The sequence below is a fragment of the Erythrobacter sp. HI0063 genome (assembly GCF_001635685.1).
Lineage (GTDB): Bacteria > Pseudomonadota > Alphaproteobacteria > Sphingomonadales > Sphingomonadaceae > Qipengyuania.
The window spans coordinates 1-41202 of the sequence record NZ_LWFF01000330.1; the positions used below are offsets into that span (position 1 = coordinate 1).

Annotated in this window: 37 protein-coding genes; 15 read left to right on the top strand and 22 right to left on the bottom strand. The window is 64.7% G+C overall.

The genetic code is table 11. From position 1 onward, the window contains the following. On the top strand, window positions 1-1487 hold a 1487-nt coding region (locus A3736_RS13890; protein ID WP_156502136.1), incomplete at its 5' end, for an amidohydrolase family protein. Window positions 1488-1537: 50 nt separating this feature from the next. Here A3736_RS13890 and A3736_RS13895 read toward each other — a convergent pair. The 9 genes from A3736_RS13895 to A3736_RS13935 form a co-directional block, all read right to left on the bottom strand. After that, complete coding sequence (locus tag A3736_RS13895; protein WP_197465613.1) at window positions 1538-2791, bottom strand: methyl-accepting chemotaxis protein; 1254 nt, start codon at window positions 2789-2791, stop codon at window positions 1538-1540. A 229-nt stretch (window positions 2792-3020) separates the two neighbouring features. After that, window positions 3021-4874: a methyl-accepting chemotaxis protein gene (locus tag A3736_RS13900; RefSeq protein ID WP_156502137.1), complete on the bottom strand. Its 1854-nt coding sequence runs from the start codon at window positions 4872-4874 to the stop codon at window positions 3021-3023. Further along, window positions 4871-6412, bottom strand: a complete 1542-nt coding sequence (locus A3736_RS13905; RefSeq protein WP_067684163.1) for a bifunctional diguanylate cyclase/phosphodiesterase — start codon at window positions 6410-6412, stop codon at window positions 4871-4873. Before A3736_RS13905 ends, A3736_RS13900 begins: the two co-directional genes overlap by 4 nt. Window positions 6413-6616: 204 nt before the next feature. Further along, window positions 6617-7480, bottom strand: a complete 864-nt coding sequence (locus A3736_RS13910) for a protein-glutamate O-methyltransferase CheR (RefSeq protein WP_067684166.1) — start codon at window positions 7478-7480, stop codon at window positions 6617-6619. A 1-nt stretch (window position 7481) separates the two neighbouring features. Further along, entirely contained in the window at window positions 7482-8636 is a 1155-nt protein-coding gene (cheB, locus tag A3736_RS13915; protein ID WP_233999395.1) for a chemotaxis-specific protein-glutamate methyltransferase CheB, read from the bottom strand. 21 nt (window positions 8637-8657) lie between these two features. Further along, window positions 8658-9023, bottom strand: a complete 366-nt coding sequence (locus tag A3736_RS13920; RefSeq protein ID WP_067684169.1) for a PleD family two-component system response regulator — start codon at window positions 9021-9023, stop codon at window positions 8658-8660. A gap of 86 nt (window positions 9024-9109) precedes the next feature. Next, a complete protein-coding gene (locus A3736_RS13925; RefSeq protein ID WP_067684172.1) occupies window positions 9110-9544 on the bottom strand; it encodes a chemotaxis protein CheW in 435 nt (144 codons plus the stop codon). Continuing rightward, window positions 9541-11922, bottom strand: coding sequence for a chemotaxis protein CheA (locus A3736_RS13930; RefSeq protein ID WP_067684175.1), 2382 nt, complete (start codon window positions 11920-11922; stop codon window positions 9541-9543). The genes A3736_RS13925 and A3736_RS13930 overlap by 4 nt, the downstream gene beginning before the upstream one ends. 68 nt (window positions 11923-11990) lie before the next feature. Further along, window positions 11991-13364: an MATE family efflux transporter gene (locus tag A3736_RS13935; RefSeq protein WP_067684179.1), complete on the bottom strand. Its 1374-nt coding sequence runs from the start codon at window positions 13362-13364 to the stop codon at window positions 11991-11993. A 104-nt stretch (window positions 13365-13468) separates the two neighbouring features. Between A3736_RS13935 and A3736_RS13940 the strand changes: the two genes are divergently transcribed. After that, window positions 13469-14011: a (2Fe-2S)-binding protein gene (locus A3736_RS13940; RefSeq protein WP_067684182.1), complete on the top strand. Its 543-nt coding sequence runs from the start codon at window positions 13469-13471 to the stop codon at window positions 14009-14011. A 15-nt stretch (window positions 14012-14026) separates the two neighbouring features. Here A3736_RS13940 and A3736_RS13945 read toward each other — a convergent pair whose 3' ends face one another. Further along, window positions 14027-16126 (bottom strand): TonB-dependent siderophore receptor, encoded by a 2100-nt coding sequence (locus A3736_RS13945; protein ID WP_067684185.1) that lies wholly within the window; start codon window positions 16124-16126, stop codon window positions 14027-14029. Between the two features lie 181 nt (window positions 16127-16307). Between A3736_RS13945 and arsC the strand changes: the two genes are divergently transcribed. Beyond that, window positions 16308-16652: an arsenate reductase (glutaredoxin) gene (arsC, locus tag A3736_RS13950; protein ID WP_067684187.1), complete on the top strand. Its 345-nt coding sequence runs from the start codon at window positions 16308-16310 to the stop codon at window positions 16650-16652. Here the strand turns inward: arsC and A3736_RS13955 are convergent. Next, on the bottom strand, window positions 16649-17929 hold the full coding sequence (locus tag A3736_RS13955; protein WP_067684189.1) for an MFS transporter: 1281 nt from the start codon (window positions 17927-17929) through the stop codon (window positions 16649-16651). The genes arsC and A3736_RS13955 overlap by 4 nt on opposite strands. 222 nt (window positions 17930-18151) lie before the next feature. On the opposite strand from A3736_RS13955, the gene A3736_RS13960 reads away from it, so the two are divergent. Then, a complete protein-coding gene (locus tag A3736_RS13960; RefSeq protein ID WP_067684257.1) occupies window positions 18152-18745 on the top strand; it encodes a class I SAM-dependent methyltransferase in 594 nt (197 codons plus the stop codon). 15 nt (window positions 18746-18760) lie between these two features. Here A3736_RS13960 and A3736_RS13965 read toward each other — a convergent pair whose 3' ends face one another. Further along, a complete protein-coding gene (locus tag A3736_RS13965) occupies window positions 18761-19594 on the bottom strand; it encodes a glycerophosphoryl diester phosphodiesterase membrane domain-containing protein (protein WP_067684192.1) in 834 nt (277 codons plus the stop codon). 63 nt (window positions 19595-19657) lie between these two features. On the opposite strand from A3736_RS13965, the gene lipB reads away from it, so the two are divergent. Continuing rightward, window positions 19658-20329, top strand: a complete 672-nt coding sequence (gene lipB, locus A3736_RS13970; protein WP_067684195.1) for a lipoyl(octanoyl) transferase LipB — start codon at window positions 19658-19660, stop codon at window positions 20327-20329. Beyond that, window positions 20326-20634, top strand: coding sequence for a hypothetical protein (locus A3736_RS13975; protein ID WP_067684198.1), 309 nt, complete (start codon window positions 20326-20328; stop codon window positions 20632-20634). The genes lipB and A3736_RS13975 overlap by 4 nt, the downstream gene beginning before the upstream one ends. 50 nt (window positions 20635-20684) lie before the next feature. Here the strand turns inward: A3736_RS13975 and A3736_RS13980 are convergent, their stop codons facing one another. Further along, window positions 20685-21776 carry an alkene reductase gene (locus A3736_RS13980; RefSeq protein ID WP_067684201.1) on the bottom strand — a complete coding sequence of 364 codons (1092 nt, stop codon included), beginning with the start codon at window positions 21774-21776 and terminating at the stop codon, window positions 20685-20687. Window positions 21777-21830: 54 nt separating this feature from the next. On the opposite strand from A3736_RS13980, the gene A3736_RS13985 reads away from it, so the two are divergent. Continuing rightward, window positions 21831-22736 (top strand): DMT family transporter, encoded by a 906-nt coding sequence (locus A3736_RS13985; protein WP_067684205.1) that lies wholly within the window; start codon window positions 21831-21833, stop codon window positions 22734-22736. Here the strand turns inward: A3736_RS13985 and A3736_RS13990 are convergent. Both A3736_RS13990 and A3736_RS13995 read right to left on the bottom strand, forming a co-directional pair. Beyond that, window positions 22733-24049: a DUF2254 domain-containing protein gene (locus tag A3736_RS13990; RefSeq protein ID WP_067684208.1), complete on the bottom strand. Its 1317-nt coding sequence runs from the start codon at window positions 24047-24049 to the stop codon at window positions 22733-22735. The two genes, A3736_RS13985 and A3736_RS13990, sit on opposite strands and share 4 nt — an antisense overlap. Then, entirely contained in the window at window positions 24046-25410 is a 1365-nt protein-coding gene (locus tag A3736_RS13995; RefSeq protein WP_067684211.1) for a DUF2254 family protein, read from the bottom strand. The genes A3736_RS13990 and A3736_RS13995 overlap by 4 nt, the downstream gene beginning before the upstream one ends. A gap of 154 nt (window positions 25411-25564) precedes the next feature. On the opposite strand from A3736_RS13995, the gene A3736_RS14000 reads away from it, so the two are divergent. Together A3736_RS14000 and A3736_RS14005 are read left to right on the top strand one after the other, a co-directional pair. Further along, the gene (locus tag A3736_RS14000; RefSeq protein ID WP_067684214.1) at window positions 25565-26431 is read left to right on the top strand and encodes a bacteriorhodopsin; all 867 of its coding nucleotides are present in this window, start codon (window positions 25565-25567) and stop codon (window positions 26429-26431) included. A gap of 71 nt (window positions 26432-26502) precedes the next feature. Beyond that, complete coding sequence (locus tag A3736_RS14005; RefSeq protein WP_197465614.1) at window positions 26503-27255, top strand: Brp/Blh family beta-carotene 15,15'-dioxygenase; 753 nt, start codon at window positions 26503-26505, stop codon at window positions 27253-27255. Here the strand turns inward: A3736_RS14005 and nadA are convergent. The 3 genes from nadA to A3736_RS14020 all read right to left on the bottom strand — a co-directional run bounded on the left by nadA (window position 27252) and on the right by A3736_RS14020 (window position 29913). Beyond that, window positions 27252-28238: a quinolinate synthase NadA gene (gene nadA, locus A3736_RS14010; RefSeq protein WP_067684220.1), complete on the bottom strand. Its 987-nt coding sequence runs from the start codon at window positions 28236-28238 to the stop codon at window positions 27252-27254. The genes A3736_RS14005 and nadA overlap by 4 nt on opposite strands. 116 nt (window positions 28239-28354) lie before the next feature. Then, entirely contained in the window at window positions 28355-29056 is a 702-nt protein-coding gene (locus tag A3736_RS14015) for a DUF4230 domain-containing protein (protein WP_067684223.1), read from the bottom strand. Beyond that, a complete protein-coding gene (locus A3736_RS14020; protein ID WP_067684225.1) occupies window positions 29041-29913 on the bottom strand; it encodes an MBL fold metallo-hydrolase in 873 nt (290 codons plus the stop codon). The genes A3736_RS14015 and A3736_RS14020 overlap by 16 nt, the downstream gene beginning before the upstream one ends. Before the next feature lie 97 nt (window positions 29914-30010). On the opposite strand from A3736_RS14020, the gene A3736_RS14025 reads away from it, so the two are divergent. Then, window positions 30011-31474, top strand: a complete 1464-nt coding sequence (locus A3736_RS14025; RefSeq protein ID WP_067684228.1) for a glycerol kinase — start codon at window positions 30011-30013, stop codon at window positions 31472-31474. A 30-nt stretch (window positions 31475-31504) separates the two neighbouring features. On the opposite strand, the gene A3736_RS14030 is transcribed toward A3736_RS14025, so the two are convergent. Both A3736_RS14030 and A3736_RS14035 read right to left on the bottom strand, forming a co-directional pair. Continuing rightward, complete coding sequence (locus A3736_RS14030; RefSeq protein WP_067684231.1) at window positions 31505-31963, bottom strand: DUF1465 family protein; 459 nt, start codon at window positions 31961-31963, stop codon at window positions 31505-31507. 103 nt (window positions 31964-32066) lie between these two features. Further along, window positions 32067-32276, bottom strand: coding sequence for a YdcH family protein (locus tag A3736_RS14035; protein WP_067684234.1), 210 nt, complete (start codon window positions 32274-32276; stop codon window positions 32067-32069). 179 nt (window positions 32277-32455) lie between these two features. On the opposite strand from A3736_RS14035, the gene A3736_RS16760 reads away from it, so the two are divergent. The 5 genes from A3736_RS16760 to tilS all read left to right on the top strand — a co-directional run bounded on the left by A3736_RS16760 (window position 32456) and on the right by tilS (window position 37964). Next, a complete protein-coding gene (locus A3736_RS16760) occupies window positions 32456-32611 on the top strand; it encodes a YdcH family protein (protein ID WP_082851505.1) in 156 nt (51 codons plus the stop codon). Window positions 32612-32710: 99 nt separating this feature from the next. Then, window positions 32711-34981, top strand: a complete 2271-nt coding sequence (gene ptsP / locus A3736_RS14040) for a phosphoenolpyruvate--protein phosphotransferase (protein WP_067684237.1) — start codon at window positions 32711-32713, stop codon at window positions 34979-34981. Between the two features lie 98 nt (window positions 34982-35079). Continuing rightward, a complete protein-coding gene (locus A3736_RS14045; protein WP_082851506.1) occupies window positions 35080-35991 on the top strand; it encodes a helix-turn-helix domain-containing protein in 912 nt (303 codons plus the stop codon). 103 nt (window positions 35992-36094) lie between these two features. Further along, window positions 36095-37003, top strand: coding sequence for a hypothetical protein (locus A3736_RS14050; protein WP_067684240.1), 909 nt, complete (start codon window positions 36095-36097; stop codon window positions 37001-37003). Between the two features lie 19 nt (window positions 37004-37022). Next, window positions 37023-37964, top strand: a complete 942-nt coding sequence (tilS, locus tag A3736_RS14055) for a tRNA lysidine(34) synthetase TilS (protein WP_233999396.1) — start codon at window positions 37023-37025, stop codon at window positions 37962-37964. A 3-nt stretch (window positions 37965-37967) separates the two neighbouring features. Here tilS and A3736_RS14060 read toward each other — a convergent pair whose 3' ends face one another. Together A3736_RS14060 and A3736_RS14065 are read right to left on the bottom strand one after the other, a co-directional pair. Continuing rightward, entirely contained in the window at window positions 37968-38657 is a 690-nt protein-coding gene (locus A3736_RS14060) for a L,D-transpeptidase family protein (RefSeq protein ID WP_067684245.1), read from the bottom strand. A gap of 102 nt (window positions 38658-38759) precedes the next feature. After that, on the bottom strand, window positions 38760-41202 hold a 2443-nt coding region (locus tag A3736_RS14065; protein ID WP_067684260.1), incomplete at its 5' end, for a phosphoenolpyruvate carboxylase.

Below are 41202 nucleotides of genomic sequence, written 5' to 3' on the forward strand. Positions count from 1 at the left end.
GCGGCCAGGCAGTGACGGTGGGCGAAAAGGCAAGCTCGCTGCCCGTGGTCAAGGCCAGCAAGGGCGGGGCGGACTATATCGGGTGGGCCGATAACGGATCGACCGTCTACTGGTCGATGGGGCCGACGATGTATCGCGCCACCACCGCCGCGATGTTCCGCAAGGCGCCCGCGCCTGAAAATGCGCAGAGCTTCGTTCCGCCCGAAACCGGCATCTCGCTCGCCCGCACGGTGCGTGCCGACAAGCCGACCGGCACGGTGGCGATCACCGGCGCGCGTATCCTGACGATGACCGGCGATCAGGCGGGCGTCATCGAGAACGGCACCATCGTGATCGAGGGCGACCGGATCGCGGCGATCGGCCCGGCGGCGAGCACGCCGGTCCCTTCGGGCGCGCGGACCGTCGATGCCACAGGACGGGTCATCATGCCCGGCCTTGTCGATGCGCATGCCCACGGCCCCCAGGGCGTCGGCGATCTGGTGCCGCAGCAGAACTGGTCCACAGTGCAGGAACTGGCCATGGGCGTGACGACGATCCACGATCCGTCATCCAGCGCCAGCTCGATCTTCGCCGCGGCGGAGCGCCAGAGGGCGGGCACGCTGCTTGCCCCGCGCATCTTCTCGACCGGCGAGATCATTTACGGGGCCAAGGCGCCCAGCGTCTATGCCCGCATCGACGGATACGAGGACGCGCTGGCCCATGTGCGCCGGATCAAGGCGCAGGGCGGAATCTCGGTCAAGAACTACAACCAGCCGCGCCGCGAACAGCGCCAGCAGGTCGTCGCCGCCGCGCGGGCGGAAAACATGCTGGTGGTGGCCGAAGGCGGATCGCTGTTCGGAATGGATTTGAATCTCGTCGCGGACGGCAATTCCACGCTGGAGCACAACATCCCGGTCGACGTGATGTATGATGACGTGCTGCAATTCTTCGGCCAGAGCCAGACCAATTACACGCCGACGCTGGTCGTCACCTATGGCGGGCTTGCGGCCGATCCCTACTGGCGGCAGGCGACCGACGTGTTCGACAATCCGCTATTGGTCCACACGCCGCCGCGCATGCTGCTGGCGGAAACCGCACGGCGGACCAAAGCGCCGGAATGGGCCTTCGTGGACGACAACGCCGCGCGTGAGGCCAAGAAACTGGCCGAACGCGGCGTGAAGGTCTCGATCGGGGCGCATGGCCAGCAATCGGGCATCGCGGCGCATTGGGAATTGTGGAGCTTCGTGCGCGGAGGGATGAGCCCGGTGCAGTCGCTGCGCGCGGGTACGATCGAATCCGCGCGCTCGCTCGGCATGGACCGCGATATCGGTTCGCTCGAAGTCGGCAAGCTGGCGGATCTCGTGATCCTCACCGCCGATCCCAGCGCAAATATCCGCAATTCGGACGATATCGAACGCGTCATGCTGGGCGGGCGGCTCTACGATGCGCGCACCATGAACGAAGTCGTCACCGGCGATGCGCGCCGCCTGCCCTACTGGTGGGAGTGATAGTTTCGGTCGAAGAGTAACGGGCGAAGGGGGACGGCTGAGGGGAACGCCTAGGCTGCGGCCCGCTTCCCCTCGCTCGCTCTGATTTGGGCGATCAGGCCATCCACCTTGCTGGTCAGCGTGCTCGCCTGGCTTTCCAGCTCGGTGGCCGAGTTCAGAACCTGGCCCGCAGCGCTGCCATGGGCGGCGGCGGTAGCGCGGACGCGCTCGATATGGTCGCATGTCTCGTCCGCACCGCGCGCCGCCAGATCGATGCTGCGCGCCAGATCCTGGCCTGCGAGCGTCTGCTGATCGACCGCCGTCGCGATCGAGACCGCGCTAGATTCCAGCTGCTTGATCTGACCGTTGATCGTTCGCAGCGCTGCCACGCTTTCGCCGGTCGAATCCTGCATTTCGCGAATTTGGGCAGCGACATCTTCCGTCGCGCGGCTCGTTTGCGAGGCCAGTTCCTTGACCTCGCTCGCCACCACGGCAAAACCGCGTCCCGCCTCGCCGCCGCGCGCCGCCTCGATCGACGCGTTGAGGGCGAGCAGATTGGTGCGGCGCGCGATCGTCTGGATCAGCTCGACGATCTGGCCGATCTGATCGGCGGACGACAGCAGGTTCGAAACGGTCTGGTCCGCTTGCCCTGCCGCAAGGCTCGCCTCGCGAGCCAGATCGGCGGAACTGGCCGCCTGGCGACTGATCTCGCCGATCGACATCGCAAATTCGTCCGATGCGGCCGCGGCGGCAGTGGTTCCGCTGCGGGAGTTGGTCATCGATTGGGCGACCTGATCGGTGTGAAGAATGGTCTCGTCGAGAGTTTCGGCCATTTCGCGCGCGGTCGATTGCAATTGGGAAGATGCGGAGGCGACCCCCTGCACGACGTGGCCGATGGAGGACTGGAATTGGAGCAGTAATCCGTCGATCGTTTCCTGCCGAATGCGTTCGGCGAGCGCGTCTGCCTCGATGCGTTCGCTCTCGCGCTCGGCATCCGATCGGGCGCGCGCTTCGATCAGCTGGTCCAGCTGTTCGCGCGAGACGCGAAAGGCTTCCAGCGATCGCGCGATGTCGCCGATAATGTCGGCCCGTCCAGTATGCCAGGGCCGGACGTCCGCCTCGCCTGCGGCCATTCGGGCAAGATCGCTCGAAAGGTCTTCCAAGGGTTCGATGATCCGCCGTTCGATGAAACGCAGGGCCACGAATCCCAGAATACAGCAGATTGCAGCTACGATCAGGATTAGCGGCTGGGCGACCGTAGCCATCGAAGGGAAGTTGAGCGCGAGCAGATCGATGCCGGCGACGATCACCAGCCCGGCCACCATGAAAAGCGCTGCTATGCGCGCCTGTCCAATCAGAGACTTTCGCAAGAACCACGAGGAAAGCGCGGACTCTTGGCCTTGCAGACAATCCGACTGCAAGCTTGGATCGATGCTTGTTTGCAGAGCGTCTTCGGGAGATTGGGCGGAGAGATGCACTGTCGAATACGCGTTCATGAACATATCTCTCCAAGCCGATTTACGTATTTTACTAAATCGGCTGGGTTAAGATTTCCTATCCGGCGCGCACCTGTGCCAGGAAGTGATCGACCTTGCCGCGCAGCATGTTGGCCTGGCCTTCCAGTTCGTTGGCCGAAGCGAGAACCTGCGCGGCCGCGTTGCCGGTCGCCAGCGAAGTTTCGCGAACCTCGCCGACCAGGCCGGACACGGCATCGGTACCTCGAGCGGCGATGTCGATATTGCGCGCCAGTTCCTGCCCGGCGAGAGTCTGTTGATCGACCGCAGTGGCGATGGAAACCGCGCTGGTTTCCATCTGGGAAATTTGCCCGGCGATTGATCGCAGGGCGGCGACGCTGGCAGTGGTGCTGTCCTGCATCGCGCGGATCTGATCGGCGATACTCTGGGTTGCACGACTGGTCTGCGAGGCGAGTTCCTTCACTTCGCTCGCGACCACGGCAAATCCACGCCCGGCCTCGCCTCCGCGGGCCGCTTCTATCGATGCGTTGAGTGCAAGCAGATTGGTGCGTCGTGCGATCGATTGAATGAGCTCGACGACCTGGCCGACCTCGTTCGCGGAGACGGACAGGTTCGAGATGGTTCCGTCCGCCTGTTCTGCGGCGCGAGCGGCAGTGCGGGCGAGTTCGGCCGACTGGCCGGCCTGACGTCCGATCTCGCCGATGGAGAGCGCGAATTCATCGGACGCTGCGGCAGCGGCGACGACTCCGTTGGCGGCGCGATCCATTTCGCCCACGACCTTTCCGGTCCGATCGGTCGATCGGTCGGCGGCGTTCGCCATGTGATCGGCGGTCGTCTGCAACTGCCCGACGGCAGCAGCTACACTGCCGACCACTTGGCCGACCGTGGCCTCGAAGGTCTTCGCAAGGTCGAGCAGCGCCTTTTCCTTCTGCGCACGAGCCTCTTCACGCTCGCGCTCCAGGTCGGCGCGTTCGGCAAGTTGCAGCTTGGCGCGTTCTGCTTCCTTCTGCTTCGCGACTTCGAACTTCCGCGCCGCGCGAGCGAATAGCTTCATCGATCGGGCCATCTGGCCGATTTCATCCTTGCGGTGCAATCCCGGTATCGAGACCGTCAGATTGCCCTTCGACAATTCGAGGCCGGTCTGGGTCAGGCGTGTCAGTGCGCCGGACATGTCCTTGGTGACTGTACGCGACGTTGTGAAAATCAGACCGAACGCTAAGGCGACGATGACGACAAAACCGATTGCAAGCCAATTGATGACGGCGGCGGATTGGCCGTCCAACTGGTGCATCTGGGCGGTCAGGGCATCGCGAATTGTTTGCGCTTCGGCGATAAGACCTTCGCCGCTCCTGAAAATGTCTTCTGCGCGCGCTTGGGTCAGATTGCCCGTTCCATCGCGATCATATGCCGCTTCCAGAGCCGACAGCTCGCCTTTGTATCTCTCGATATGGTCGGTCAGATCGGCGATCGCGGAGATCTGGCCGCTGCCGTAACGTTCGGCGACCTCACGCACTATGACGAGATCCTCTTCTGCGCCATCCAGGGCGGTCCGGGCGCGCCCCATGTCTTCGGGCGAACCGCTGATCGCGAAACGCTGACCGTATAGCCGCGCCTGTTCGACGCTTCTTTCGATCTCGATCGCGGCTACATGGGTGGCGGAGAACGCCGTTCGGCTGTCGCGCATGTCGAGGGCGACGGTCGCTGCAACGACCATCATGGCGATGGTCAGCATGATGGCGGCAGCGCTGGCCAGGGTCAGCTGGCCGATCTTCTGCGCAACCGTCAGTCGCCGGTACCGCTCGTCCAGGGCGTCCTTGAAACGGGCGAAAGGCCCACTGCGCGTTGCATGCCCGAAATCGGTGGCGAGCTCTTGCGGAGGAGAGACTTCTTCTTCCGGTATCGGATTGCCGACCATGTCCATTAAAGCGCTCATGCAACCTTGCTTTCGAGAGAACCGATCGGTTCGGGTTCGGAACGGGCGGGGGGCGTGATCTGTGCGACTCTGTCGAGATGCTGCGGGATCGCTTCGGCGGGCATGGCCTTGAAATAAAGCCAGCCCTGGATCTGATCGCAGCCCGCAGCGCGTACCATCTCGGCCTGCTCCAGGGTTTCGACGCCTTCCGCCGTCACATCCATCTTCATGGCCCGCGCGACGGTAATCGAAGACAGCATCATGGCCCGGCTGGCATCATCGGTATCCGCCTGGGTGACGAGGCTGCGGTCGATCTTCAGCTTTTCGAAGCGGAAGCGGCGCAGGAACCCGATCGAGGCGTAACCGGTGCCGAAATCGTCGAGCACGATATTAACGCCGAACCCATGGATCATAGCCAGGCAGCGTTCCGCGATCAGTGGATTGACCACGAGGCAATTCTCCGTGATCTCCAGTTCCAGCCGCTCCGGCGCGAAGCCGGTTTCTTCGAGGATGTGGCCGAGCTGGATCGGGAATTCCGGATTTTTCAGCTGTACCGGCGAGAGGTTCACGGACAGTTTGATGCCGTTCCAGTCGAGTGCATCGACACAGGCCCGGCGCAGCACCCAAAGGCCGAGCGGATCGATCAGCCCCGACTGTTCGGCGACGGCGACGAATTGACCGGTCGGGATTTGGGCTCCATCGGGGCGGTTCCAGCGTAGCAGCGCCTCGACGCCGACGATCCGCTGCGTGCCGCAATCGACCAGCGGCTGATAATGCAGGCGGAACTGTTCGCGCGCCAGAGCGCCGCGCAATTCCTCTTCCATGACTCGGGTCGCTTCGCGGTACACGTCGGATTGCGTATCGAACCAGGTGCAGCGCGCCTTCCCGCCGCGCTTGGATTCGTACATCGCAACATCGGCGCGGCGAAGCATTTCCGAGCTGGACGCATCGTCAGATGCGCTCATGCGCGCAAGACCGATACTGGCGCCGACGGTCAGGCGCGTGCCATCGACGCAAAGCGGCTTCGACAAGCGTTCGATGATCTTGCGCGCCATTCCTTCCAGAAGCGTCGCGGCGAGGGGGCCGGCCTTGGCAAGTGCGAACTCGTCTCCCCCGAGGCGATAGATTCGGGCTTCCTCGCCGCATAGATCGACGAGAATCTTCGCGGTCTCGCAGATTGCCTTGTCGCCCATCGAGTGCCCGTGGCGATCATTGATCGCCATGAACCCATCCAGATCTATGAGGGCGAGCGCGATCTCTTCCTGTCCATCCGCAAGAGCGGCTATCTGGGCGAATTCGGCGTGCAGCCCGGCGCGATTGGGAAGGCCGGTCAGCGCATCGCGTTTGGCGAGCAGTTCGAAATTGCGGGCATGCCTGAGCGTAAGCGGGATCAGGGCGGCCAATATCAATGCCTGCGCGATACCTCCTGCCAGCAACATCCAGCCAGGCAGGCCCGCACCGGGCGTAAAATGCATTGCGAAACCATATGCCAGAGCGGTCGCAATCGCCAGCGAAGCGATCAGGGCGAGGGGCACGATCGAGATGATGGGGCGATGCACTGCCGCTCCCCTCGCCATCGCGGCCCTGGACCTGGTCTGCGATCTGCTCACTTGGTTCCTCGCCTGGCACAACCGCAAAAGACGGCTATCGATTCCCCTAGAACGTCAGGCGCTAAAAAGAGGTTAAGCCGCAATTTACCGTCCGATCGGAAGACCGAAGAGCGCTTTGCGACAGGTTGGCGAAATGGCTGGGATGCGTTCCCGTCAGCCGACCAGCGCTTCACGGGTGTGCTCCTTGAAAGAAAGCTCGCCCCCGCAATGACGATAAAGGTTCGCTCCCTCGTCCGATGATTCGAAAAGAGCGGTCTGTCCGATGGTTGTCTCGCCGGATCCCATCATCAGCCAGCCATCCTGTGCCATGCCCCGGGCCAGGCACTTGAACGCCTCGGCGCGCGTCGCGGCATCGAAATACAGCAGAACGTTACGGCACAGGACAAGATCGAAACCGTGTACCAAAGGAGGGGCGGCAAGGATGTTGGCTTGCTGGAACCGCGTAAGCGCCCGCAGCTCGGATTTCGCCTGCCACCCGTTCGCACCTTCGTCGAAATGCCTCAGCATCCGATGTACGTCGATGCCGCGCTGAATTTCGAATTGCGAGTAAAGGCCCTTGTTCGCTTTGGCGATGGCCTTGGTCGAGATATCGGTGCCGACGATCTCGATTTTCCAGTCGCGCCAGCGCTCCGGATCGTCGGCGAACAACATGGCGAGCGAGAGCGCTTCCTGACCTGTCGAACAGCCGGCCGACCAGATGGCGATGCGCTTCGTCTTGCGACGCCGTTCGAACAATGTCGGAAGGACCGTGTTCGAGAGCCGTTCGAAGAAGGCGCCGTCGCGGAAGAAATAGGTCTCGTTGTTGAGAAGGGCGTCGACGACCTCGGTGGCGAGATCGCCTGAGTCGGGTTCCGCAAGCAAGCAGACGAGCTGATCGACATTGGAAATGCGCCGCGCCCGAAACAGGCCAGCCAGTGCGGAGGGAACCCGCCACATGCGCTCGTCCGAAAGATGCTGGCCGGTACGCGCCCGCAAGAGGTCCGCGACGATCCGATGGGATGCGTCGATGGCGGTCATGTCAGCTCTGCTCGGCAGGCGCACGAGCCGACTGAGCGACTGCGTCGGCGAGCTTTGCGGGTTCGGCCACGGCGCGCGCCAGACCGGCTTCGGTTATGGCGCGGGGCATGCCCCAAACCGCGCAGCTCGCCTCGTCCTGGGCATAGAGGCTGCCACCGGACCGGGCGATCGCTTCGGCGCCGCTCGTACCGTCACGGCCCATGCCCGACAGCAGAACTGCGGCCACGTGTCCCTCATAAACCTCGGCAATGCTTTCGAACATCGGATCGACGGAGGGAAGGCAGCCATTGGCGGTGCGATGATGCGCCAGTGCCGTCACCACGCCGCTGCACGATGCCGAGGCCGGGCCGATCCGCTTGACGATCATATGCGCCGTTCCCGGAGCGATCACGATGCGACCGCGACGGATTGCCGTTCCCTCTTCCGCCAGAACCGCCTCGCGTCCAGCCGCGAGCTCCATCTGCCGTGCGAACACTGGAACAAAGCTTTCCGGCAGATGCTGCGTGATCAGGATCGGCAGGTCAAAATCGTGCGGCAGCTGCCGCAGGAACAGGTTGAGCGCATGGATCCCTCCCGTGGAGGCACCGATCGCGACGACATGGGGAGGCAGCGCTTCGCGCGCCTTCGCCGGGATCGGTCGCGCGGCGGGTGCCGGATCGGTACGCGGCGAAAGCGTTTCGGTGCTGACATCGCGGCCGCCCAGCGCCCGTATCTTCGTCAGCAGCGCATCGCGATAATCGTCGTTGAAACCACCCGGGCGCGGCTTCAGCATCGTATCGGCCGCGCCGATAGACAGAGCGGTGAGAGTGTGTTCCGCCCCATCTTCGGTCAGGGACGACACGACGAGAACGTGCGCGCCCTTGGCGGCTTCGAGCAGCTTGGGGAGCGCTTCCAATCCGCCCATGCCGGGCATTTCGAGGTCGAGGAGGATCACGTCCACCTCGGTGCTGCGAAGGGCGAAAAGCGCCTTTTCCGCCGTGCCCGCTTCGGCGACGACCGCGAGATCGTCTTCGCGCTGGATCATGCGGGAAAAGACGGTCCGCACGGTCAGCGAATCGTCGACCAGCATGACGCGCACCATATCGTCGGTCACGCGTTTGGGCGAAGGCGTCGCGCGGGAAAGGCTGGACTGGCTGGTGGGTATTACGGAGGCCATGGCGATTCCTCTAGGCTACGGTCAGGCCATGCCGACGAGCTGAAGCTTTATCTGCAGAGTTTCGTGATCGAAGGGCTTCATGACGTATTCGTCCGCACCGGCGCTGATGGCTTCGCGGATATGGGCGACGTCGTTCTCGGTCGTGCAGAACACGACCTTGGGCTTGTCGCCGCCGGGCACTTGGCGCAGATGGACGATGAATTCGATCCCCGTCATCACCGGCATGTTCCAGTCGAGCAGGATCACATCGGGCATCGCTTCGACGCATTTATCGAGGCCGAGCTTGCCGTTCTCCGCCTCTTCGACGGTGAAATCGAGCGATTCGAGAATATGCCGCGAGACTTTGCGGATCACGCGCGAATCGTCCACGACCAGACAGGTTCTCATTTCAGGCGCCCTTGCGTTTCCATGTGTTTGCCATTGGATATTCTCGTCTTGAGCCTTCTTAGTAACAACCAACCGTAACCATTGCCTTAAGCCGCCTCGGATTGGCGAAGGCCGAGCAGCGCGGGAACGTCGAGAACGACGACCGGGCCGCCGGGCGTCTCCACCAGACCCAGCGCCGCTCTTTCCCATTGTGGGCCGAAGCCGCCGCGGATATGCTCCACCTCGCTCTCGACCTCTTCGACATCGGATGCATCGTCGACCACCAGGGCATAGAGGTGGCCATCCTGCTGGATCACGGCGGCACGGCTGCCGACCGGATCGCCCGCGCTCTCGAAGCCCATCGCAACCCGGCAATCGATCACGGTCAGGGCCTGGCTGCGAAGAGCGGTCAGCCCCGCGACATGGGGCGGGGTGCCCGGAACGGGGGCGATGGCTTCGATCTCGATCACCGAGCTGACGTCCTGTGTGGGTATGGCAGCCTTTCGGCCCGCGATCGTGCAGAGGAGCATCAAGCGTTTCATGCAGCGTTCTCCCGACGCAGGCTCGCAAGCGCTTTCAGCAGCGCTTCGCGATCGTAACGATAGATCGAATTGTCTTCAGCGCCCCTCGCTTCGCGGCTGCTGCGAAGATGAATGAGCGCGGCGTCGGCGTCTTGCTGTGCGGATGGATCCTCGTCGATCAGAATGCGGACATCGCTCCGCTGGTCCCCATCGCGCAGCACGGTATAGCCTGCGGCAACGACGAGAGGTTCGAGAATTGTGCGGGCCCATTCGCTATCATGGGGCAAGCGGCATGTCGGCTGCGCGCAGTCTTTCACGGGCCGGTCGTGACGGGCGAACAGGCGGTGCCCGTCGATCAAGGGGATCGGCTGCCCATCCACCAAAGCGATGCCTTCGTAGTCGGGATTGCCCTCGGCTGAGCGCAGCTCCTGCGGCAGGTCGATCGCGTCAAGGACTTCGGTGACGATCAGCGCCAGCTCGCCATGCCCATCGGAAAGGCGAAGCAGGCGGCATTCCGATGGCGGAAGCTCGCCCGCTTCGTGGCCGACCAGGGGGACGAGAGTATCATCGATTACGATCTGCGCGCGACCGCCTTCGATATCGATGGCGCTGCGGGCGATCGTTTCGATGCGGCGCACCAGATCGAGGCGCACGGCCCGCTGGCGTCCATCCAAGCCGCGATACAGCATGGCACAGAAGCTGGGAGCGGTCTCGGCGACATCCCCCTCCTCGCGATCGGAGCGCGAACGGCCGCGCGTTTCCGCGACCAGCCCGTGCATGGCAGCGATGCTGGGCATGTCGAGCAGCATCATCGGTCGCCCATCGTCAAGCAGGGTGGTGCCGGCATAGAGGCCGGTTTGGACGATCACGGGCGCGATCGGCTTGATCACCACGTCCTCGTGATCGATCACCTGATCCACTCCCAGAGCGAACACATCGTCGCTCGCAAGCCGGATGACGAGCATCTTCTTGCGGCTCCAGTCCAGCGGCTCCGCCGATGGCCCGAACAGTACTTCTTCAAGCGCGATGCAGGGAATGCGCTTATCCCGATAAGTCAGCAGCTGGCTTTCGCCTGCGCGGACAAGTTCCGCCTCGTGCGTGCGCGCGAACACGATCTCGTCGACGAAGGAACGGGGAAGGGCAAAGATCTGCCCGCGCGTTTCCACCGTGAGCGACGACATGATCGAAAGCGTCAGAGGCAATTTGAGATAAAAGGACGTGCCGTTTTGCGGCGTGCTCGAAACGTCGATCGATCCGCCGACCTTGAGGATGTTGGCGCGCACGACGTCCATCCCAACGCCGCGACCCGAAACCGAACTCACTTCGTCGGCGGTGGATAGGCCGGGTTCGAATATGAGGTCGAGCTTGGCGCGCTCGTCCATGGCTTCGATCTCGTCGGCCGTGCGAAGGCCGGCAGCCAGGGCCTTGGCGGCCAGGCGATCGGTGTCGATCCCATTGCCATCGTCTGAAATCACCAGCGAAATCTGGTTGCCGGACTGACGGGCGGCAAAACGCAGCATGCCGATCTCGCGTTTGCCGGCCATCATGCGTTCGACCGGTTTCTCGATCCCGTGGTCGATGGCGTTGCGAACGATATGAGTGAGCGGATCGCGCACCATTTCGAGCATTTCGCGATCGAGCTCGACATCGCTGCCTTCGAAATCGACCATCACCTGCTTGCCCAGCTCGTTGGAAAGGTCGCGCACCAGGCGGGGGAAGGAGCTGAAGAGATGTTCCAGACGCTGCATGCGCATCCGGGTCGTGGATTCGCGTACGCCGGTAAGGAGGGCGGAAAGCCTCTCGAATGGCTGCTCGAGCGTCGATTGTCTGTCGCTTTCGCGCAGGCGTCGCGCCAAATCGTTGCGCGCCAGGACGAGGTCGGACACGCCTTTCATGACCTCGTCCAGAAGATCGACGGGAAGGCGGATCGAGCGCTGAACGGTTTGCGGACGGGCGGCCGCGGGGCGATCCGATGCGGCGCCGTCTTCGGCAGTCGTGCCAAGAGGAGCGGATGACGACATCGGCTCGCTATCGTCATATTCCAGTGCCGCGATCAGCGCATCGTCGCCGCCTTCGGGAAACTCCCGCCCGGCTTCGATCGCATCGGTCATCTCGCCGATCCGGTCGATGATGGCGAGCACGGCGGAAACCAGCGCGCTGTCGGCCTGGCGTCGCTCGCCGCGCACTTCGGCCAGCGCATCTTCGGCGGCATGGCTCAGCCGTTCGAGGCGCGGAAAATCGAAGAATCCGCAATTGCCCTTCACCGTGTGGACGAAGCGGAAGATCGCATCGAGGCGCGCGCGATCGCTGGGATCGGCCTCCCAGGCGACGATTTCGCCGCCGCTGGCCTCCAGCATTTCGCGGGTTTCGGCGACGAAGTCCGCCAGAAGATCGTCCATTGCGCAGCAAGCCCCTCTTGGTAGGGCTGCCTCTATGCCTGTCGATGGTTAACGAAGCGTAAGGGTGCTCAGTCCGCTTTGGCGCCGCTCTCGCCCTTGGCGCGCAGCACGCGCCACACGATGAAGGCACCGAGCGCGCCGCCAGCCAGATTGGCCACGAGTTCTGCCGCGTAAATCGCATCGGCGCCCCACGATCCGCGCAGCAGCCAGGCAAAAGGCATCATGACGAGGAAGACACGCGCGAAGCTCTGGAGCAATGCGAGGCTTGCCTTGTCGACTGCGTTCAGGACACCGTTGGCGGTTATCAGCAGGCCGAACCCGGCATAGCCCCACACCGCGATCTTCAAATAGGCATCGAACTGGGCGACGACCGCCGGATCGTCGCTGAACAGACCGGCGAAACGTTCGCCGAATCCGAAAAGGACGAGGGCAATGGCAAGGCCGTAAGCCACGCAGAAGCCGAAGGCGTAGCGGACGGCGCGCCGCGCGCGGTCAAATTGCGATGCGCCCCAATTCTGGCCGACGATGGCTCCGATCGATCCCGACAGAGCGAGCAGGGGGACGGTGGCGAAGCTCTGCAATCGGCCCGCCGCACCGAAGCCCGCCACTGCCGCCTGCCCCTCGATCGCGACGAGCGCGGTGAGCACCGAAAGGCCGATCGGATTGATGGAATTGGAGAACGCCGCAGGTGCCGCCACGCGCGCGATCGCGGCGAGCGGCGCGCCGATGCGGCCTTCGCGAATGAGAGCGGGATTGAGGGGAAGGTCGGTCTTGCGGATCAGATAGAGGCCCAGCACAATGGCGATGGCCCAGCCGATCAGCGTGGCATAGGCCGCGCCGACGATGCCGAGCCCCTCGATACCGAAAGCCCCGGTAATCAGGATCGGATCGAGCACCCAGTTCGCCGCCGCGTAGCAGATCGAGATGTAACTGGTCTTGCGCGCCTCGCCCTGGCCCCGCAGCGTGCCGTTGATCCCCATGATCGTCATCAGCAGCGGAAAGCCGAGAGCGAAGGGCTGCATATAAGTGCGGATGAAGGGCAGCGTCGCTGCGTCCGCATTCATCAGCGCGAATAGCGGATCGAGCAGCGCGAACAGTGTCAGCCCCAGGACCACGCCGACCGTGACCGCGAAGACCATGCCGAAATTGGCCCGCCGCGCCGCCTTGTCCCAATCCCCTTCGCCGAGCGCACGCGCGACGACCGAATTGATGCCCACCATCACCCCCACGCCCATGCTGGTGAGCGCAACGCTGATGGGAAAGATGAAGGAAATCGCCGCCAGTTCGGTCCGGCCGAGCTGGCCGATGAAATAGGCATCGACCAGCCCGATCGACATGATCGCCGCGACGCCGATAATCATTGGGGTGGTCTGGGTGACGAGATGGCCCCGAATGCTGCCGCGCGTCAGCTTGCCGCGCGTGTCTTGGGGCCTATCTTTCATCGAAGGGCGCCTAGCCGGGGTGTGAGAGATAGGGAAGCGGCGATCTTGCCCGATCATGGCGCGCCGTGCGAAAGGCCGAGAGGTTACAGGACGAGGAGCGCGGCGTGTCCCGAATGACGGTGAACGGCCGACCGGTCGAATATCTAATGGATGCGGAAACGCCCCTCTTATGGGCGCTGCGCGACGCGTCCAATTTGACGGGCACGAAATATGGCTGCGGCAATGGCGATTGCGGCGCCTGCATGGTGCATGTCGATGGCGAGGCGCTGCGCGCCTGCCTGATTACGATCGCCGAGGCGGAAGGCCGCTTCGTCACCACGATCGAGGGGCTGTCGCGCGATCGCTCGCACCCGGTGCAGCAGGCGATGGTCGCGGAACAGGCGATCCAGTGCGGTTTCTGCACACCCGGCATCGTCATGGCCGCCGCCGCGCTACTCGCCGATAATCCCGCGCCGGACGAGGCGGCGATCAAGGCCGCCATACCCAATATCTGCCGCTGCGGCATCTATCCGCGCCTGGTCCGAGCGGTGGAGCGGGCCGGGCGCGTCGCGCGCCGTCAGGAACGCGTCACTGCCGCGCCCCCTCCGGGTATCGGTGCCGCCGATGCGGCGCGGGAGGAGCCTGCGCTGACGCCGCCACAGCGTTAGCGCGAAGCCCGCCGACTACATTTCGAACCGCACGCCGATCCGGGCGGTGAAGGGATCGCCCGGCTGGATGTTGTTGTTGCCGTGCGCGGACGGATAATAGTCCTCGTCGAAGAGGTTTTCGATATTGAGCTGCACGCCGACCCGGTCGGTCAGCGTCACATAGGCGGCGGCATCGACCCGCCAATAGCTCGGCAGAACCACCGTGTTGCTGAAGCTGGCGAACTGTTCGGACTGGTGAATTACGCCCAGGCCCACGCCGAACTTCTCGGTCAGGTCGAAGCGGTTCCAGGCCGCGATCTGGTGCTTGGGCAGTTGCTGCAGGCGCGCGCCTGCGGTGCCGAAATCGGAGTCGTTGCGCAATTCGCCGTCGAGATAGGTGTAGCCGATATTGGCCTGCCAGAAGGACGCGATCTCGCCAACCGCGCTCAGTTCGAACCCTTCCACCCGGCTTTCGCCCGCCAGCACGGTCAGGCCGGACCCGCTGGGATCGGGCGCCTGCGTCTTGGTGCGGTCGAGCCGGAAGATCGCGGCGGTGACGAGCAGATCGTTCATCGGCGCGACTTTGACGCCGAGCTCGTAATTGGTGAATTTCTCCGGATCGAAACGCGCATCGCCGGGCGACAGGATCACGAATTGATCGCCGGCCTGCGGCAGGAAGCTTTCCGCATAGCTCGCATAGACCGACACGCGCTCGCTCGGCTTCACGATCAGCCCGGCGCGCGGGCTCACCTTTTCGTCCACCCGATTGCCGGGAACGCCCGAAATCAGGTCTCGCGTATCGAGATCGAAGCGATCATAGCGCAGCCCCGCGACGAGTTCGACCACGCCGCCGATTTCGAACTGTTCCTGCACATAGGCGGACAGCGTTTCGAGCTGGCTGTCGCGCGAGCGCGAAACCGGGTTGAGAGAGAAAGCAGGCAGGGCGATTACATCGGCCAGCGGAGCAGTGTTGCCTGACGCGAAGGACACTGTCCGACGCGCGTTCACCGTATCCTGGCTGCCCGCCTCGACGCCGAGCAACAGTGTCGATTCGAAGCCTTCGCCTGCGGTTTCCCATACGAGATTAGCCTGGCCGATCAGATTCTCGCGATCGGTCGCATCCTCGTATCCGCCGAAGGAAACGGTGGTGCCGTTCGTGCCGGAAGGGACGATGTTGGCGTAGATCTTGTCGTAATCGGCGTATTGCACGGTGGCGTTGGCGGACAGGCCGGGCGCGAATTCGTGCGTCAGGCGAACCCGCCCGATATGCGTTTCGGCGCTGGCGCGATTGAAGTCGGGATCGCCGAAGAAGGTCTCGTCATAACCCATCAGCGGGCGCCCGCCGAGGGAGGGGACGCCGCGATCGGTGACGCGGGCATCGTCGTCATAGGTGTAGGTCGCGTAGAGGCGGGTCTGCGGGCCGAGCGCGGCGGTCAGCGTCGGCGAGACTCCGATGAAGCGGCCTTCGTAGAAATCGCGATCGTTGTCGAATTCCTCGTACGTCGCGTTGAGGCGCAGCGCGACATTGTCGCCGAGCGGCTGGTTCGCGTCAGCCAGAATGGCGAAGGCGCCGAAATTGTCGACCGAAGCCTGGCCACCGATACCCGAACGCCCGAGCATCGCGGTCTTCGATACGCGATTGACCGCGCCGCCGCCCGCGCCACGCCCGAAGATCAGGGCATTGGCGCCCTTCAGCACTTCAACTCGCTCGATATTGTAGAGCGAGCGGTAATATTGCGCGTCGTCGCGCAGGCCGTCGATATAGAAATCGGCGGTCGATTCCTGGCCGCGAATGAACACTTCGTCGCGGTGGCCTTCGCCGCTTTCCATGCTGACGCCGGGGACATAGCGCAGCGCCTCGTTCAGCTGGCGGATCGACTGATCTTCGAGCTGGTCTTCGGTGATGAAGCTTACGCCCTGGGGAACGTCGATCAGCGGCGTCGGAGTCTTGGTGGCGGTCGATCCGTCCTCATTGCCATAGCCTTCGCGCTTGCCGCTGACGACGATTTCGGCAGGGAGGTAGGTGCGCTCGGGCTGGGCTGCGGCGTCCGCGCTGTCTGCGCTGTCTGCAAGGGCAGGCGATGCCGCGAGTGCGGTTCCGAGAAGGAGCGCGGAGCGAAGGGCGGAGTGCCGCATGAAAGAATATCCCGTCTGTAAGCTGCAACGATCGCCGGTGCTGCTATTGAGAGCTATTCGCATTTGCAAGTGCTGTCTTGTCAATCTCCCGGGAAAACTTCGCTGAATGCTCTTTCAGTGATCGTCTGGCTCGATTAGGCGGCTGAGCACACCGACCGCGCATTCGCTAAAGGAGGACACGATGAACGCGACGATCTGGCACAACCCGAAATGCGGCACATCGCGCAAGACGCTCACGATCCTCGAAAACCTGTCGCAGGTCGAACTGATGGTGATCGAATATCTGAAGGAACCGCCCTCCGCCGCCAAGCTGGCGCAGCTTTACAAGGATGCCGGGATCTCGCCGCAGGAGGGATTGCGACTGCGCGGTACCGATGCCGAGGAACGCGGCCTGCCCCAAGCTTCGGACGACGAGGTGCTGGCCGCGATGGTGGCCGACCCGATCCTCATAGAACGCCCGCTGGTCGAAACCGAAAAGGGCGTGCGCCTGTGCCGGCCGCAGGATCGGGTGCTGGAAATCCTCTAACGGTTGCGGGTCAGATCGCTGTCCTGTTGCAGGGCGAAGAAGCCGTAAGCGAACACGATCAGGCACAGCGCCACGATCAGGCCGAAGCCCAGCCAGTCCGAATGGCCGTATAGCCAAACGCCGAGCGCGGGCGCGTAGATATAGCTCGCTCCTGCGACCGAGGCGGTGATTCCGGACGCCTGCCCCTGTTCGGCGCGCGTCACCGCCAGCGATGTGCCCGAGGTCGATCCGGGCCGGAACAGGCCGAAACCGAGCGAGGCGATCGCAAAGGCAAGTGCGATGGTGTGGATCGTGCCTGCCACGGCCAGCATGGCGACACCGAAGGCGGCAATTGCGATGCCCGACAGCGTCGCGGCGCGCGGGCCCAGATTGAAGCGCGGGATCAGGCCCCATTGCGCCAGCAGCGTGGCAATCGCGCCCGCCATCAGCACCAGGCCGATCGGCCCCGTCCCTTCGTCCGGCGTGGCGCGCAGGCCCAGCCGGTCGAGCACGAGAAAGCCTGCGATCCCCAATACCATCGCCTGGGCATGCCCGCCGATCAGGCCGGTTATGACCCATGGGCGCAAGCGCGCTTCGAACCACCGAAGCTTATGCGGCTCGACATAGGGCTCGTCCTCGTCCTCTTCCGAAGTCTCGACGGGATCGGCGGTCGGGCTGCCGGAATAGGGCGTTTCGTACATGCCTCCTTTGGCGGCGAATTGCGGTTCGTCGTTCGGCAGGCGCAGGCGCAGGGCAATCAGCGTGGCGACGCCCATAAGGGCGAAGATCACGAAGGGACCGGTCAGGCCGACGCCCGGAAGCACCATCAGCGGGGCGAGCGCAGGCCCGATCACCGTGCCCAGCCCGAAGCTCGAGGCGATCAGCGACAGCGCCTGCGTGCGTTCGGCGCGCGGTGTGCGGCTGGCGACATAGGCCTGCACCGCAGGGGGCGCCGCGCTGCCGAAACCGCCGTAAAGGCTGCGCGCGGCAGCGCACAGAATCAGCGCCCAGAACGCGGTCAGATAGCCCGACAGGCCCAGCCACAGCATCAATCCGCACAGCGAGAAACTGATTGCGAAGCCCGTAAGGCCCAACGCCATCATCGCCTTGCGGCCCCTGCGGTCCGACCGGCCCGCCCAGAACGGGGCGCAGACCACCCACAACAGGGCCGACCAGCTATAGGCGAGGCTGATCCACACGTCCGCGATGCCCAGCGCGGTGCCGATGGAGGGCATGACCGACTGCATCGCGGTGTTGCCTGCCGCCGTCGTCAGCATGACCATGAACAGCAGCGCCATCCGCCCCCTGGGGATGGAGCCGGGAAGGGCGGGTGGAGGAGGAGCCGCGGAAGGGCCGCGATCGCTTTCGGACATGGCTTGCGGCGCTACGCCCGGCGGGCCATGCTTGCAATGCTGCATCGAAACTGTATCGCTGCGCGCCTACCGGGCCGTGCCCGACCGTCGATAAGGGTCTATTCTTTGAGCGACAATTCCGGAGCCCGCGCGCTTCCCCGTGGCGATATGAAACGGCGCGCCGCGCGGCTGTTCGGCCAATGGGGCGTGTTCTTCCGCGGCTTTCTCCAGCATCCCAAGATGGTCGGTTCGATCATCCCATCCTCGCGCTTCACCATCGAAAAGATGCTGGCGCCGGTGAAGTGGGACGAATGCGATCTGTTCGTCGAATACGGCCCGGGCGTCGGCACGTTCTGCCAGCCCGTGCTCGATCGGCTGAAGCGCGACGGGGCGCTGATCGTGATCGATACCAATCCGCTTTATATCGACTATCTGAAGAAGACGATCCGCGACAGCCGCTTCCAGGCGGTGCTGGGCTCGGCCGCCGATGTCGAGGAGATTGTCGCGGCACATGGGTACGAGCACGCCGATTACGTGCTTTCGGGCCTGCCGTTTTCGACTCTGCCCGACGGAGTCGGCCCCGCCATCGCGGCGGCGACGCACCGGGTGCTGCGCGTCGGCGGAGCGTTCCTGGTCTATCAGTTCTCGGACCGGGCGCGCGATTTCATGGCGCGCCATTTCCGCCACATCGACAGCGGTTTCGAACCGCTGAACGTGCTGCCCTGCAAGCTGTTCTGGGGCTGGAAGCGCGCCGACGACTGATCGGCCTCGCCCGGCTCAGTCCTCCCGCGTGGTCGGCACCGTCGCGGTAGCGGCGGGCCCCGACAGGCACCGGTGCAGCGATGCGAGCACCGCATAGGCGACGCAGGCGAAGCCGACATTGATGAGCGAAGAGATCAGCGCCTGCCCGATCAAAGCGACATGCTCGCCGCCCAGCGCAAAGACGAGGCCGAATACGAGCGTCGCGATCATCGAAAGCACGGTGAAGGCTGCGACGAGCAGAAGATAGAACAGGAACAGCCGGAAGCTGTTGCCCTTGGTCAGGCGCCACGACCGACCCAGCGCGGTGATCGGATTCATGATCCGCTCGATCGCGATCGCTGGCGAACTCATCGAGAATTTGACCAGCAGATAGAGCGTCACCGGCAGCATCAGCAGCCCGAGCAGGCCGGCGATCCCTTCCGATCCGATTGCCGCGCCCAAAGCAACTCCGATGGTGGGCGGCGCAAGAATTGCGAATCCAGTCAGGATCTGGGCTCCGATCTGGGTCGGGAGGAATCGCAGGCCGCGCCCCATCGCATCTCCCACGGTCGGGCGATCGCGATCGCCGAGTATCGCCAGCAGGGCGATCGAGCCGATCGCCTGGATCAGAGCGAGCAACAGAAGCGCCCACCAGTATTCGGCATAGAATGCGACGATCATTGCGGACGCCGCATCCATGTCGGGCTCCGCCCCGGAAGCGCCCGCCTGGCCCATCGGATCGGGTAGAAAGAGCGCGAAGGCGAGATACGGGACGAAGAAGAACACGCCCGCCAAAACCAGCACCATCTCGCGATTGGCTGCCAGCATCTTCATCGCGCCATCCCATGCGGCGCTGAGGTCGAGTTTCATTCCATATCCTTAGGCTTGCGTTTCCCCTTGATAAGCGTGCCCGCCATTGCCACGCAATCGCCGATGTCCGATCGCTGGCCCGAAACCGTCGAAATCCGTCGCGAAAGCGAGCAAGTGCCCTATCGCGATGCGCTTGCAGAAATGGATGTGCGCAATCGCGCGATCGCGGCGGGCGAGGCGCCGGAACTCGTCTGGCTGCTGGAGCATCCCCCCGTCTACACCGCCGGCACCAGTGCCGCGCAAGACGAACTGCTCGATCCGCGTTTCGAAGTGGTCGAAGCGGGGCGGGGCGGACGCTACACCTATCACGGACCGGGGCAACGGATCGGCTACGTCCTGCTCGACCTGACGAAACGCGGACGCGACGTGCGGTGTTTCGTCCACGCGCTGGAAGGCTGGGTGATCGCGACCTTGGGCGATATCGGCGTCGAGGCGTGGCGGGCGGAAGGACGGGTCGGCATCTGGTGCCACGATCCGAACCGGCGCGAGGCCAAGATCGGCGCGATCGGCGTGCGCGTGCGGCGCTGGGTCACGATGCACGGCTTTTCCGTCAATCTTACTCCCGATCTCTCGCATTTCACCGGAATCGTGCCGTGCGGGATCGAGGAATTCGGCGTCACGAGCCTCGATGCGCTCGGCATCGCGCTTGCGCCCGAGGCTTGGGATGAGGCATTGCTCGCGCGCGGACCGGATTTCCTCGCCGCGCTGGAAGGAAAAGAGTGCTCCCTGCCATGATCACGCGCCCACTCGCTAAGTTCGCCGCTCTCGTGACGGCCGGTGCTTTCCTCGCCGCGTGCGAGAGCGAAAGCGCGCCGCCGCCCGTCGAAGACGATGGCCGCGCCACGGCGGAAGGCGAAGTGCTGGGCGGCACGATCAGCGACGAGATGCTCCCGCTCGACACGCTCCGTTCGCAATCGCCGCCCCAAGGGTCGGGTTCGGGCTCGGGGGGCTCTTCGGCGGAAGGTTCGACCGAGGTCGAGACGGATGCGGCCAGCGAACCGGAGGAGGCGGTCGAGGCCGAGGTCGAGCAGGCGGAGTAGCCCGAAACGGGCTTCCCCACCGAGCCAAGCCCGGCGGGGAAGCGATACGGCTATTCGCCCAGTTTCGGGTAGTCGATATAGCCTTCCGGCCCCTTGCCGTACCACGATTGCGGCACGCCCTTGTTCGGTGCGATCTCCGCGCCGGTGCGGAAGCGTTCGGGCAGGTCGGGGTTGGAAATGAAGTCCCGCCCCCAGCTGACCGCGTCGCAGCGTCCGGCTTCGATATCCGCGACCGCTTCGTCCGCGCTGTAATCGCTATTGAGCACCAGCGCGCCCGAATAGATATCGCGGATCAGCGGGCTCTGCTTCGGCACGTCGGTATTGCCGAACGTGCCTTCCGGGCCCGGCTCGCGCAGTTCAAGGAAGGCTAGGCCGAGATCCTCGACCACGCGAGCCGCCGCGCCGAAGGTTTCGGCCGGATTGCTGTCGTCGCAGCCCTGCGTTTCGCCATTGGGGGACAGGCGCACCCCGGTGCGGTCCGCGCCCCAGACGCCCACCAACGCTTCTAGTACTTCGCGCAGAAAACGCGTGCGGTTCTCGGCGCTACCGCCATATTCGTCCTCGCGCAAATTGGTGCTGTCGCGCAGGAATTGATCGACAAGATAGCCGTTCGCGCCGTGCAGCTGCACGCCGTCGAACCCGGCCTTCTTGGCGTTTTCGGCGGCCTTGCGATAATCGTCGACCACGCGCGCAATTTCGTCGGTTTCGAGCGCGCGGGCCGCTTCGTAATCCTTGCGCCCTTCGAAAGTGTGCGCATGGCCGGGGGCCTTGGTGGCGCTGGCGGAAACGGGAGGTTTTCCGCCGAGGAAATCGGGATGGACCAGGCGGCCCATGTGCCACATCTGGAGCACGATCTGGCCGCCTTCGTCGTGGACGGCCTTCGTCACCTGCTTCCAGCCTTCGGTCTGCTCCTCGCTCCAGATACCCGGCGCGGCGGGCCAGCCTAGGCCTTCCACGCTGATGCCGGTCGCTTCGCTGATGATGAGACCGGCGGACGCGCGCTGGCGGTAATAGGTCGCCATCATCTCGTTGGGGATCGAACCGGGCTGAGTCGAACGGCCGCGCGTGAGAGGCGCCATCCAGATGCGGTTCTTCGCTTCGAGCGCACCGAAGCGCAGGGGCTGGAACAAGGTGTCGTGCATGGGGACCAAATCCTTTTTGCTGGTCATGTCTGGCAGGGGAGCTAGGGGCCGGTCATGGGCGACACAAGCGACGCGGCGGACAAGAATGCCTTTCAGCCCGGTGCATGGCATTTCGTTGCGCTGCTGGGCGGAAACGTGGCGCTGGCGCTGGGGCCGTGGCTGGTGCGGCTGGCGGATACTGGCCCGGTCAGCGCCGGGTTCTGGCGGTTGTTCCTGCCGATCCCTCTGATCGCGCTGTTCGCCTGGCGCGAGAAATCGCGGCATCCGATCGATCGGCGCGTCGCGCTGCTGGCGGTGGTGGCGGGGGTGTTCTTCGCGCTGGATCTTGGCAGCTGGCACCTCGGAATCGAGCGCACCCGGCTCGGCAATGCGACACTATTCGGCAATGCGGGCAGCGTGATCCTGATGGTGTGGGGCCTGATCGCGCTGCGCCGCGCACCGACCGGGCGTGAAGGACTGGGCATCACGGCGGCGCTGGCGGGCGCGGGTATATTGCTCGGGCGCAGCCTCGAGATATCGACACAGAGCGCGCTCGGCGATCTGTTCTGCCTGTTTGCTGGGGTATGCTACGCTTTCTACCTGCTTCCGGCGCAGAAGGCGCGGGCGAAAATCGGGCAGTGGAGCGTACTGCTCCTGGTCTGCATCACCGCTGCACCGCTGCTGCTCCTGATCGCAATCGGGTTGGGAGAGCCGGTTTGGCCGGGCGATTGGACGCCGGTCGTCGCGCTGGCGATTTCGAGCCAGATCGTGGGGCAAGGTCTGCTGGTCTATTCGCTCGGTCACTTCCCGCCGCTCGTTATCGGTCTGGCGCTGCTGACCCAGCCAGCGATCGCGGCGGCGGTCGGCTGGTTCGCGTTCGGAGAGACTTTGGGCGGGCTCGATATCGTCGGGATGGTTTTGGTCGGGGCGGCGCTGCTGCTGGCGCGGACGGCGAAGGCGGTTCCGATCCGCGCGCGCTAGCGCTTCACCGCATTGATGAAGGTCTGATAGCGCGCTTCCACCGCCAGCAGTTCCGGCCCGGCGAGGTGTTCGCGCGCCTGGCGGACCAGCCTTTCCCCCTCGCGCCGGATCTCGGTGCGGCGGCTCTCGTCGTCGAGCGTCGTTGTGGCGTCTACCAGCGTGTCGAACATGACGAGCGTTGCGATCCGATTGGTGGCGACACCGCTGCGGATCGCGCCGAAGCCGCGCGCGAGGAAATGTTCGAAATCGTCATCCAGCAGGACGAGGTGCGGCTCCTCCCCGTCCTCGGCGAAACTGCGCGTCAAATTGCGACGCGCCAGTTCGGCGGTCGCCGCGCCTAGCCAGTGGATGGCGGTTATGGCCGTGAAGGGATCGTTGATGCCGGGCGACAGGGCGCGCAGCCCGATCTCCACCAGCTCGTCGATCAGGAACTGCATGTCCTGCGAGGGCGTGCGCATAGCGCCCGTTCCGAAGCAGGCGCGCACTTCGTCGTCCGGGCAATCTTCGATCGCGTCGAGGTCCGACCAATAGGCGAGCGCGATCGAGGGGTGAACGAAATCGCCCGTCCGTACCGCCAGATTGAGCTTGCCGTTTTCCTTGCGGGCGATGCGTTCGAGCGCTTCGAACTGGATCGCTTGGACATACCCCGTCTCGTGCGCGATGATCGGCACGCCTTCGGGTGCGTTCAAGGCACGCTCGCCCCGGTTTTCTTCGGGAAACAGGCGCTTGATATCCCTGAGCAGGCGCCCGCCGATCCCTTCCAGCACCGCGTTGACGCGGATCGAGGCGGGCACGTGATTAAGGAAATAGACCAGCACCGCGATCGACAGCAGCATCAGCACGAATGCCGTCAGCAGACTGATCTGCGGCACGAAGCCGGACATGGCGGTCGGTTCGGTCGCGAAGAGCGGCGTTTCCTCCGCCTTCCTCACCGCGCGCAGCACCGTAATCGCATAGACGAACGTGCCGATGAAGGTCGCCAGGCTGAATTGATTGCCGCGATCTTCCATGAAATTGGTAAGCAGGCGCGGCCCGTAATTGCCGCTGGCATAAGCGACGGAGGCGATCGTGATCGAGAACACGGTCGACGCCACGCCGATCATCGTGCCCGCAATCACGGTCAGCATATTGATCGCCCCATCGGGACGCGCAGGCTGGAGCCAGCTCGTCTGGGAGACCACATCGGACCAGCCATTGCGGTCGAGCCACAGAGTCGCGGTGGCCGCTGCGAGCGCCAGCAGCGAAAAAACGGCGGGCAGGAACCAGTAGCTCGCATTGATGCTCTGCCAGATCGTCTTGAGACGTGCCATCATGCGAGTTGCCCTGCGTCGATCGTATCGGCTGCTCGATCGTCGGTGGCAGCGGCGTCCCGTCCGGCCATGCGCATCGGCTTGAATCCTTCGAACGCGGCTTCGATGTCGCGGCGATCTCGTGGATATTGAGCGCGCGCGGCGGCATGTTCGGTCAGGGATTTCGCTTCGTCGTAGAGAAAGTCGATCAGAGCCTCCTGGCGCTTGTCCGGGTCTTGGGCGAACAGCGGTTCACAGATGCGGCGGTAATTGTCGGTCATACGGATCGCAACCGATGGATAATCGGCGGCGGCCTGACGGAACGCGGCGAGCGGGTCTGCGAACAGGCCGCGAAAGTCCTGTCCCGGCAGCTCGAACTGTGGGCAGTGGGCACGCGCGGGTATCTTGTCGGCATCGACCCAGTTTCCGCTATGCCCCGCGATCACTTCGGCCAGCGAATCCGCTGCGGCCAGCGCGGTGTAGAAATCGTTGATGGCGGGCGACAGGGCCCGCGCCGCGATCTCCACCAGCAGGCGGATCTGGAACACGGTGCCCTGGCTGTTGCTGCGAAACGGACCGATGGGAATGCTCTTCACGACGCTTTTGGGATTGTCGAGCCGATGTTCGAGCGCGGCGACCGGTTCCCCCGCCAATACGTGCTGCCCCGGCGCCACGCAGATGCGGACGATACCGGGATGATCCTTCAGCGATTTTTCCAGCTCATCCAGATCGACGCCTTCGACATAGCCGCTGCGCGGGGCGGGCAGAAGCTGCGCGAATTCACCGGTGAAGCGTTCCACGCCGATAACGTCGATCGACGGCGTGCGGGCATCCTTGGCGAGCGCGTCGATCGCCTTGTCGATGAACATGGTGCGACCCAGATCGTGCAGCGCCACGGCCAGCATGGCCAGATTGACTGCCAGGAGGGCGAGCATCACCGTGATGGTCGCAAGCGGTGTCTGCGCCAGATCGGCCTCGGAATCGATCGCCGCCAGCGTCAGGACTGAAAACAGCGTCGTGAAGGTCAGCCCTGCGATCGAGACTTGGACCAAGCGTTTGCCCAGCCAGCGATCGATCAGTCTCACGCCGAGATTGCCCGCCGCGAGCGTGAGCACCAGTAGCGAGATCGAGAAGAACAGCGTCAACAACGCGGCGTCGATCCCTGCGACGATGCCGGCGGTTTCCTTCGCCGCATCCGCCGTCGTCACGGGGGACAGGCCGTTGTCGAGCATCCAGTCGGTCAGCCCGTTGCGGTCGAAATGCAGGATCGCGCCGAAAGCCAGCGGGGCCGCCACAACCGCGCAGAGTGCCAGGAACCAGTAATTCGCCACCAGCCGGTGGAGGATCCAGCCGAACAGACCGGTAATCGGATTTCCTGAAAGCATCGCCCGGCCCCCTGTTATCGCACGCTTGCGAGGAACCTAACCGCGCAGCGGGGATTTGGTTGCCGCATACCCTGTGTCTCGTCCTCCAAGCGGGGCGGCCTTTCGGTGGGAAGGGCACGCGGTCCTGTTTCGTCAACCTTCAAGGGGCACAGATATGGTCTCTCCCGATCTCGCCGGACAGTTCGGCAGCATTGAAAACTTGGTTGCGCTCACCTCCGGCCAGTACACGGCCGGTTCGCTGATCCTAATGGTCAGCTATGGCGCGCATTTCGCCTTCATCCTGTTCTTCCTCGCGATGGCATGGCAATTGGCGCCGCGCTATCGCATCGTTCCGATCATGTCGGCAGTGGTCATGGCGTCTGCCGGGCTCAGCCTGATGCGCGAATTCAGCCTGTGGCAGGAAAGCTACGAGCTGGTCGGCAATCTTTACCAGCCGCTCGCCGAGAATACGAGCTTCACCAATGCCTTCCGCTACGGCAACTGGACCATCACGGTTCCGATCCTGCTGACGCAGCTTGCCATCGCCTTCGGCCTGCCGCGCCCCGAATTGCACAAACGTGCGGCCCGGATGATCATTCCCGGCGTGCTGATGATCTGGACCGGCCTTTATGGCCAGTTCGGCGAAACCGGTGACTGGAGCCGTCTCAACCTGTGGGGCGTCATCTCGACCGTGTTCTTCGTGTGGCTTATCGTGGAAGTGCGCGGCGTGATCACGCGCGGCGTGCAGACTAGCCCGGCGCAATTGCAGACGTGGCCGAAGAACATCTGGTGGTATTTCCTTGCCACCTGGGGCCTCTATCCTATCGCCTACGCCCTGCCGCAGCTGGGCTTCACCGGCGACGTGGTGGTGGTGCGCCAGCTGCTGTTCTCGATCGCGGACATCTCGTCCAAGCTGATCTACGGCATCATCCTCAGCCGCTATGTCCTGCGTCGCAGCGCGCTGGAAGGCTATGTGCCCGCCGCGGAAGCGCTGGAGACCTCTCCGCTCGGGTCGAGCGTGGCGTCGAGCCGCGGCGACTGACCGGCTTGCGGCGCGTCCGCACGGCCAAACCAAAGGGGCCCTGGCATGATGCCGGGGCCCTTTTGTCGTGGGTGGCAGTGACGCTGGGCGTCGTCGCGCAGATCGCAGGCGATGGCTGGGCGGTGCTGGCGGGGCTCGTATTCTTCGTGATGGGCCTGGCCCACGGCGCGGGGGATGAGAACGAAGGCGGGATCGCGCGCATCAAGCTGGTTCACGGCGCCGCCTATCTGGTGACGGGGGCGGCCGTCGCTGCGCTGTTCCTGTTCGCGCCGCTCGCCGGGCTCGCACTGTTCCTCGCTCTGTCGGCGTGGCATTTCGCCCGGAGCGACTGCGCGTTCGACCCGCTCACCCGCTACGCCATTGCGGGTCTAGCCGTGGGCGGCAGCGCGCTGTTCCGTCCCGGCGAGACAGCCGAGGTCTTCGCCGTGATCGTCGGCGGCGAAGTGCCTGCGCTGGTCATCCGCGTGCTTGCCCTGCTCGGCGTGGCGGGAACGGGCGCTGCGGCATGGGCGCTCGTGAAAGGTCTGCGCGGTTTCGGCCATGCCGTCATCGCGCTGGCCGCCACGGTCCTGTTCAATCCGGTGCTCGCGGTCGGCCTGATCTTCCTGACTGCGCATGCGATACCGGTTCAGCAGCGCCAGATCGCGAATTACGGACGCAGCACGGTCTGGCGCGCGGTCGCGCTGCCGACGCTCATCGCGACACTGGGCGCGCTTGGGATCGCCGCGCTGGTCTGGACCGGCCATCTGGCGCTGCCGATCGCGATCGCGCTCGCCTTCGGCATGGCGACCCCGCATATGCTTACGGAGCGGTTGGAGCGTTAGATCTTGCCCAGATCGCCCTTGCCGATCGTCCCGCTCGCCATTTCCAGCATCTTGTCGAGGCTCTGCTTCGCCTTGAGGCGCAGGCCTTCTTCGATCTCGATGCGCGGTTCCAGATCGCGCAGGCAGGTGTAGAGTTTTTCCAGCGTGTTGAGCGCCATGTAGGGGCAGATATTGCAGGAGCAGTTACCGTCCGCGCCCGGCGCGCCGATGAAGGTCTTGTCCGGCAGCGCCTTTTCCATCTGGTGGATGATGTGCGGCTCGGTCGCGACGATCAGCGTGTCGCCTTCGAACGTGCTGGCGAATTGCAGGATGCCGCTGGTCGATCCGACATAATCGGCATGGTCGATGATCGTCGGCGGGCATTCGGGATGCGCGGCGATCGGGGCACCGGGATATTGCTGCTGCAGTTTCAGCAATTCGGTCTCGCTGAAGGCTTCGTGCACGATGCACACGCCCGGCCACAGCAGCATTTCGCGGTTGAATTTGCGGCTGAGATATCCGCCCAGATGCCGGTCCGGCCCGAAGATGATCTTCTGGTCTTCGGGGATCTGGCTGATGATCGTTTCCGCGCTGGAGCTGGTGACGATCACGTCGGAGAGCGCCTTCACCTCGGTCGAGCAATTGATGTAGGTCAGCGCGATGTGATCGGGATGCGCCTCGCGGAAAGCCTTGAACTTTTCGGGCGGGCAGCTGTCTTCCAGAGAACAGCCTGCATCCATGTCGGGCAGGACCACGATCTTTTCCGGGCTGAGGATCTTGGCGGTATCGGCCATGAACTTGACGCCGCAGAACGCGATCACATCCGCATCGGTCTCCGCCGCCTTGCGCGACAGTTCGAGGCTGTCGCCGACGAAATCGGCAAGGTCCTGGATCTGCGCGGTCTGGTAGTAATGCGCCAGGATGATCGCGTTCTTCTCCTTGCGGAGGCGGTCGATCTCGGCAAGCAGGTCGGTTCCGGTCGGCAGGCTGGTTTCGGCGGTCATGGCGTTCGGTTTCCCGTAAGGATTGATTGAGGCGCTTATAGTGGCAACGGAGCGGAGGGCGAGGGCGTTCCGCGCCTGCTGCTTTCAAGAGTTTGCGCGTTCAAGAGCTGGCGCGTTCAGGAGGCGGCATCTTCTCCTTCGAACCGGACGTCCACCGTCACATTGTCATAGCCTGCGACCTGCAAGGGAATCGTCAGGTTCTGGCGGACCGCCTGGCGTGCGGCCTGCCGGGCGAGGGCGAGGATTTCCGGATTCTTGGCAAAGGCGCTGGCCTTGCGTTCGGCCTGTTGCGAATTGTTACGGGCGAGATCCTGCGCCGCGTCGCGCGTAATGTAGGCGCCTTCGGTGAACACACGCGCGGCACCCTCGTCGATATTGGGGCGGCTGGTCTGGATTTGCGGCAGCGTCACGGTCAGCCGGTCGCCCGCCTCGTCCCAGACGAAATCGCCGCGTTCCATGCCCGACAGGTCGAGCCGGTATTCCACGCTGGCCGGAACGATCGTTGCCTGGCGGGATCGCAGTACGGGCACGCCCATCACGCCGCGCGTATCCTCGCTTTCGGCGACGACTTCGAAGCGCGAGCTGAACACGGTGAGCGAATTCTGTTTCTCGAAGGCCAGCATGGCGCTGCCCACCGGATCGCCTTCTTCCTGATAGAAGAACGCACGATAAGTCAGGAAGGCGACGGCGGCCAGCAGCGCGATCACGATCAGCCACGGCACGGCCTGAACCTTGGCGAGGTTCTGTTCGCGCCTCGTGCCGGGCAGGATATCGTTGTCGGTGCCGCGCGCGTCGCGCGTTTTCAGATCGTTCGCCATTGTTCACCAGAACGAGCGACCAGCCCGCGGCGTTCCAGATCGATGAGATGCGCGGTGACCGACATCTCCGCAGCCTTGTGCAGCTTCTCGTCCAGCCCCTTGTACATTGCGGGTACGAACTCCGCCGCGCTGCGCGGGCCTTCGCCGAGCAGGCGCAGGATCTGGTTTTCCCGCTGGCGGCGATGGCCGATCATCCCGCGCACCAATTGGCGCGGTTTTTCGACCGTATCGCCATGCGCGGGGTAATAGACCCGGTCCTCGCGCGCGTAGAGTTTTTCTAGGCTGCGCATGTAATCCCCCATATCCCCGTCGGGCGGCACCACGACGCTGGTGGACCAGCCCATGACATGATCGCCGGTAAACAGAGCGCCGGTCTCTTCCAGCGCGAAACAAAGGTGGTTGGAGACATGGCCGGGCGTGGCGATCGCCGTCAGAGTCCAGCCCGGACCGGACATCGCCTCCCCATCCGCCATCACCCGGTCGGGCGCGTAATCGCGGTCGAAGGACGCATCGGCGCGCGCCCCGGTATCGGCAAGGACCAGCGGCGCGCAGCCCATCACGGGCGCGCCGGTCCGCTCGGCGAGCATGCGGGCGGCGGGCGAATGGTCGCGATGCGTGTGCGTGCACAGAATGGCGAGCACCGTCTCCTCGCCGATCGCCGTTTCCAGCGCCTCGACATGCTCGGGAAGATCGGGGCCGGGATCGATCACCGCGCACCCTTCGCCCGCACCCACGATAAAGGATTGCGTGCCGGTATAGGTATAGGGCGATGGATTGGGAGCGAGGACGCGGCGCACCAGCGGTTCGAGCGTCATCGCTTCGCCGGTGGGCCAGGGTTTCGGGGGAAGACCAGCCATGCCCATGCCTATGGCGGCGGGGAGGGAGCGTGTCGAGCCGTCACGCCGGATCGCTCTGCGCTTGAGCAATCGTGCGCGGCGCGCCACAAGAGCTTTCATGGGAGAACATATCCTCGTCCTCGACGCGGGCACGACCTCGACGCGCGCCATTCTGTTCGCTGCCGACGGCACTCTGGTGCGCACGGCGCAGCGCGAGCTGACGCAACATTATCCGCGCCCCGGCTGGGTGGAACACGACGCAGGCGAAATCTGGGACAAGACGCTCGCCTGTGCGCGCGAGGCCATCGGCGATGACGGGGCGCGTGTGGCCGCGATCGGGATCACCAATCAGCGCGAAACCGTGGTGGCGTGGGACAGCACGAGCGGAGAGCCGCTGGCCCGCGCGATCGTGTGGCAGGATCGCCGCACGGCGGATTTCTGCGCCGCGCTGAAAGAGAGCGGGCAGGAGGCGGAGGTCCAGGCGAAAACCGGCCTGCTGCTCGATCCGTATTTCTCCGCCACCAAGATGCGCTGGATGCTCGACCATCACGATACTGTGCGCGGGGCGAGCGAGCGCGGGTGTCTTGCTTTCGGGACGGTCGAAAGCTGGCTGGTCTTCAAACTGGCAGGGGGCACCCATGTCAGCGATGCGAGCAATGCCAGCCGCACGCTTCTCCTGCCGCTCGACGAGGGGCAGTTCGATGAAGGTTTGTGCGACCTGTTCGGTGTGCCGCGAAACAGTCTGCCGCGCGTGGTCGATACGCATGGCGCGCTGGCAGAATGTTCCAGCGAATGGTTCGGGCGCACGATCCCGATCTGCGGCCTGGTCGGCGATCAGCAATCCGCGACGATCGGCCAGGCCTGCCTGGCGCCGGGAGAGACCAAGGCGACTTACGGGACGGGCGCCTTCGTTCTGACCAATAACGGCGCGGCCATCCCGCGCTCGACCCATCGCCTGCTCGGCGCGGTGCTGTGCCAGACGAACGGGAAGCGCATTTACGCAATCGAGGGCGCGGCCTTCGTTGCGGGCAGCCTGATCCAGTGGCTGCGCGATAGCCTGGGTCTTATCGCCAGCGCTGCCGAGACGGAGGAACTGGCCCGCTCCATTCCCGATAGCGGCGAAGTGGTGATCGTGCCCGCCCTAGCAGGCCTCGGCGCGCCGCACTGGTTGCCACAGGCGCGCGGCGTGATCGCGGGGCTGAGCTTTGCCAGCGGCCGCGCGCAGCTCGCCCGCGCCGCTCTGGAAGCGATGGCGCACCAGACCCACGATCTTGCCGCCGCCTTCGCCGCGGATGGTGCGCCCTGGTCCATGTTGCGCATCGACGGGGGCATGGCCGCCAATGACTGGATGGCACAGGATCTGGCGGATATGCTGGGAATTGCCGTCGAACGGCCCGATTTCGTCGAGACGACGGCGCTGGGCGCGGCGTTCTGCGCAGCGGTGGGGGCAGGCCTTTATCCAACGCTCGACGATGCGGCGCAGGCGATGCGCGGCGCAGCGCGCTGTTTTTCGCCGCGGATCGACGAAGCTGCGCGTGCCGAGCGACTGGTCCGCTGGCGCAAGGCGCTGGCGGCGGTCTAGGCCACTATCCGGCCCGATCCGCCGTCGGCATTATCCGGCGAAGGCCTGCTGCAATCGTCCCTGCATCGCGACGACCGGGCTCGCCGCATCGCGCGACGGTGCGTTCCAATCGCGATCGAGCCGTTCGACCCGCTCGTAGAGATGCACGCTCTGGCGAACGATATCCTGTGTATGCGCATCGAGCCGCCTGACCATGCCGGGAAGGGCGGGCCGTTCTTCGGGAAGCCGACCGTTCTTGCGCACCTGGGCTTCGCTCAATTCGCCATCCAGAAACGCGCGCTGGTTGAGCAGCCAGGCGAGCAGATGCATCAGGCGGGTGGTCGTGCGCAGTCCTTCGATCGAGAAGGCGACCTTGGCCGCTTCGTCGAGATCGATCGCCCCCGCACCGCTGCGCGAATCGAACGCCGCCCGCGCTTCGTCCGCCAGCACGAGCGCATCCTGATAGACATCTTCGATGATCTGGCGCCTGGCGCTCGCGGAAATCGTCATGCCTGCGAGGTAAGGGTACGATGCGGCGATTTCCACCGCTTTGACCGCAGCGTCCCCGAATTGGACGCAGGCCCATTTCGGGCCATGTCGGGAAAGGCGGCGATCAGGCGATGATGTCGGGGATCAGATGGTCTTCCACCACGGCGATCTGGTCGCGAATGCGCAGTTTGCGCTTCTTCAGGCGCGCGATCTGCAATTGGTCGATCGCTCCGCTGCGCGCGCCCGCCTCGGTCAAGGCGTGGATCGCCGCGTCGAGATCGCGGTGTTCGCTGCGCAGCCCTTCCAGCCGCTTCCTCAGCTCCTGCTCGGTCATCGCGATATCCCCATAACCGACCCGCTCGGCTCGCCGGTCAAATCGGACAGCTCGGCCATTTTTGCAATATGTGGGGTTACCAAATTAAGATCAGTGTGTTTCATTTGCATGGCGCGGCTCGCTCCGCAGGGGCGAGTCGATGCCGTAACGGCTTTTCGACCCTGAAAGGAGATTGCCCGATGCAAACATCCCATATCGATGCCCTTCGTACCAAGCATGCCGGCCTGGAAGCTAAATTGCGACAGGAACAGGCGCGGCCCGCGCCCGATGTGGCGATGGTTCAGCAATTGAAGCGTCAGAAGCTCAGGCTGAAGGAAGAAATCGCCGCCCATTGAGCGGTCGAACAGGAAAGCGCGGCGGCGGCGGGGCGGGCCCCGTCCGCCGGGACGGACGATACGCTTCCAAATCGTCATAGCGTGTTATAGCAGCATGCCATGACTGCCGCCGCCAGCGCCCGCCAGATTCTGACTCGCCTGCACGAGGTGATGGCCTCGCGCATGCACGCGCAGGGCAAGCTCGATCAGGTGGTCGAGATCATCGGCGAAAGCCTCGATAGCGAAGTCTGCTCGATCTACCTTCTGCGCGAAGGGGTGCTCGAACTCTACGCGACGCGCGGCCTCAACCCCGAAGCGGTCCATGTCACCAAGCTGGGCCTCGGCGAAGGCTTGAACGGGATCATCGCCAGCAATATCGAGACGCTGAACCTCGCCGAGGCGAAGGCGCATCCCGACTTCCTCTATCGCCCCGAAACGGGCGAGGAGAAATTTCATTCCTTCGCCGGCGTCCCGATCGTCCATCGCGAACGCGCGGTCGGCACATTGTGCGTCCAGCATGTCGATCCGCGCCGCTACGAAGATGTCGAGATCGAAGCGTTGCAGACCACCGCGATGGTCCTGTCCGAACTGATCGCCAATGCCGAGATGGTGGACGAGGAACACGCGCTGCTTCTGGGCGAGATCGAGACCGGGCCGGAAATCATCGAAGGGCTCGCGCTGGTCAAGGGGCTGGGCGCGGGACTGGCGGTGTTCCACCAGCCGCGCGTCCAGATCACGCAGGTCGTCGCCGACGATATCGAGGCCGAACGCCAGCGCGTCTATCGCGCCTTCGACAAGATGCGCGACCAGATCGACGCGATGGGCAAGGAGCCCGAATTCGGCAAGGGCGGCGAGCATGTCGAGGTGCTCGAAACCTATCGCATGTTCGCCTACGACGAAGGGTGGAGCCGTCGCATCAACGAAGCGATCGATTCCGGCCTGACGGCGGAAGCCGCGATCGAGCGCGTGCAGCAGCGCACCCGGATGCGCATGCGGGAGATCGACGATCCCCTGCTGGCTGACCGGATGCACGATCTGGAAGACCTGTCGAACCGCCTGCTGCGCATCGTTTCGGGCCAGATCGGCACGGCGGCGGGGCAGGGGCTGCGCCGCGATTCCGTGCTGGTCGCGCGCAATCTGGGCCCGGCCGAACTGCTCGAATACGATCGGCGCCGGTTGAAGGGCGTGGTGCTGGAGGAAGGCTCGCTCACCGCGCATATGGTGATCGTGGCCCGCGCGATGGGCATTCCCGTGGTCGGGCGCGCCAAGGGTCTGATGCGGCGGGTTTCGGACGGTGAGGAAATCCTCGTCGATGCCGATAACGGCGCGATCACGCTGCGCCCCTCGCCGCAGATGCGCGAAGCCTTCGACATGCGCTTCGCCAAGACGCGCGAGCGGCAGGCCGCCTATGCCGAGCTGCGCGACGTCGAACCCTTCACCCGCTGCGGCACGCGCATCACGGTCATGATGAATGCAGGCCTGCGCGACGATATGAGCGCGCTGGCGATGAGCGGGGCGGACGGCGTCGGCCTTTTCCGCACCGAATTTCAGTTCCTGGTCTCTTCAACCCTGCCCCAGCGCGACCGGCAGACGCGGCTTTACAAGGACGTGCTGGACGCGGCGGCGGGTAAGCCAGTGATCTTCCGCACCGTCGATATCGGCGGCGACAAGGCGGTGCCCTATCTCAGTTCCGACATCGCGGAGCATGACGAGAACCCGGCTCTGGGCTGGCGGGCGCTGCGGCTCGCACTGGAGCGCGAGGGATTGATGAAGTCCCAGGCCCGATCCCTGCTGGAAGCGGCGGCGGGCCGCACGCTCAACGTCATGTTCCCGATGGTGAGCGAACCGTGGGAATTCGACACGGCCAAGCTGGTCTTCGACGAGCAGCTCGACTGGCTGCGCAAGCAGAGAAAGCCGCTGCCCGAGGACATCCGCTACGGCGCGATGCTCGAAGTGCCAGCGCTCGCCGAAGTGCTCGACGAATTGCTGCCGCGCCTCAAATTCATGTCGATCGGCACCAACGACCTGACCCAGTTCCTGTTCGCCGCCGACCGCGCCAATCCGAAGCTCGCGGAGCGCTACGACTGGTTGAGCCCGGCGATCCTGCGCTTCCTGGCGCGGGTCGTGCGCGGAACGGCAGGGCACGAAATCGACCTCGCCGTGTGCGGCGAAATGGGCGGGAGGCGGCTGGAAGCGCTGGCTTTGTTGGGTATCGGCATCCGCCGCCTGTCGATCACGCCCGCTTCCGTCGGTCCGATCAAGGAACTGGTCCGCAAGGTCGATCTGGCCGAGATCACCGCCGCTATGCAGACCTGGCTGGCGAGCCCGCCGCCCGATATGCGCGCTGCCCTGCGCCACTGGGCGGCAGAGCGCGATATCGACACCGATTGACGAGCGATGAGGTCTGGCCGACGTCACTGCGCTTGACTTGCCGGCCTCCGCGCCGCTTTGGTATGCGGAACGAGGTCACACCGTCTATCGGGGACGAAATGCAGGACGAAACTCTCGCCGGATCGAACGGCGACGGACAGGATCACGGCGAATTTACGCCGGAAACGGCCAGTGCGACTGCGCCGGATACCGCAGGCGCGCAATTGCGCGCTGCGCGCGAGGCGCGCGGGCTCGACGTGTCGCAGGTCGCCGCCGAAACGCGTATTCCCCAACGCCATCTCGAAAATATCGAGGCGGGCGATTACGGCAATCTGCCGTCGCGAACCTATGCGATAGGATTTGCGCGCAGCTACGCCCGCATGCTCGATCTGGACGAGCGGGCGATCCTCGATCAGGTGCGCGCCGAACTGGCGGAGGACGAGACGCAGGGCCGGGCGGCACCCGCCAAGTTCGAACCCGGCGATCCGGCGCGCGTCCCTTCGGGCAAGCTCGCATGGCTGGGCGCGCTCGCAGCGGTCCTGCTGCTGATCGGCGGCTTCGCTTTCTATCGCACCTATTTCTCGCCCGGCCTCGGCCCGGCACCGCTTCAGGAAGAAACGCAGGTCGCGGCGGCAGAAACCGGCGCGGCTCCGGATGCGTCCGCCACCCCGGCGATCGATCCGAATGCGGAGGTCGTGTTCACGTCGGAAATGCCCGATACCTGGGTCAAATTCTACGATGCGTCGGGTGCCGAGCTGTATCAGGCGCAGATGGGCGAGGGAGAGAGCTTCACCATCCCGCGCGATGCCGAAGGGCCGCAGGTCTGGACCGGCCGGCCCTATGCCCTGGCAATTACGGTCGGCGGGCGTCCGGTGCCGAAATTGTCCGAAGAGGACGAGATCGTGCGCGACGTGCCGGTTTCCGCCGAAGCGCTGCTGACGCGCGGACAAGAGCCGGCCCCGAGCGCTTCGGCGAGCGCTTCGCCGAGCCCGGCGGGTACGCCGATCGCCGCGCAGCCGGGCGCGCAATAGGCCGCAAACGCGCAGAGCGGATGGGATAAGGCGCTTCATCCCCTCGACAGCAAAGCGCGGATACGGCACCGCTTCGTTAAGCATTTTGGCTGGAGGGATTGAGATGGCAACGATTGCGCGCATTTCGCGCTTCCTTACTGTAGGGGCGGGCGCGCTCGCGGTTCTCGCGGCGCCGGTGCCTGCCTTCGCGCAGGACAACAATGACGAAGCGCGCCTGCGCAAGCTGGAAGCCGAAGTGCGCGCGCTGCAAAGGCGCGTATTTCCGGGTTCGGAAGGCCGCTATTTCGAGCCGGAGATCACCGGCCAGCCGCGCCAGAACGCTGCGACCGTCGCAACGCCTTCGACCACCGCCGTCACCGATATCCTGGCGCGTCTCGATGCGCTGGAAAGCCAGATCCAGCGGCTGACCTCGCAATATGAGGAAGGTTCGTTCGCCGTGCGTGAGCTGACGCAACGGGTTGAAGCGCTCGAAAACCGTGGCGGCTCTTCGGCGGCGCTGCCTGCGCCTTCTTCTACCGGCGCATCGGGTTCTACGGCAACCACGCCCGCTCCGGCAGCCGCTGCGCGGCCAGATCCCGCGCGTGTGGCGGCAGTTCAGGCGATCGCCAAGCCTCAGACCGATGATGCGGGCGACGACGAATATTCCTACGGCTTCCGCCTGTGGGATGCAGGTTTCTATCCCGAAGCGCAGCAGCAATTGACGATGTTCGTCGAACGCTATCCCAACCATTCGCGTATCAGCTATGGCCGCAACCTACTCGGCCGGGCTTATCTCGACGATGGCAAGGCCAAGGAAGCCGCCCCGTGGTTCCTGCGCAATTACCAGGCCGACAAGGCTGCGGCCCGCGCCGGGGACAGCCTGCTATACCTTGCGGAAACGATGATCGCGCTCGACGATGAAAGCCGGGCCTGCATCGCGCTGGCGGAGTTCAACGAGACCTATCCGGCGCTCTCCGCCGGGCGGTTGAAGAGCCAGTACGATTCGAACCGCGCGAAAGTCACCTGTAATTGATAGCGCGCCCGACCCACGGTTGATTGAGCGCTTCGCGCGCGATCTCGCTTCTGTCTGGAGCGAGATCGAGCAGGCGGACGCGAAGCTGGGTATCGCGGTGTCAGGCGGGCCGGACAGTCTGGCGCTGCTGCTGCTGGCTCGCGCGGCGCTGCCAAGCCGGGTCGAAGCGGCGACGGTGGATCATGGCCTCCGGGCGGAAAGCGCGGAAGAGGCCGATTTCGTCGCGCGCCTGTGCGGCGATCTGGGCATCCCTCATGCCATACTGCCTGTCGCAGTCGCACCCGGCAACACGCAGGATCGGGCGCGGCAGGCGCGTTACACGGCGCTGGACAAATGGACGGCGGCGCGTGGCATGTCGGCGATCGCGACGGCGCATCATGCCGACGATCAGGCCGAAACGCTGTTGATGCGCCTCAATCGCGGCAGCGGTCTTTCGGGGCTGGCGGGGGTTCGGGCTTCCACCAAAATTCCGGGCGGCACGGTGGCGTTGGTGCGTCCGCTGCTGGGTTGGCGGCGGGCGGAATTGCGGGACATCGTTGCGGCGGCCGGGATCGATCCGGTGCAAGATTCTTCCAATGCGGATCGCCGTTTCGATCGCGTCCGCATGCGCGAGGCGTTGCGGGATTGCGACTGGATCGATGTCACCGCCCTGGCCGTAAGCGCAGCCCATATCGCCGAAGCGGAGGAAGCCTTCGACATCCTGGCAGCGCGGGAATGGGCCGAATGTGTCGAGCGGCACGAAGGCGCCCTGCGCTACCGTCCCAAGGGGCCAAGCCTGATTCGCAAGCGCGTGGTGCAGCGGATCATCGCTGAATTCGGTGGCGAGGCCGAACTGTCGCAAGTCGCGGATACCATCGCCAAACTCGAAAAGGGCGGGGCTGGCACCCTGGCCGGTGTGATGGCGCGCGCGAGGAAGGATGTCTGGACCTTCGCAGCCGAACCGCCGCGCCGGACCGGGTAGCGATCAGCTGGCGATGCTGTCGCCCACGCCGATGCGTTCGCCATTGGTGATGATCACCATGTCGCCCTTCTTGGCGATGTCGAACAGTTTCGACACGAACTGATCTGGCACGGCGATGCAACCATGGCTGGCATAACCGTTTTCGACTTCGGACCCGCCATGGATGGCGATCCCGTCCCATGTCAGGCGCAGCGTCCAGGGCATGGGTGCGTTGCCGTATTTTTCGGAGACGTTGTGGCGTTCCTTGGTCAGGATCGGGAATTTACCGGTCGGCGTCGGGTGCAGCTCGGTCCCCAGCATGGCGACAGCCGCGCCGATTTCGTAACCGTCGCGAAAGACCGACACGGTGCGCGCTTCCAGATCCACTGTCACGACCAGCTTGCCGGTTTCGGGCGCGGCATCGGTGTTCCAGTGCCATTCACCGTATTTCATCGGCCCTTCGATGGGCAGAATGCTCTTGATGACGAAAGGCTCGTTCGCGCGCCGCTCGATATCTGCGAGGGTTTTCGCGGCCAGCGCGCCATGAACGCCGACGGGCTTTTCCGAAGCGGAAGGCGCAGACGTGGCGGCGAGCGGCGCGGTCTCTTCCGCCACCGCCGGACTGTCAAGCATGGTGCTGCCGAACGCCAGCGCGCCCAGCCCTAAGGCCAGGGCAAGGGTTCCGCCGCCGATCCATTTCACCGTTGCGTTCATAGGCACCATATAGCTCTCACCCGCGCGAAAATCCAGATCGCGCGAGAATGCGGCCTATGCCGGGACAGCTGCCACCGGAGGGTTAACCGCTAAGGTTAAGACCTATCCATGCGCGCCGAACAGATTGGCGATGGCGATCCCGATCCTGAGATTGAGGGCATGCGCGCGCTCGATCGGATCGATGTAATCGCGCCCGATCTGGCTGTACCCTTCGCCTGCCCCGTCCGGATAATCGCTCGTCGCATCGAGGTCGAAATCGTCGGGTCGGGGAAAGCTGGTGGGATAGGCGCGCCGCAATTCCTTCAGCGCCTCGTCGATCCGCAGGGTGAAGACCATTTCCAGCACGTCGTTGCGGTCGACATCGTTCGCGCGGCTGAAGGGCGGGATGGCCACCGCGCGCAGGAACATGTGCTGGAGCAGAGCAAGGCGCAGCGCCTGAAGTGCGCCGATGATCCGCCGCGTATCCTCGCGATCGTCCAGCGGGTTTTCGTCGGGCAGCATGTCGAGCAGGCGATGCAGCTTAAGCCCATCGACGCGCAGGCGCGAGACGAGCCGGCGGAACACCCCGTTGCGATCGTCCTTGGTGAGGTATTCGGCCAGTATCTCGCATGCGGCGGCCAGATGCGGCTCTGTCCCGCGATAGGGGCGGCTCGCCCAATAGGCGGAATTGAACAGCTCGCCATAGGCGGCCATCGTCTTGATGCTGGCAAGCGCGTTGGACGCGCGCACGAGACGCACGATCTGGCGTCCGCGCGCGCTCGATTCGAGCAGTTCGGCCACCGCCTCGTAATTGCCCTCAGCCGCGCTGCCGATCCCGGCGAGGATGTTCACCGGATAGCCGAGTTGCTGGAGAATGGCGTTGTGCGGGATGGCGCGGATCTGGCGCAGGCTCATCTCGCGATCGCGGGACAGATCGCCCTGACGGCGCGAGACGCGGCTGCCGGTGCTGTTGAGCAGGCCGAGGCCGAATGCGGTCACGGCGCGGGCATAGGTCCGGCTTTCGAGATGTTCGCGCTGGTGGGTGCGGACCGCGCGATAGAAATCGAGGCTGAGATCGGTGCGGCGATAGAACGGATCGGCGGGCACGTCCGGATCGGTTTCCGACGGGCGGAGCTCCGCGATCCGGGTCAGCGTGGCCAGCGCGAGTTCGGGGGTTGAGAAGAACAGATAGCCGTCCCCGCCCTGGAAACTCGCTTCCGGTTCCAGCCGTATCCCGGCGCGCACGAAGCGGCGGCGCGCCCATTCGCTCAAGGGCCAGGCGAGCCGGTCTTCATACGATGACGGATGTGCCCCGCGGCCCATCCCTTCGCCGTGGGTGTTGAAGATGAGCGCGGCGGTGTCGGTCAATCCGTTCGTCGCCATCGCGTCGGCCAAGCGGCCTTGCAGGCGCTCGATCGCGAGGCTGGCGGGAACCTGGCCGACGAAGCGGCCAGCATCGGAAAAGCCGGTCTGGATGCAGATGCGGCCGCGTGCCCGCGCATACTCGCGGAAGGCGTCTTCGGCGAGCAGCGCGTCGAGGAAGCGCCCACCATGTTCGAGCGCGTTTTCGGTTTCGAACAGCGGCGAGACGTCGACCTTGTCCGCGATGCCGAACAATTTGGCGAAATAGAGCGCGGCCAGCACGGTGGCGGGCTGTTCGCATTCCGCCACCAGCATGCGGATCGGCGCGTCGGAATCGACGTGTTCGAGGATCTGCGCCATCGCCAGGAATTGGCGGATCGCCGTGCTGCTTTCGATCGCGAGCGCGCCGAAATTGCTCCTGAGCGGCTCCACCTTGGCGAGGATGTCGCGCAGCACCGCGATCGCGCCCTGGCTGGCGAGATCGAGGGTGTTGTCCGGGTCGATCCGGCGGCGGATCGCATTGTGAAGCTGGCTGGCATTCACGCGGAAATGGATCCAGCCCATGCCCAGCCCGTCCGCCCGCATGGCGGCAGCGAGCGTCTTGAGCGCGATGGCACGGTCCGTCGCGGCGTCCTCAGCCTCTTCTTCGAGCGCCTCGATAATCGGGGCGAGGCTGGTCAGCTTGTCGGGATGATCGGCGGTCAGCCGATTGGCAGCGGCGGAAAGCGCTTCGGGTTCGGTCAGGTCGCTGGCGAAATCCTCCGCACGGGCGCGAGCTTCATCGGCGGCGCGCGACAGGTGCCCGGCCAAATCGTGTCCGCCGTCGATCGCTTTCAGCGAGGCGGCGTAGCGTTCGAGGCGCTGGGCCTTTTCGGCCAGGCGGAAGCCGATCGAATGGTACCATTTGATATCGGTCCGCCCGTCCATGTCGTAGCCGACCCAACTCGCGAAGCGGAACGGCATCGGCTGGAGGGTGCGCCAATCCTCGCTCCAGCGTTCCGCCGCTTCGCCCAGCACGGTGCCGACGATCCGGTCGCGAGCATCCTGCGCGCGCGCGATGGCGCTCATCGCTTCGCTGTGTTCGTAGCCCAGCGTGATCGCCCGCCGCTCGGTCGAGGCAGCACAAGGCGCGTCGGATATGGGTGCATCGCTGCTGGCGGCCTGCGCCACCGCGTCGGTCTGTGCCGGGGGGAGCAGGAAGGTG

Bases quoted from the DNA above. Each gene is read 5' to 3' on its own strand.
- A3736_RS13895 (WP_197465613.1), bottom strand. From the start codon at position 2,791: ATGGTGGCCGGGCTGGTGATCGTCGCCGGCATCGATCTGCTCGCGCTC.
- A3736_RS13900 (WP_156502137.1), bottom strand. From the start codon at position 4,874: ATGAGCGCTTTAATGGACATGGTCGGCAATCCGATACCGGAAGAAGAA.
- A3736_RS13910 (WP_067684166.1), bottom strand. From the start codon at position 7,480: ATGACCGCCATCGACGCATCCCATCGGATCGTCGCGGACCTCTTGCGG.
- cheB (WP_233999395.1), bottom strand. From the start codon at position 8,636: ATGGCCTCCGTAATACCCACCAGCCAGTCCAGCCTTTCCCGCGCGACG.
- A3736_RS13920 (WP_067684169.1), bottom strand. From the start codon at position 9,023: ATGAGAACCTGTCTGGTCGTGGACGATTCGCGCGTGATCCGCAAAGTC.
- A3736_RS13925 (WP_067684172.1), bottom strand. From the start codon at position 9,544: ATGAAACGCTTGATGCTCCTCTGCACGATCGCGGGCCGAAAGGCTGCC.
- A3736_RS13930 (WP_067684175.1), bottom strand. From the start codon at position 11,922: ATGGACGATCTTCTGGCGGACTTCGTCGCCGAAACCCGCGAAATGCTG.
- A3736_RS13935 (WP_067684179.1), bottom strand. From the start codon at position 13,364: ATGAAAGATAGGCCCCAAGACACGCGCGGCAAGCTGACGCGCGGCAGC.
- A3736_RS13945 (WP_067684185.1), bottom strand. From the start codon at position 16,126: ATGCGGCACTCCGCCCTTCGCTCCGCGCTCCTTCTCGGAACCGCACTC.
- arsC (WP_067684187.1), top strand. From the start codon at position 16,308: ATGAACGCGACGATCTGGCACAACCCGAAATGCGGCACATCGCGCAAG.
- A3736_RS13955 (WP_067684189.1), bottom strand. From the start codon at position 17,929: ATGGCGCTGCTGTTCATGGTCATGCTGACGACGGCGGCAGGCAACACC.
- A3736_RS13960 (WP_067684257.1), top strand. From the start codon at position 18,152: ATGAAACGGCGCGCCGCGCGGCTGTTCGGCCAATGGGGCGTGTTCTTC.
- A3736_RS13965 (WP_067684192.1), bottom strand. From the start codon at position 19,594: ATGAAACTCGACCTCAGCGCCGCATGGGATGGCGCGATGAAGATGCTG.
- lipB (WP_067684195.1), top strand. From the start codon at position 19,658: ATGTCCGATCGCTGGCCCGAAACCGTCGAAATCCGTCGCGAAAGCGAG.
- A3736_RS13975 (WP_067684198.1), top strand. From the start codon at position 20,326: ATGATCACGCGCCCACTCGCTAAGTTCGCCGCTCTCGTGACGGCCGGT.
- A3736_RS13980 (WP_067684201.1), bottom strand. From the start codon at position 21,776: ATGCACGACACCTTGTTCCAGCCCCTGCGCTTCGGTGCGCTCGAAGCG.
- A3736_RS13985 (WP_067684205.1), top strand. From the start codon at position 21,831: ATGGGCGACACAAGCGACGCGGCGGACAAGAATGCCTTTCAGCCCGGT.
- A3736_RS13990 (WP_067684208.1), bottom strand. From the start codon at position 24,049: ATGATGGCACGTCTCAAGACGATCTGGCAGAGCATCAATGCGAGCTAC.
- A3736_RS13995 (WP_067684211.1), bottom strand. From the start codon at position 25,410: ATGCTTTCAGGAAATCCGATTACCGGTCTGTTCGGCTGGATCCTCCAC.
- A3736_RS14000 (WP_067684214.1), top strand. From the start codon at position 25,565: ATGGTCTCTCCCGATCTCGCCGGACAGTTCGGCAGCATTGAAAACTTG.
- nadA (WP_067684220.1), bottom strand. From the start codon at position 28,238: ATGACCGCCGAAACCAGCCTGCCGACCGGAACCGACCTGCTTGCCGAG.
- A3736_RS14015 (WP_067684223.1), bottom strand. From the start codon at position 29,056: ATGGCGAACGATCTGAAAACGCGCGACGCGCGCGGCACCGACAACGAT.
- A3736_RS14020 (WP_067684225.1), bottom strand. From the start codon at position 29,913: ATGGCTGGTCTTCCCCCGAAACCCTGGCCCACCGGCGAAGCGATGACG.
- A3736_RS14025 (WP_067684228.1), top strand. From the start codon at position 30,011: ATGGGAGAACATATCCTCGTCCTCGACGCGGGCACGACCTCGACGCGC.
- A3736_RS14030 (WP_067684231.1), bottom strand. From the start codon at position 31,963: ATGACGATTTCCGCGAGCGCCAGGCGCCAGATCATCGAAGATGTCTAT.
- A3736_RS14035 (WP_067684234.1), bottom strand. From the start codon at position 32,276: ATGACCGAGCAGGAGCTGAGGAAGCGGCTGGAAGGGCTGCGCAGCGAA.
- A3736_RS16760 (WP_082851505.1), top strand. From the start codon at position 32,456: ATGCAAACATCCCATATCGATGCCCTTCGTACCAAGCATGCCGGCCTG.
- ptsP (WP_067684237.1), top strand. From the start codon at position 32,711: ATGACTGCCGCCGCCAGCGCCCGCCAGATTCTGACTCGCCTGCACGAG.
- A3736_RS14045 (WP_082851506.1), top strand. From the start codon at position 35,080: ATGCAGGACGAAACTCTCGCCGGATCGAACGGCGACGGACAGGATCAC.
- A3736_RS14050 (WP_067684240.1), top strand. From the start codon at position 36,095: ATGGCAACGATTGCGCGCATTTCGCGCTTCCTTACTGTAGGGGCGGGC.
- A3736_RS14060 (WP_067684245.1), bottom strand. From the start codon at position 38,657: ATGAACGCAACGGTGAAATGGATCGGCGGCGGAACCCTTGCCCTGGCC.